General features: G+C 69.5%; 49 protein-coding genes and 2 tRNA genes (1 of these 51 cut by a window edge). 26 read left to right on the forward strand and 25 right to left on the reverse strand.

The window, feature by feature from the left end; all coding sequences use genetic code 11:
• Positions 1–472: 472 nt before the first annotated feature.
• From ACZ6ZQ_RS31345 to ACZ6ZQ_RS31380, 8 genes are all read right to left on the reverse strand, one after another.
• Positions 473–1,102 (reverse strand): GTP-binding protein, encoded by a 630-nt coding sequence (locus tag ACZ6ZQ_RS31345; protein WP_469771897.1) that lies wholly within the window; start codon positions 1,100–1,102, stop codon positions 473–475.
• Positions 1,083–1,445 carry a DUF742 domain-containing protein gene (locus ACZ6ZQ_RS31350; RefSeq protein ID WP_469771898.1) on the reverse strand — a complete coding sequence of 121 codons (363 nt, stop codon included), beginning with the start codon at positions 1,443–1,445 and terminating at the stop codon, positions 1,083–1,085. Before ACZ6ZQ_RS31350 ends, ACZ6ZQ_RS31345 begins: the two co-directional genes overlap by 20 nt.
• Positions 1,442–1,849, reverse strand: coding sequence for a roadblock/LC7 domain-containing protein (locus ACZ6ZQ_RS31355; protein WP_469771899.1), 408 nt, complete (start codon positions 1,847–1,849; stop codon positions 1,442–1,444). Before ACZ6ZQ_RS31355 ends, ACZ6ZQ_RS31350 begins: the two co-directional genes overlap by 4 nt.
• A complete protein-coding gene (locus ACZ6ZQ_RS31360; RefSeq protein ID WP_469771950.1) occupies positions 1,846–3,381 on the reverse strand; it encodes an ATP-binding protein in 1,536 nt (511 codons plus the stop codon). Before ACZ6ZQ_RS31360 ends, ACZ6ZQ_RS31355 begins: the two co-directional genes overlap by 4 nt.
• Before the next feature lie 204 nt (positions 3,382–3,585).
• A complete protein-coding gene (gene pepN / locus ACZ6ZQ_RS31365) occupies positions 3,586–6,156 on the reverse strand; it encodes an aminopeptidase N (RefSeq protein WP_469771900.1) in 2,571 nt (856 codons plus the stop codon).
• 187 nt (positions 6,157–6,343) lie between these two features.
• On the reverse strand, positions 6,344–7,387 hold the full coding sequence (locus ACZ6ZQ_RS31370) for an aspartate-semialdehyde dehydrogenase (protein WP_469771901.1): 1,044 nt from the start codon (positions 7,385–7,387) through the stop codon (positions 6,344–6,346).
• 186 nt (positions 7,388–7,573) lie between these two features.
• Complete coding sequence (locus ACZ6ZQ_RS31375) at positions 7,574–10,909, reverse strand: S8 family serine peptidase (protein WP_469771902.1); 3,336 nt, start codon at positions 10,907–10,909, stop codon at positions 7,574–7,576.
• A 222-nt stretch (positions 10,910–11,131) separates the two neighbouring features.
• Complete coding sequence (locus ACZ6ZQ_RS31380; RefSeq protein WP_469771903.1) at positions 11,132–11,686, reverse strand: CGNR zinc finger domain-containing protein; 555 nt, start codon at positions 11,684–11,686, stop codon at positions 11,132–11,134.
• Positions 11,687–11,778: 92 nt separating this feature from the next.
• On the opposite strand from ACZ6ZQ_RS31380, the gene ACZ6ZQ_RS31385 reads away from it, so the two are divergent.
• Genes ACZ6ZQ_RS31385 through ACZ6ZQ_RS31395 form a run of 3 tightly spaced genes read left to right on the forward strand, consistent with a single transcriptional unit; the run spans position 11,779 to position 13,642 of the window.
• Complete coding sequence (locus tag ACZ6ZQ_RS31385) at positions 11,779–12,231, forward strand: VOC family protein (RefSeq protein WP_469771904.1); 453 nt, start codon at positions 11,779–11,781, stop codon at positions 12,229–12,231.
• A 13-nt stretch (positions 12,232–12,244) separates the two neighbouring features.
• A complete protein-coding gene (locus ACZ6ZQ_RS31390; RefSeq protein ID WP_469771905.1) occupies positions 12,245–13,165 on the forward strand; it encodes a pyridoxamine 5'-phosphate oxidase family protein in 921 nt (306 codons plus the stop codon).
• 9 nt (positions 13,166–13,174) lie between these two features.
• Positions 13,175–13,642 carry an NUDIX hydrolase gene (locus ACZ6ZQ_RS31395; protein ID WP_469771906.1) on the forward strand — a complete coding sequence of 156 codons (468 nt, stop codon included), beginning with the start codon at positions 13,175–13,177 and terminating at the stop codon, positions 13,640–13,642.
• A gap of 163 nt (positions 13,643–13,805) precedes the next feature.
• On the opposite strand, the gene ACZ6ZQ_RS31400 is transcribed toward ACZ6ZQ_RS31395, so the two are convergent.
• Both ACZ6ZQ_RS31400 and pepN (ACZ6ZQ_RS31405) read right to left on the reverse strand, forming a co-directional pair.
• Entirely contained in the window at positions 13,806–14,816 is a 1,011-nt protein-coding gene (locus ACZ6ZQ_RS31400; RefSeq protein WP_469771907.1) for a hypothetical protein, read from the reverse strand.
• Positions 14,817–14,947: 131 nt separating this feature from the next.
• Entirely contained in the window at positions 14,948–17,518 is a 2,571-nt protein-coding gene (gene pepN / locus ACZ6ZQ_RS31405; RefSeq protein ID WP_469771908.1) for an aminopeptidase N, read from the reverse strand.
• Positions 17,519–17,661: 143 nt separating this feature from the next.
• On the opposite strand from pepN (ACZ6ZQ_RS31405), the gene ACZ6ZQ_RS31410 reads away from it, so the two are divergent.
• On the forward strand, positions 17,662–18,294 hold the full coding sequence (locus tag ACZ6ZQ_RS31410; RefSeq protein ID WP_469771909.1) for a mycothiol-dependent nitroreductase Rv2466c family protein: 633 nt from the start codon (positions 17,662–17,664) through the stop codon (positions 18,292–18,294).
• A 189-nt stretch (positions 18,295–18,483) separates the two neighbouring features.
• On the opposite strand, the gene ACZ6ZQ_RS31415 is transcribed toward ACZ6ZQ_RS31410, so the two are convergent.
• From ACZ6ZQ_RS31415 to ACZ6ZQ_RS31430, 4 genes are all read right to left on the reverse strand, one after another.
• Positions 18,484–19,125 (reverse strand): superoxide dismutase, encoded by a 642-nt coding sequence (locus tag ACZ6ZQ_RS31415; RefSeq protein ID WP_469771910.1) that lies wholly within the window; start codon positions 19,123–19,125, stop codon positions 18,484–18,486.
• A gap of 82 nt (positions 19,126–19,207) precedes the next feature.
• Positions 19,208–20,296: a glycerophosphodiester phosphodiesterase family protein gene (locus ACZ6ZQ_RS31420; RefSeq protein WP_469771911.1), complete on the reverse strand. Its 1,089-nt coding sequence runs from the start codon at positions 20,294–20,296 to the stop codon at positions 19,208–19,210.
• Between the two features lie 269 nt (positions 20,297–20,565).
• Positions 20,566–22,005: an amino acid permease gene (locus ACZ6ZQ_RS31425; protein WP_469771951.1), complete on the reverse strand. Its 1,440-nt coding sequence runs from the start codon at positions 22,003–22,005 to the stop codon at positions 20,566–20,568.
• Positions 22,006–22,171: 166 nt separating this feature from the next.
• Positions 22,172–23,584, reverse strand: a complete 1,413-nt coding sequence (locus tag ACZ6ZQ_RS31430) for an amino acid permease (protein WP_469771912.1) — start codon at positions 23,582–23,584, stop codon at positions 22,172–22,174.
• A 257-nt stretch (positions 23,585–23,841) separates the two neighbouring features.
• On the opposite strand from ACZ6ZQ_RS31430, the gene ACZ6ZQ_RS31435 reads away from it, so the two are divergent.
• Positions 23,842–24,435, forward strand: coding sequence for a biotin transporter BioY (locus ACZ6ZQ_RS31435; protein WP_469771913.1), 594 nt, complete (start codon positions 23,842–23,844; stop codon positions 24,433–24,435).
• Here the strand turns inward: ACZ6ZQ_RS31435 and ACZ6ZQ_RS31440 are convergent.
• The 3 genes from ACZ6ZQ_RS31440 to ACZ6ZQ_RS31450 form a co-directional block, all read right to left on the reverse strand.
• Positions 24,416–24,610 (reverse strand): BBE domain-containing protein, encoded by a 195-nt coding sequence (locus ACZ6ZQ_RS31440; protein ID WP_469771914.1) that lies wholly within the window; start codon positions 24,608–24,610, stop codon positions 24,416–24,418. The two genes, ACZ6ZQ_RS31435 and ACZ6ZQ_RS31440, sit on opposite strands and share 20 nt — an antisense overlap.
• The gene (locus tag ACZ6ZQ_RS31445) at positions 24,574–25,026 is read right to left on the reverse strand and encodes an FAD-binding oxidoreductase (RefSeq protein WP_469771915.1); all 453 of its coding nucleotides are present in this window, start codon (positions 25,024–25,026) and stop codon (positions 24,574–24,576) included. The genes ACZ6ZQ_RS31440 and ACZ6ZQ_RS31445 overlap by 37 nt, the downstream gene beginning before the upstream one ends.
• A gap of 94 nt (positions 25,027–25,120) precedes the next feature.
• Positions 25,121–26,599, reverse strand: coding sequence for an amino acid permease (locus ACZ6ZQ_RS31450; protein ID WP_469771916.1), 1,479 nt, complete (start codon positions 26,597–26,599; stop codon positions 25,121–25,123).
• Positions 26,600–26,818: 219 nt separating this feature from the next.
• Here ACZ6ZQ_RS31450 and ACZ6ZQ_RS31455 point away from each other — a divergent pair, with 219 nt between their 5' ends.
• Both ACZ6ZQ_RS31455 and ACZ6ZQ_RS31460 read left to right on the forward strand, forming a co-directional pair.
• Positions 26,819–27,313: a ribose-5-phosphate isomerase gene (locus tag ACZ6ZQ_RS31455; protein ID WP_469771917.1), complete on the forward strand. Its 495-nt coding sequence runs from the start codon at positions 26,819–26,821 to the stop codon at positions 27,311–27,313.
• Positions 27,313–28,164 carry an Fpg/Nei family DNA glycosylase gene (locus ACZ6ZQ_RS31460; RefSeq protein ID WP_469771918.1) on the forward strand — a complete coding sequence of 284 codons (852 nt, stop codon included), beginning with the start codon at positions 27,313–27,315 and terminating at the stop codon, positions 28,162–28,164. The genes ACZ6ZQ_RS31455 and ACZ6ZQ_RS31460 overlap by 1 nt, the downstream gene beginning before the upstream one ends.
• A gap of 132 nt (positions 28,165–28,296) precedes the next feature.
• Here the strand turns inward: ACZ6ZQ_RS31460 and ACZ6ZQ_RS31465 are convergent, their stop codons facing one another.
• Positions 28,297–29,526 (reverse strand): GNAT family N-acetyltransferase, encoded by a 1,230-nt coding sequence (locus ACZ6ZQ_RS31465; RefSeq protein ID WP_469771919.1) that lies wholly within the window; start codon positions 29,524–29,526, stop codon positions 28,297–28,299.
• Positions 29,527–29,632: 106 nt separating this feature from the next.
• Between ACZ6ZQ_RS31465 and ACZ6ZQ_RS31470 the strand changes: the two genes are divergently transcribed.
• Positions 29,633–30,775 (forward strand): SpoIIE family protein phosphatase, encoded by a 1,143-nt coding sequence (locus tag ACZ6ZQ_RS31470; protein WP_469771920.1) that lies wholly within the window; start codon positions 29,633–29,635, stop codon positions 30,773–30,775.
• Positions 30,776–30,888: 113 nt separating this feature from the next.
• On the forward strand, positions 30,889–31,338 hold the full coding sequence (locus ACZ6ZQ_RS31475; RefSeq protein WP_469771921.1) for an HD domain-containing protein: 450 nt from the start codon (positions 30,889–30,891) through the stop codon (positions 31,336–31,338).
• Here ACZ6ZQ_RS31475 and ACZ6ZQ_RS31480 read toward each other — a convergent pair.
• Entirely contained in the window at positions 31,286–32,497 is a 1,212-nt protein-coding gene (locus ACZ6ZQ_RS31480) for an acyltransferase family protein (RefSeq protein WP_469771922.1), read from the reverse strand. The two genes, ACZ6ZQ_RS31475 and ACZ6ZQ_RS31480, sit on opposite strands and share 53 nt — an antisense overlap.
• A gap of 444 nt (positions 32,498–32,941) precedes the next feature.
• Between ACZ6ZQ_RS31480 and ACZ6ZQ_RS31485 the strand changes: the two genes are divergently transcribed.
• Positions 32,942–33,136 (forward strand): hypothetical protein, encoded by a 195-nt coding sequence (locus tag ACZ6ZQ_RS31485; protein WP_453666516.1) that lies wholly within the window; start codon positions 32,942–32,944, stop codon positions 33,134–33,136.
• 38 nt (positions 33,137–33,174) lie between these two features.
• Here the strand turns inward: ACZ6ZQ_RS31485 and ACZ6ZQ_RS31490 are convergent, their stop codons facing one another.
• On the reverse strand, positions 33,175–34,791 hold the full coding sequence (locus tag ACZ6ZQ_RS31490) for an MFS transporter (RefSeq protein WP_469771923.1): 1,617 nt from the start codon (positions 34,789–34,791) through the stop codon (positions 33,175–33,177).
• Between the two features lie 194 nt (positions 34,792–34,985).
• Positions 34,986–35,056, reverse strand: a tRNA-Gly gene (locus tag ACZ6ZQ_RS31495).
• A 156-nt stretch (positions 35,057–35,212) separates the two neighbouring features.
• Between ACZ6ZQ_RS31495 and ACZ6ZQ_RS31500 the strand changes: the two genes are divergently transcribed.
• The 6 genes from ACZ6ZQ_RS31500 to ACZ6ZQ_RS31525 all read left to right on the forward strand — a co-directional run bounded on the left by ACZ6ZQ_RS31500 (position 35,213) and on the right by ACZ6ZQ_RS31525 (position 40,491).
• A tRNA-Pro gene (locus ACZ6ZQ_RS31500) sits at positions 35,213–35,289 on the forward strand.
• A gap of 205 nt (positions 35,290–35,494) precedes the next feature.
• The gene (gene tig, locus ACZ6ZQ_RS31505) at positions 35,495–36,880 is read left to right on the forward strand and encodes a trigger factor (protein WP_469771924.1); all 1,386 of its coding nucleotides are present in this window, start codon (positions 35,495–35,497) and stop codon (positions 36,878–36,880) included.
• Positions 36,881–37,244: 364 nt separating this feature from the next.
• Complete coding sequence (locus ACZ6ZQ_RS31510) at positions 37,245–37,850, forward strand: ATP-dependent Clp protease proteolytic subunit (protein WP_469771952.1); 606 nt, start codon at positions 37,245–37,247, stop codon at positions 37,848–37,850.
• An 87-nt stretch (positions 37,851–37,937) separates the two neighbouring features.
• Positions 37,938–38,621 (forward strand): ATP-dependent Clp protease proteolytic subunit, encoded by a 684-nt coding sequence (locus ACZ6ZQ_RS31515; RefSeq protein ID WP_469771925.1) that lies wholly within the window; start codon positions 37,938–37,940, stop codon positions 38,619–38,621.
• A 143-nt stretch (positions 38,622–38,764) separates the two neighbouring features.
• Positions 38,765–40,042, forward strand: a complete 1,278-nt coding sequence (gene clpX / locus ACZ6ZQ_RS31520) for an ATP-dependent Clp protease ATP-binding subunit ClpX (RefSeq protein WP_017944896.1) — start codon at positions 38,765–38,767, stop codon at positions 40,040–40,042.
• A 149-nt stretch (positions 40,043–40,191) separates the two neighbouring features.
• The gene (locus tag ACZ6ZQ_RS31525) at positions 40,192–40,491 is read left to right on the forward strand and encodes a hypothetical protein (RefSeq protein WP_469771926.1); all 300 of its coding nucleotides are present in this window, start codon (positions 40,192–40,194) and stop codon (positions 40,489–40,491) included.
• Between the two features lie 83 nt (positions 40,492–40,574).
• Here ACZ6ZQ_RS31525 and ACZ6ZQ_RS31530 read toward each other — a convergent pair whose 3' ends face one another.
• The 4 genes from ACZ6ZQ_RS31530 to ACZ6ZQ_RS31545 all read right to left on the reverse strand — a co-directional run bounded on the left by ACZ6ZQ_RS31530 (position 40,575) and on the right by ACZ6ZQ_RS31545 (position 44,283).
• Positions 40,575–41,537, reverse strand: a complete 963-nt coding sequence (locus tag ACZ6ZQ_RS31530; protein WP_469771927.1) for a hypothetical protein — start codon at positions 41,535–41,537, stop codon at positions 40,575–40,577.
• Positions 41,538–41,608: 71 nt separating this feature from the next.
• Positions 41,609–42,331: a hypothetical protein gene (locus tag ACZ6ZQ_RS31535; protein ID WP_469771928.1), complete on the reverse strand. Its 723-nt coding sequence runs from the start codon at positions 42,329–42,331 to the stop codon at positions 41,609–41,611.
• A gap of 217 nt (positions 42,332–42,548) precedes the next feature.
• Positions 42,549–42,953 (reverse strand): ATP-binding protein, encoded by a 405-nt coding sequence (locus ACZ6ZQ_RS31540; RefSeq protein WP_469771929.1) that lies wholly within the window; start codon positions 42,951–42,953, stop codon positions 42,549–42,551.
• Positions 42,954–43,077: 124 nt separating this feature from the next.
• Positions 43,078–44,283: a helix-turn-helix domain-containing protein gene (locus ACZ6ZQ_RS31545; protein ID WP_469771930.1), complete on the reverse strand. Its 1,206-nt coding sequence runs from the start codon at positions 44,281–44,283 to the stop codon at positions 43,078–43,080.
• Positions 44,284–44,405: 122 nt separating this feature from the next.
• Here ACZ6ZQ_RS31545 and ACZ6ZQ_RS31550 point away from each other — a divergent pair, with 122 nt between their 5' ends.
• From ACZ6ZQ_RS31550 to ACZ6ZQ_RS31595, 10 genes are all read left to right on the forward strand, one after another.
• The gene (locus ACZ6ZQ_RS31550) at positions 44,406–47,027 is read left to right on the forward strand and encodes a valine--tRNA ligase (RefSeq protein WP_469771931.1); all 2,622 of its coding nucleotides are present in this window, start codon (positions 44,406–44,408) and stop codon (positions 47,025–47,027) included.
• Between the two features lie 468 nt (positions 47,028–47,495).
• Positions 47,496–49,025, forward strand: coding sequence for a bifunctional tetrahydrofolate synthase/dihydrofolate synthase (folC, locus tag ACZ6ZQ_RS31555; RefSeq protein WP_469771932.1), 1,530 nt, complete (start codon positions 47,496–47,498; stop codon positions 49,023–49,025).
• A 5-nt stretch (positions 49,026–49,030) separates the two neighbouring features.
• A complete protein-coding gene (locus ACZ6ZQ_RS31560) occupies positions 49,031–49,375 on the forward strand; it encodes a DUF4233 domain-containing protein (protein ID WP_453661671.1) in 345 nt (114 codons plus the stop codon).
• Positions 49,376–49,494: 119 nt separating this feature from the next.
• Positions 49,495–49,905, forward strand: coding sequence for a nucleoside-diphosphate kinase (ndk, locus tag ACZ6ZQ_RS31565; RefSeq protein WP_469771933.1), 411 nt, complete (start codon positions 49,495–49,497; stop codon positions 49,903–49,905).
• 300 nt (positions 49,906–50,205) lie between these two features.
• Positions 50,206–51,225 carry a rod shape-determining protein gene (locus tag ACZ6ZQ_RS31570; protein WP_469771934.1) on the forward strand — a complete coding sequence of 340 codons (1,020 nt, stop codon included), beginning with the start codon at positions 50,206–50,208 and terminating at the stop codon, positions 51,223–51,225.
• Between the two features lie 139 nt (positions 51,226–51,364).
• Complete coding sequence (gene mreC / locus ACZ6ZQ_RS31575) at positions 51,365–52,396, forward strand: rod shape-determining protein MreC (RefSeq protein WP_469771935.1); 1,032 nt, start codon at positions 51,365–51,367, stop codon at positions 52,394–52,396.
• Positions 52,397–52,414: 18 nt separating this feature from the next.
• On the forward strand, positions 52,415–53,080 hold the full coding sequence (gene mreD / locus ACZ6ZQ_RS31580; RefSeq protein WP_469771936.1) for a rod shape-determining protein MreD: 666 nt from the start codon (positions 52,415–52,417) through the stop codon (positions 53,078–53,080).
• 19 nt (positions 53,081–53,099) lie between these two features.
• Positions 53,100–55,274 carry a penicillin-binding protein 2 gene (gene mrdA / locus ACZ6ZQ_RS31585; RefSeq protein ID WP_469771937.1) on the forward strand — a complete coding sequence of 725 codons (2,175 nt, stop codon included), beginning with the start codon at positions 53,100–53,102 and terminating at the stop codon, positions 55,272–55,274.
• 3 nt (positions 55,275–55,277) lie between these two features.
• Positions 55,278–56,477 (forward strand): rod shape-determining protein RodA, encoded by a 1,200-nt coding sequence (gene rodA, locus ACZ6ZQ_RS31590; protein WP_469771938.1) that lies wholly within the window; start codon positions 55,278–55,280, stop codon positions 56,475–56,477.
• Positions 56,478–56,589: 112 nt separating this feature from the next.
• A protein-coding gene (locus ACZ6ZQ_RS31595) for a CYTH and CHAD domain-containing protein (RefSeq protein WP_469771939.1) crosses the window boundary here: on the forward strand, positions 56,590–56,980 show its start. 1,241 nt of this gene lie beyond the right edge of the window; the window shows 391 of its 1,632 coding nt (coding positions 1–391); the start codon lies at positions 56,590–56,592; its stop codon lies beyond the right edge, outside the window.

Here is a 56,980-nt window from a genome sequence, read left to right on the forward strand (position 1 = left end):
TCATCCTCGTACTGGACGTACTTGGATGACTCCGACAACGCAGCGTGGGGGCACCTCCCGTGCCCGAAGGGCTACGGGGGAGTGCGTGCCAGGCGGGAGTTCTAAAACACGGCCTAACGGGACGGTCGCTGAAACCGTGTCCGGCGGCGGGCCTGGCATCGTCGACGCGAAGTTCAGCGGCACCTTCACGCCACTCCCGTCTGTCGGCAGGGGTGGCGTGAACTGGACGGGCAGCGCCTGCTGAAGGCGAGAAGGGCGCGGTTGCCCTGCAGCGGCTCGGTGAGGTCGGGCCGGATCTCCGGGTTCGGGCGCCACGGCGCCGTGCTCCCCGCGGAGCGCCTCGTGCAGCGCCCGCGGATCGGCCTCGGCGACCGGGCCCTACAGACTGTGCGGTTGATCCGGGCTCATGCCATGGGCCGGGCAGCCCGGAGGCGGAGTGAGCCCGTGCCGGTCTCGGGAGTCGGCGCAGTGGTCATGAGGCCTCCTGCGTCGTGGCGAGGGTCTGCAGATACCGCATCAGCGCCATCAGGACGTCCCGGCTGGACGCCCGTTGCCGCGCGTCGCACAGCACGATCGGCACCGAATCCGGCAGATCGAGCGCGCCGCGCAGCTCCTCGACGGGGTAACCGGGCGCGCCCGGGAAGGAGTTGACCGCCACGACGAAAGGCACGCCCCGCTCCTCCAGGCGTCCGATGACGTCGAAGCTGACCTCGAGGCGGCGGGTGTCGACCAGCACCACCGCACCCAGCGCGCCCTCGAACAGGCCGCGCCACAGGAACCAGAAGCGCTCCTGTCCGGGCGTGCCGAACAGATAGAGCACCAGCTCCTCGTTGATGCTGATGCGGCCGAAGTCCATCGCGACGGTCGTCGACGTCTTGCCGCCGATGCCGGCCGTGTCGTCGATGCCGACGCCGGCCTGGGTCATCGTCTCCTCGGTGGTCAGCGGCCGGATCTCGCTGACCGAGCCGACCAGGGTCGTCTTGCCGACTCCGAAACCGCCCACGATCACCACCTTGACGGCGGCGGCGGCGGTCGCCGGCAGCACATCCTCGCTCCGCGGCCCAGTGGTCCGCGCGGGCTGCTCAGAGCCTCTGAAGTCCATCGATCACTGCCTCAATCAAAGCGCGGTCGGGGAGTTGGGCGGGTGGGACGGGCGCGCGGGCGATCACCCGGTTGTCGGCGAGCAGATCGCCGAGCAGGACGGTGACGACGCTGACCGGGAGCCCCGTGTACGCGGAGATCTCGGCGACGGACAGCGGCGCCTGGCACAGCTGGGTGATCGCCGCGTGCTCCGGCTGCATACCGGGCTTCGGCCGGGACCTGGCCACGATCAGAGTGACCAGGTCGAGCTCGACGGGAGCCGACGACGTGCTGCGACCGCCGGTGATCACATAGAGCCGCTCGGGACTGGCCTCTTCCCAGTCCCCGCCGCCCGGGTGGCTCACCTGGCCGGCCCGTCCTGGCGGGGCGGGCTGCTCAAGTGCTCGCCGATCCGCAGGACGAGGTCCCGCATCCGCTGGCCCATCAGCCCGGCGTCGACCCCCTCGCCGGCGAGTACGGCGAGAAAGGCTCCCGCTCCGGCCGCCATCAGATAGAAGAATCCGCCGTCCATCTCGATGACCACGAGCCGCATCCGGCCGTCGCTGTACGGGAGTTCGGAGGCGACGGCGCCCGCCAGGGACTGCAGTCCGGCGCAGGCGGCGGCCAGCCGGTCGGCGGTGTCGGTGTCCGTGCCGTACTGGGCCATGCGCAGACCGTCGGCGGAGAGCACGACCACATGTCTGGTCTGCGGCACTCCTTCCGCGAGGTCCTTGAGCATCCAGTCCATGTTGGCCTGCTGCTGAATCATGGCTGCGTGTTCCCCTTGCTAGCGTCGGTGGCATCCCCGGAGAGGCCGCTCTGGAAGGCGGCCAGCCACATTCCGGGCTGCACCTGTGGTGTGGGCTCCTGGTCGGGAGCCGGGGTGGGCGTGGACGACGCCGGCGTGACGGAGGCGGCGGGCGCAGCGGTGGCGGGCGGGGTGGCGGGCGTCTTGCGGCGCCGCTGCGGGAGGCCGTTCGGGGTCCGCTCGACCACGACCGGTGCGGGGTCGTCGGCCATCGGACCGGTGACCGCGCGCTGCACCGGGGCGGCAGGCGCAGCCGCAGCCAGGGCCTGGGCCGCTGCCGGAGCGGGTGCCGTCGCCATCGTCGGGACGGCCGCGGTGGCCGGGAGCGTCGTCAGGGGCACGGACGATGCCCCGATGCCGTGGGCGAGACCGGTCGCGGACGCGGACGTGGTGATCATCTCCTGCGGGACGATCAGGACCGCGCGGACACCGCCGTACGCGGAGGAGCGCAGCGAGACCTGGAAGTCGTACGCCTGTGCCAGGCGGCCGACCACGGCGAGGCCGAGCCGCGGGGTCTCACCGAGGTCGTTGAGGTCGATGCCCTGCTGGGCCTGGCGGAGCATGCGCTCGGCCCGCTTGCGGGCCTCCTCGCTCATGCTGACGCCGCCGTCCTCGATCTCTATGGCGATGCCCGACTGGACGTCGACGGCGGTCAGATGGACCTTGGTCTGCGGCGGTGAGTAGCGGGTGGCGTTGTCGAGCAGCTCGGCAAGGGCGTGGATCAGCGGCTCGACGGCGGGGCCGACGACGGCGACCTCGGTGACGGAGTGCAGCTCGACGCGCTGGTAGTCGATGATCCGCGACATGGCGCCGCGCATGACGCTGTACAGCGGCACGGCCCGGCTCCACTGACGGCCGGGCCGCGCACCGCCGAGTACGGCGATGGAGTCGGCGAGCCGGCCGATCAGCGCGGTGCCGTGGTCGAGGCGGAGCAGATCGCCGAAGACGTCCGGCGCCTTGCCGTGCCGGTCCTCCATCTCGCGGAGTTCCTGGGCCTGTTGGTGGACGATGGCCTGGACACGGCGGGCGATGTTCACGAAGGCGCGCTGCGCGGACTCGCGCAGGTCCTCCTCGGCGACGACAGCGCCGACGACCGTGCGGACGACGTCCCGGTGGGCCTCGGGAGCGGCGAGCGAGGCCAGTACGTCCTCGGGGAACTCTCCCTTGCGCAGCCGGTCCACGACCTCGGGCAGCAGCGTCCCGGCGAGGTGCGCGGTCTCGGCCGCCTGGCGGGACAGCACGGCGTCGCGGTCGGCGACGGCCCGTCGCAGGGCCTCGATCGACCGGCCGCGGCGGGCGGCCTCGGCGCCAATGGCCGCGACCGCGACGGCGGCGACGGCACCGATGACCGCGACGGGGACACGAGCCGGAGCGGAGACGAGTGCCACCGCGACCGCGGTGGCGACAACTGTCAGAGCGGCGGGCAGCAGCCACCCGAAAGAGGCCGCGGATCGCGGGCTTCCACTTCCGGGCGACGATTCCTCACGGACCATCAGCACCCTCAAACCATCTGAACGGAAACGATCATATGACGACGGGCAGGGAGCATAGTCGTTCAGAAGCAAGGGTGTTGACGCCGGGTCACTGTTTGGACACACCTTCCTGACGCGCCCTGCCGCACATGCGGAAGGGCGCCCCGGACCACATGGTTCCGGAGCGCCCTCCGCACGCTGTCAGGGGTCGTGGACCCCAGCAGGTCAGGCCGCTGCCGTGTCCGCCGCCTGAGCCCTCAGGGCTCGCTCGATGCCCGCGCGGGACTCCGAGACCAGCCGGCGCAGGGCCGCGTTCGGCTCGGCTGAATCCAGCCATTCTTCCGTCGCGTCGAGCGTCGCCTGCGACACCTGGAGCGAGGGGTAGAGACCGATCGCGATCTGCTGGGCGATCTCGTGCGAGCGGGACTCCCACACGCCCTTGACCGCCGCGAAGTACTTCTCCGCGTACGGGGCGATCAGCTCACGCTGGTCGGTCTGGACGAAGCCGCCGATCACGGCCTCCTGCACCGCGTTCGGCAGCTTGTCGGACTCGACCACCGAAGCCCACGCCTCGGCCTTGGCCTCCGGCGTCGGACGCGCGGCCCGAGCGGTCGCCGCGTGCCGCTCACCGGCGGCCGTCCTGTCGCGCTCCAGCTCGCCCGCGATCTCGTCCTCGTCGAAGACGCCGGTCGCCGCCAGCCGCTCCACGAACGCCCAGCGCAGCTCGGTGTCCACGGCCAGGCCCTCGATCGTCTCCCGGCCCGCCAGCAGCGCCTCCAGCAGGTCCAGCTGCTGCGGGGTGCGCGCGGTCGCCGCGAACGCCCGCGCCCACGCCAGCTGGTGGTCGCTCGCCGGCTCCGCCGCACGCAGATGCGCCAGCGTCGCGTCCGTCCACTGCGTCAGACCCACCTCGCGCCACTCCGGCGCCGCGTACAGGTCGATCGCCAGCTTCACCTGGCGCTGCAGCGACTGGACGACGCCGATGTCCGACTCCTTCGCGATGCCCGACAGCACCAGCGAAAGGTAGTCGCGCGTCGCCAGCTCACCGTCGCGCGTCATGTCCCAGGCCGAGGCCCAGCACAGCGCCCGCGGCAGCGACTCGGTGAAGTCGCCCAGATGCTCCGTGACCGCCTTCAGCGACTCCTCGTCCAGGCGGACCTTCGCGTACGACAGGTCGTCGTCGTTGAGCAGGACGACCGCCGGCCGCCGCTTGCCCACCAGCTCCGGTACGCCGGTCAGCTCACCGTCGACGTCCAGCTCGATCCGTTCGCTGCGCACCAGCTTCCCGGCCTCGTCGAGGTCGTAGAAACCGATCGCGATCCGGTGCGGCCGCAGCACCGGATCGCCCTTCGCGCCGGCCGGAAGCGCGGGGGCCTCCTGCTTGACCGCGAAGGAGGTGATCGCGCCGGACGCGTCGGTGTCGATCACCGGGCGCAGGATGTTGATACCGGCGGTTTCCAGCCAAGCCTTCGACCATGTCGTCAGATCGCGGCCGCTGGTCTCCTCCAGCGCGCCCAGCAGATCCGTCAGCCGGGTGTTCCCGAACGCGTGCTGCTTGAAGTACGCCTGCACGCCCCGGAAGAACTCGTCCATGCCGACATAGGCCACGAGCTGCTTCAGCACCGACGCGCCCTTGGCGTACGTGATGCCGTCGAAGTTCACGAGAACGTCATCGAGATCGCGGATCTCGGCCATGATCGGGTGCGTGGACGGCAGCTGGTCCTGCCGGTACGCCCAGGTCTTCATCGAGTTCGCGAACGTGGTCCACGAGTGCGGCCACTTCGACTCGGGGTGGTACGCCTGACAGGCGATCGACGTGTACGTGGCGAACGACTCGTTCAGCCACAGGTCGTTCCACCACTCCATGGTGACCAGGTCGCCGAACCACATGTGGGCCAGCTCGTGCAGGATCGTCTCCGCCCGCACCTCGTACGACGCGTCCGTCACCTTCGACCGGAAGACGTACTGGTCGCGGATGGTCACCGCGCCCGCGTTCTCCATCGCGCCCGCGTTGAACTCCGGCACGAAGAGCTGGTCGTACTTGGCGAACGGGTAGGCGTAGTCGAACTTCTCCTGGAACCAGTCGAAGCCCTGCCGGGTGACCGCGAAGATCGCGTCCGAGTCCAGGAACTCGGCGAGCGACGGACGGCAGTAGATGCCCAGCGGGACGCTCTGCCCGTCCTTCTCGTACGAGCTGTGCACGCTGTGGTACGGGCCGACGATCAGCGCGGTGATGTACGTGGAGATCCGCGGCGTCGGCTCGAAGGCCCAGACGTTGTCCTTCGGCTCCGGCGTCGGCGAATTGGAGATCACGGTCCAGCCCTCGGGCGCCTTCACCGTGAACTGGAACGTCGCCTTCAGATCCGGCTGCTCGAAGCTCGCGAACACCCGGCGGGCGTCCGGCACCTCGAACTGGGTGTAGAGATAGGCCTGTTGGTCGACCGGGTCGACGAACCGGTGCAGACCCTCACCGGTGTTGGTGTAGGAGCAGTCCGCGACGACCTTCAGCTCGTTCGGGCCCGCGTGCAGATGCGCCAGCGCGATCCGGGAGTCCCGGAAGACCGCGGCCACGTCCAGCGACCTGCCGTTCAGTACGACCTCGTGCACGGCGGGCGCGACCAGGTCGATGAAGGTCTCCGCGCCGTCCTCGGCGGAGTCGAAGCGCACAGTGGTCACGGACCGGTAGGTGCCGCCCTCCTGTGCCCCGGTGAGATCGAGGTCGATCTCGTACGAGCCTACGGTGAGCAGGCGCGCCCGCGCTTGCGCCTCTTCACGGGTCAGGTTTGTGCCAGGCACCCGGTCATCCCCTCGGTTCTGTCATCGGTATGTGACGTTTCGGCCATCCTTCCACGAGGGGCAGCTCAGCCGCCCGCCGTGAACGCGATGACCGCCTCAGGGAGATCCCGGAGGCGGTCAACGAGGGTTTCGACGTGGCTTTCGACGCGGCCTCAGAGGTGGCTTTCGAGGGCCGGCCGCCCGGGACTCAGCCCTTCAGCTCCTCCGCGACCAGCTCCGCGATCTGCACCGCGTTCAGCGCGGCGCCCTTGCGGAGGTTGTCGTTGGAGAGGAAGAGGGCGAGGCCGTTGTCGACCGTCTCGTCCACGCGGATGCGGCCCACGTACGAGGCGTCCTTGCCGGCGGCCTGCAGCGGGGTCGGGATCTCGGAGAGCTCGACGCCTTCCGCGTCCTTCAGCAGCTCGTACGCGCGCTCCACGCTTATCGGACGCTCGAAGCGCAGGTTCACCTGGAGCGAGTGGCCGGAGAAGACCGGGACGCGCACGCAGGTGCCGGAGACCTTGAGCCCGGGGATCTCCAGGATCTTGCGGGACTCGTTGCGGAGCTTCTGCTCCTCGTCGGTCTCGTGGGAGCCGTCGTCGACGATCGAGCCGGCGAGCGGGAGCACATTGAAGGCGATGGGGCGCTTGTAGACGCCGGGCTCCGGGTAGACGACGGCATCGCCGTCGTGGGTGAGCGCCGAGGCACGGTCGGCGACGGCCTTCACCTGGCCGTCGAGCTCGGCGACGCCCGCCAGGCCCGAGCCGGACACGGCCTGGTAGGTGGTGGCGACGAGCGCGGTGAGGCCGGCCTCCTGGTGGAGCGGCTTGAGGACGGGCATCGCGGCCATCGTCGTGCAGTTCGGGTTGGCGATGATGCCCTTGGGGCGGTCCTTGACCGCGTGCGCGTTGACCTCGGAGACGACCAGCGGCACGTCGGGGTCGCGGCGCCAGGCGGAGGAGTTGTCGATCACGACGGCACCCTGGGAGGCGACCTTCTCGGCGAGGGCCTTGGAGGTCGCACCGCCGGCCGAGAAGAGCACGATGTCCAGGCCCGAGTAGTCGGCGGTGGCCGCGTCCTCGATCGTGATCTCCTGGCCCTGCCACTCGATCGTGGAGCCCGCCGACCGGGCCGAGGCGAACAGCCGCAGCTCGACGACCGGGCCGAGAGAATTAAACGCAGCCCGCTCGGCGAGGATCTTGCGCATGACCGTGCCGACCTGCCCGGTGGCTCCGACGATTCCGACCTTCACGGGACTCCTCCGTACGTTTGTGCAGCCTGCGTGGCCTGGGGTGCTCTCCATGATGCGTATGTCCCTGCCCGCCTTGTCCAATCCATTGTCCGAGGGGCGGGACGGATGCTCCTCCTCACACCCGAAGGGCGGGCGTCCTACGGACGCCCGCCCTCTTGGTGCGATCGGTCACACCGCTTCACATCGTTACGGAGTGACCTTCTCGATCACGACGCTGCCGGTGCCCGCGGCCGTGCCGCGCGCGTTCAGCAGCTGCACCTCGCCGAAGAACCGGCGTCCCTCCGGCGCCGCGCCGCTCACCAGCACATCGGCGGTGACCTGCGCGCTCGCGCCGTTGGCCAGCGAGAAGGTCTTCGACTCGTCGACCTTGACCGTGCCGAGCGCCGAGGAGAAGTACACGTCCTTGTAGTCGTACGTGGTGCCGCCCGGCGACACCGCGTAGCCGTCGACGAGGATCGTGTACGTACCGGCGGCCGGGTTGGCCACGGAGACGGACTCCTCGGAGTCACCGTCCGCGGACTGGCCGACGAGCTTGCCGTCCTTGACGACCGTCAGGTCCAGGTCGGCGGACTTGTCCGAGGTGTTCCCGATGACGACGTCGAGCCGCTCGACACCCGCGCCGATGGTGACCGTGGACACCTGGCGCTGGTCCTGCGCGATGGTCGGCGTCGCGGTCTTCGCGGAGCCGAGCGAGCCGCCCTTCAGCTTGCCCTCCAGCGCGGCCGCGTCATTGGTGACCTTCCAGTCGACCGTCGACGGGGTACCGATCTTCGCCTCGGGCAGGGTCTTCACGGCCGGGTCGAAGGACGCCCCGAGCAGCGTGACGTCCAGCTGGAACGGGTTGTCCAGCAGCGGGGACGTACGACGCGACTCGACCTCGATCTCCCAGACGCCCGGCTGCGGGTTCGCGTACGAGCGCACATCGGGGCGGCAGGTGTTGGCCGGGTTGTTGTAGTTCGCGTAGCAGACCGTGGACGCGGTGTCCTCGAACGCCACGCCGTACGGGTGGACCGAGATGAACCGGGTCTGGCTGCCCGTGCCGAGACCGCTGAGCGCGACCTCCAGGGTCTTGGCACCCTGCGGGACCGTCACGAAGTAGGACCGGTTGCTGTTGCGCTGCACCGAGCCCTTGGCGGTGAAGGTGTAGGCCGGCTTGACCAGCTCGTTCGACGCGACCACGGTGGCGAGGATCTGCTTGTCGACGCCCTCGGTGCGCTCGTCGTCCGCCTCCAGGATGGCGCTGTGGACGCCCGCGGAGGAGGCCTTGGCCTGCACCTTGACGGTGACCGGCTTGTTCAGCGGCAGGTAGACGGCGCCGGAGCCCGGCAGGTCGAAGGTGCCGTCGTTGTACTTCCAGTCCAACTCGTGCCGGACGGGACGGTTCGGACCGCTCGTGCGCGTGATGGTGACGTCGTACGTCTTCTTCTGGCCGGTCTTCAGGCCGCCCTCGCGGTCGTAGATACCGGCGCCGAAGCCCGCCTCCGGCTTCAGCAGGTGGTCGAGCGCGGTGTCGACCGGCGCCTTCACCGTGTACGAGTGGGCCGTGGCGCCGTCCTCGATCGACTCCCACGCCTCGTTGATGTCGATCAGACCCGCGCCCTGCTCATGCGCCTTCACTCCGGGGATGCGCTTGGCGGTGCTGGTCAGCGCGGTGCGGAGGGTGAGCGGGGAGAGCTCGACGTGGCGCTGCTTGGCGGCCGAGATGAGCAGCGCGCTCGCGCCCGCGGCCTGCGGCGAGGACATCGACGTGCCGTTCAGCATGCCGTAGCCGGCGGGCAGCTTGTAGCCGGCCTCGGCCACCGGGGCGCCCGCCTGCCAGGTCGGGATCGTGTTGATCGCCGAGCCGGGGGCGGAGATGGTCGGAGTGAAGTTGCCGTTCTCCGTCGGACCGCGGGAGGAGAAGTTGAACATGTTGTACGGCTTCTCGACCTGCGAGCCGTAGTTGGCGGCCCAGGTGGCCTTGGAGATCGCGGCGCCGACCGAGAGGACCTTGTTGGCCAGGCCCGGGTCACCGATCGTGTTCACGCCCGGGCCCTCGTTGCCGGCCGAGATGACCAGCTGGACGCCGTAGGTGTCGATCAGCCGGTTGTAGAGCAGGGCGCGCGCGTTGTCGGCGCCCTCGCCGCGGTCGCTGTCGTCGTAGTTCAGCGCGGGCAGGCCGCCGATGGACATGTTGACGATGTCGACGCCGCGGTTGACGACGAGGTCCTGCATGCCTTCGAGCAGGGCGATGTTGGTGCAGCCGCCGCTCCAGGTGCAGGCGCGTGAGGAGACCAGCTTGGCGCCGGGCGCCGCGCCGTTCATCCGGCCGCCGAAGAGGCCGTTGGCGGCGGTGATGCCGGCCACGTGGGTGCCGTGCGAGCCCTCGATGACGCCGATGTTGACGTAGTCGGAGAACTTCCCGGCCTCGAACTCGACGTTCTTGCGGATCTCCACCACGAACGGGATGCGCTCGGCGATCTCGGTGGCCGGGTCGTCCGTACCGAACCAGCCGACCTGGTAGCCGTCGTTGTACGGCTTCATCGCGGTGTCGTTGGTGAAGTCCGCGTCGTCGTTCAGGTCGACGCGCACGGTGCCGGCGGCCGGGTCGTAGAGGACACCCCACTTGTCGGTGGTGTCGCCGTCCCGGTTGAGGTCACCGGCCATGTCGCCGCCGAGGGTCGCACGCTCCTCGAAGACACTGAGCCTGTACTCGCCCGCGGGCGCGTTCCAGGTGCGGCCGCCCGCGGTGAACACGGGGCCGGTCACGGCGGCGTCCATCCTGCGCCAGGTGCCGTCGCCGTCCTTGACGGGGTCGGTCGCGGTCACCCAGTCGACGATCTTGCGCTCGCCGGTGGAGGTCTTCTGCAGGGCCGGGTGGCCCAGGTCGACGCCGGAGTCGAGGATGCCGATGGTCACTCCGCGGCCGTCGGCCTTGGGGTGGTCCTGGACGAACTCCACGGCGCCCGTCTCGTGGGACGGGTTGTACGGGTTCTTCGCCGGGGTCTTCTTGCCCGGCGCCGGGTACGAACCTGCCGTCGGGCCTTCGGAGGCGGCACCCCTGGCGCCCGCGTCCGGCCTCGGGTCGTCCAGCTTGATCTCGCGCTGGAGGTCCATGCCCTGGACGGTGGAGAGCTCGCCGGCCCGGTCGAGGGCGCTCTTCGCCTTGCCCGTCGGGAGCGTGGCCCTGACGTAGCCGAGCTTGTCGTTCTTCTGGCCGACGACGGCGCCGGCGACGGCGTCGAGCTGGCCGGCGACCTGCTCGGTCTGGCCGGGAGCGGTGGCGACCATGACCGTGACGGTCTTCTGGCCCTTCGCCTCCGCCTCGGCGAGGAGTTCGGCGTCGGCCTGGCCGAGCTTTTCTGCGGGCGTCTCGGAGGTCTTGACCGGGCCGGTCGCACCGGCCGGATCATCGGCGGCGGTCGCGGCGGAAACGGGGGCGGCGCCGGAGGCCACAAGCGCGGCGACAAGGCCTGCGGCAGCGGCGACCCGGGCCACGCGTCTGTGCCCGGATATGGAGCCCTGGGACTCGAGGGTGGTCATCAGCATCCCTGTTTTGTGAAAGAAGGGTCCGGAATTCGGTACCGGATGACCGCTCAGCCTTTCGCAAGTGACAGGGGTTTGTGGAGAGTTGCCGGAGGCGGGATGTGGCCATGGCGTACATCCGCCACTGGCGGGACATGAGCCATGGGGGACAAACGGCTGAATAACCGACGAGTTGGCCCCGCTCGGCCGTTCAACGGTGGACGGTTCGGCGTTGAACGATCAGCTTTCGCGGACCTTCGCGTAGTGCCGGGAGGCCTTTGCCCGGTTGCCGCACAGTGCCATGGAGCACCAGCGCCGCGTGCCGTTCCGTGAGGTGTCGAAGAAATGCAGGACGCACGCGTCATGGGCGCAGGCGCGGACGCGGTCGGGCGCGGTGTGCAGCAGATCCAGGTAGTCGCGGACGGCCGTCCAGCCCGGACCCCACGCGGGGTCGGCGAACTCTGCACGCTCGCCCGGTCCTTCGGCGGTGAGCGTCGCGCGGATGCGCCCGTGGTCCAGGACCGCGTCGGCCCGTGCGGCCGCGGCGGCGTCCCCGCGGTGGTCCACGGCGGCAGCCAGTGCGTCACGCGCGACGAGCGTCTTCTCCAGGGTGGGGCCGTCGGCGGCGAAGCGGTCACCGAGACCGGTGCTCGCCAGCCAGATCCGCAGGCCGTCGACGGAGGTGAGCAGGTCCTGCTGCTCGCCCTCCTGGATCCAGCGGGTGTTGAGCAGGTCCAGGGAGACCGGTTCACTGACGAGCGGACGGGGATCGGGCGCGGCGGCGGACGCGGTCATGGCGGGCTCCCTCTGCTGGCTAACCCCTCAAGGGTACGTGACCGGTTGACGAGGCTCGATCTAACCTATAAGTTTGGATTAGGAGGTTAGACATGACAGTGATCAGCGCGCTGCGCACCGGCCACATCGGCCTGAACGTGACGGACATCGAGCGCTCGCTCGCCTTCTACAGGGGCGTCCTGGGCTTCGAGGTGATCGGCGAGGGCAAGGAGGAGGGGCAGCGCTACGCGTTCCTCGGCCGCGACGGCCGGCTCACGCTCACCCTCTGGCAGCAGGCCGGCGGAGCGTACGACCCGGGCCGCGCCGGACTGCACCACCTGGCCTTCGAGGTCGACACCCTCGACGAGGTGCGCACCGCCGAGGTCGGGCTGACATCCCACGGAGTGGACTTCGCGTACGACGGCGTGGTCGCCCACGGCCCGGCCGGCGGCTCCGGCGGGATCTTCTTCCACGACCCGGACGGCACCCGCCTGGAGATCTTCGCCGCCACCGGGGCGGAAGCCGGCACCGCCCCCTCCGCCGCACCGACCTGCGGTTTCTTCTAGAGGATCAGCTCTCATGGACCCGTACGGAACCTCGCAGCCCTACCACCGCGGATCGATCGCCGTTCAGCGCCGCGTCGGTGTACGCGACCAGGCCGAGCACGTCGGCCGCTCCATCGGGCCGGGCATCCGGCCGGTGGCCGCCGCGTTCCTGGAGCTCCAGCCCATGCTGGTGCTCGGCGCGGCGGACCCGGCGGGCCGGCTGTGGAGCAGTCTGCTGACCGGGCCGCCCGGTTTCGTACGGGCCACAGGGCCGCACTCCGTCTCGATAGCAGGCGGCATCCCGGACGGTGACCCGCTCGCGTGCGCCTTCACCGCCGACGCGCCCGTGGCCGGCGGCGTACCCGTCGGCACCATCGCCCTCGATCCGCGCACCCGCCGTCGCATGCGACTGGGCGGCATCGCCCGGCCCGGCCCGCGCGGGCTGGCCATCGAGGCGGAGCGGGTCTTCTCCAACTGCCCGAAGTACCTGCAGAAGCGCGAGCTGTACGAGCCGGCCGACGACGCCCCGCACACCGGCGCCGCGCGACGGGGCCGCCGGCTCACCCCCGCCCAGGAGGACTTCGTCCGCGCCGCCGACACCTTCTTCATCGCCACCCGCTCCGACGGCGGCGCCGACGCCAGCCACCGCGGCGGCAACCCCGGCTTCGTCCGCGTCGAGTCGGCGGACACGCTCAGCTGGCAGGACTATCCGGGCAACTCCATGTTCCTGACCCTGGGCAACCTGGAGACCGACCCGCGGGCCGGACTGCTCTTCCTGGAATGGGCCACCGGCACGACGCTCCAGCTCACGGGCACGGCCCGGACCGCATTCGGCGCGGACGGCGGCCGCTCGGTCCGCTTCCGCGTCGAGCAAGCCGTCGAAACCCCGGCGGCAAGCCCGCTGCGCTGGGGCGCCCCCGAGTACTCACCGGCCAATCCACCGGACATGCCCTAACCTCGCCGGATGAACCAGCAGTTGAGGGTGGCGGCATACGCCGTGTGCGTACGGGACGGGCAGATCCTGCTCGCCCGCTGGGTGGCGCGTGACGGCGCGAAGCGATGGACCCTGCCCGGCGGCGGGATGGACCACGGGGAGCACCCCGTCGACACGGTCGTCCGCGAGGTCGGGGAGGAGACCGGGTACACGGCCGAGGCGACCGTGCTGCTCGGTGTCGACTCGATGCGGGTCCGCAGACCCCGCAAGCTCGGCGCCGACAGGGACTTCCAGAGCTTGCGCATCCTCTACGAAGGACGGATAACGGGCGGCGAGCTGCGCCCGGAGACCGACGGTTCCACCGACCTGGCCGCCTGGCACCCGCTGGACGCCGTCCCCGGCCTCGACCGGGTCGCCCTGGTCGACATAGGCCTGGAGCTGTGGCGTGAGCGGCCGGCGCTGGGGCGGGTGGACGGCCACGATCCGGTGAACGGCTGAAATCCGCTCGACCCCGCACCCTCCGGGCAACGCGCCGTGCCCTGCCGGAGTCCTGTCCGCCGAGCCGACTGGCAGATGCTCGTATGCGCTCGCAGACAGGACTGGGCGGGGGACAGCGCGGCCGTCATCGAGGCGGAGTGCTGCCCGGACGGCGGGACAGGCTCTAACGGGGGAGAACCACGACATACGCCGCGGGCTCCCGGTCCGGTGAGGCCATCAGCGCCGTACGGATCACCGTCGCCTGCTGCACGGGAGCGTCCCGCAGCTTCTTCGGCGTGATGCGGACGACGGTGATCCCGAGCCGCTCCAGATGCTCGCGCTTGTGGCTGCACTCGGTCCACTCCGGGTCCCGACCCGGACCCTGCTCCTGGGCCCTGGCCGGGCGCGGGGCGCGGGTGTCGAGCTCCACGGCGACGGCCTGCTCGGGCCAGTAGGCGTCGACGCCGCCGAAGTGGGGGCCGCCGGGGAGGCGCAGATCCACGTTCCACACCGGCTCGGGGAGTCCGTACATACGGATGAGTTCGTACAGGCGGTCCTCGGCGATGGCCCGGCCCTCGGCGAGGAGGGATTCGACGGCGTCCACGACGTGGGGGCGGGACAGGAGTCGTGCGCGGTTCAACTCGCCCACGACCACGCCGGGTTCGCAGTGGCCGCCGCGCACGGCCTCGGTGAGCAGCCTGCGCACCGCGGCCGGTTCGGAGAGCCGGGCGACGGCGTCCGCGAGCGCACGGGCCACCGGGGCGACGGGCAGCCCCGTCACCTCTTCCGGACCCGGCAGCGTGTGCGTACGGATGAGCCGCGCGCATCCGGCCGAGCGCAGCCGCCGGGTGCGCGGTACGAGTACGTCGATCCGGTCGAGCGAGGGCAGCGGCGGAGCGGACGCGAACCGGTGCAGAGCGAGGGCGGCGAGACCGGTGACCATCGCCTCGTCGCCACCGGGGCGCCCCGCGTACAGCAGCGCGGCATGCAGCCGCTCCTCACTGGTCGGCGGCCCCGGGTGCAGCAGATACACACCGGGCAGCAGTTGCTGCCACGGCCCTCCGGGCCGGCACTGCTCGGCGGTCCGGGCGGCGGGTACGCCGTGCTCCCGCAGCTGTGCGGTGGACAGCACGCGTTGCCGCACATCGGAGAGGTGGCTCAAAGGGCGGGGGGAGAGCGGGGTGTTGTGGTTCATGCCCCGCACATTCCCGCCCTCCGGCCGCCCGCTAACCGCTGTTACACAGCCGTCGACAATTCCGGACAACACCGCGCTAAAGTACGCGCGTTCGACTGCCGATCAGGCCTGCCGCGGAGGGGCTCCCTCCGTCAGCCGGCGGACGCGTTCGCGTCGCACTCCTGTGCGCGCAGCGAGCGGGCCAGGTCGTCGCGGGACTCCAGGACCAGACGGCGCAGCGCCGGGGCGGCCGAGGTGTGGGACTCCAGCCAGGCGTCCGTCGCCGTGAGGGTGTGGGTGTCGTCCTGGAGGGCGGGGAAGAGGCCCTTCACCACGTCCATGCCGATCTGGATCGAACGGTCCGCCCAGACACGCTCGATCGCCTCGAAGTACTTCGCGGCGTACGGCGCGATGAGCTCTCGCTGCGACTCCTGCGCGAAGCCCGAGATCGTCGCCTCCACCAGAGCGTTGGACAGGGCGTCCGATTCCACGACCTGCGCCCACGCCTGGTCCTTGACCGCCGCGGACGGCCGCGCCGCCAGGCAGCGCACCTGGTGGCGCTTGCCGGACGCGGTGTCGTCCCTGGCCAGCTCCGCGGCGATCACGGTCTCGTCCGCCGTCCCGTGCGAGGCCAGCGGCTCCAGGAACGCCCAGCGCAGCTCCTGGTCCACATCCAGCCCGTCGATCTTCGCGGTGCCCTCCAGCAGTCCCTGCAGCAGCTGCAGATCGGCGTTCGTCGTGGCGGTCATCGCGAAGAACCGCGCCCACGCCAGCTGGTGCTGGCTGTCCGGCTCGGCCAGCCGCAGTTCCCGCAGCGCGCCCTCCGACAGCCGCCGCCCGCCCTCCTCGCGCCACTCGGGCACGGCGTAATGGGCCAGCGCCATCCGTGCCCACATGTGCAGCATCTGCAGCACGCCGATGTCCGACTCGCGCCCCGCGAAGTCCAGGACAAGGCTCACGAAGTCCCGCGCCGGCATCAGCGCGTCGCGCGTCAGGTTCCACAGCGCCGACCAGCACAGCGCCCGCGCCAGCGGGTCCTTGATGTCGCCGAGGTGCCCGCGCAGCGTCTCCAGCGAGCCCTCGTCGAAGCGGATCTTGCAGTACGTCAGGTCGTCGTCGTTGACGAGGACCAGTGCCGGCTTCTCCGCGCCCGCCAGCTCCGTCACGACCGTCCGCGCCCCGGTGACGTCCACCTCGGCGCGCGCGTACCGCACCAGGTCGGCGCCCTCGAACCGGTACAGGCCCACCGCCGCCCGGTGCGGCCGCAGCAGCTCCCCGTCCTGGACGACCGCCAGTTCGGTGATCCGGTCACCCGCATCGTACGTGACCTGGGGGGTCAGCGAGTTGACCCCGGACGTCTCCAGCCACGACCGCGACCAGGCCTTCATGTCGCGCCCGGACGTCTCCTCCAGCACCGACAGCAGATCGCCGAGGCGGGTGTTCCCGTACGCGTGCCGCTTGAAGTAGCGCCGGGCACCTTCCAGGAACGCGTCCCGTCCCGCGTACGCGACGAGCTGCTTCAGCACCGCGGCGCCCTTGGCGTAGGTGATCCCGTCGAAGTTGAGTTTGGCGTCCTCGAGGTCACGGATGTCCGCCGTGATCGGGTGGGTGGACGGCAGCTGGTCCGCCCGGTACGCCCACGCCTTGCGGCTGTTGGCGAAGGTCACCCACCCGTTGCCGAAGCGGGTCGCCTCGACCAGCGAGAACGTGCCCATGAAGTCCGCGAAGGACTCCTTCAGCCACAGATCGTCCCACCACTGCATGGTGACCAGGTCGCCGAACCACATGTGCGCCATCTCGTGCAGGACGACGTTGGCCCGCCGCTCGTACGACGCCTGGGTCACCTTGCCCCGGAAGACGAGCTCCTCCCGGAAGGTCACGCACCCCGGGTTCTCCATCGCGCCGATGTTGTACTCGGGCACGAAGGCCTGGTCGTACTTCCCGAACGGGTACGGGTAGTCGAAGTGGTCGTGGAAGAAGTCCAGGCCCTGCTTGGTGACGAGGAAGATGTCGTCCGCGTCGAAGTGCTTGGCCAGCCCCTTGCGGCACATCGCCCCGAGCGGGATCTCCAGGGTCGTGCCGTCCTCGAAGGTGCGCGTGTAGTGGTCGGTCTCGTAGTGGTACGGACCGGCCACGACCGCCGTGATGTACGTCGAGATCGGCCTGGTCTCCGCGAAGCGCCACGTCTCTCCGTCGCGGGACTCCTCCGCTCCGTTGCTCCAGACCCGCCACCCTTCCGGCGCGGCGACTTCGAAGCGGAAGGGAGCCTTGAGATCGGGCTGCTCGAAGTTGGTGAAGACACGGCGCGCGTCGGCCGGCTCGTACTGGGTGTACAGATAGACCTCGCCGTCCTCCGGGTCGACGAAGCGGTGCATGCCCTCGCCGGTCCGGCTGTAGGCGCACTGAGCGTCCACCACCAGCACGTTCTCCGCGCGCAGGCCGGCCAGGGCGATCCGGGAGCCGTCGAAGACGGCGGCCGGGTCGAGCTGCTCGCCGTTCAGCGTCACGGAGGTGACCGCGGGGGCCACCAGATCGGCGAAGGTGGCCGTGCCCGGCTCCGTGGCCCGGAAACGGATCGTCGTCACCGAGCGGAACGTCCGCGGCTCCGCCCCGTCGCTCTCCGCGGTCGCGGACCGCAGGTCGAGGAAGACCTCGTACTCGTCGACGGACAGCAGGGCGGCCCGCTCGCGGGCCTCCTCGCGGGACAGATTCTCTCCGGGCACGGCCACTCCTTCGTGTCTCGTTCGAACAGGACCGATCCTCGCATGTGCTCGTGACCGCAGATATCCCGGGAATGCGCGCGGCGGCCGGTGGTGTTTGCGCCTCAGGCGCACCCCCGTACGACATACGAGGCACGAGGAGACACATGTCCGAGAGCAGGACCCCCGCCGACTTCTGGTTCGACCCGCTGTGCCCCTGGGCCTGGATGACCTCCCGCTGGATGCTGGAGGTGGAGAAGGTCCGCCCGGTCGACGTGCGCTGGCATGTGATGAGCCTGGCCGTGCTCAACGAGGACAAGCTGGACGAGCTGCCCGAGGAGTACCGCGAGGCGCTCAAGAACGCCTGGGGCCCGGTCCGGGTCGTCACCGCGGCCCAGCAGAAGCACGGCGACGAGGTGGTCGGCCCGCTGTACACAGCGCTCGGCACGCGCATCCACAACGAGGGCCGCGGCGTCACCCCCGAGGTGATCCTGGAAGCCCTGGACGCGGTGGGCCTGCCGGCGGAGCTCGCGGAGTACGCCGAGTCGGACGCGTACGACATCGAGCTCCGCGCCTCCCACAAGGAGGGCATCTCCAAGGTCGGCCAGGACGTCGGCACGCCGGTCATCGCGGTGCCCGGCGCGGACGGCGAGCAGATCGCCTTCTTCGGCCCGGTCGTCACCCCCGCGCCCAAGGGCGAGGAGGCGGCGAAGCTGTGGGACGGCACGCTGTTGGTGGCGTCGATCCCGGGCTTCTACGAGATCAAGCGCACGCGGACGAAGGAGCCCGACTTCTCCTGAGGCCGCACCGTGCACGGAAGGACCCCCGCGAGTCATGTCCTCGCGGGGGTCCTTCTTTTCTCCGCCTGCAAGTGAAGGTTGAGAAGACGATCACGAGCAGGACGACTCTATGGCCTGGTCAGGCTCGCGTCACGGGGCGGTTCACAGGCCGGTTCACAGGCCGGTTCGCGCCACGGTTCACGGGGCGGTTCACGGGGCGATGAGCGGAGTGCGCTCCTTGGCCTCGGCGTAACGCTTCGCCACGTCCTGCCAGTTGACGACCTCCCACATGGCGTCGATGAAGTCCACCTTCTGGTTCTTGTACTGCAGATAGAAGGCGTGCTCCCAGGCGTCGAAGACCAGAATCGGCACCGAGCCCTGGCCGACGTTGCCCTGGTGGTCGTAGACCTGCTCGACGATCAGCCGGCCGCTGACCGGCTCGTACGCGAGGACGCCCCAGCCCGAGCCCTGCGTGGTGGCGGCGGCCTTGGAGAGCTGTGTCCTGAACTTGGCGAAGGAGCCGAAGGATTCGGCGATCGCGTCCGCCAGCTCGCCGACACCGTCCGCGGCCAGCGGCTCGCCGCCGCCGTGCTTCGGACCGGTCATGTTGTGCCAGTAGATGCTGTGCAGGATGTGCCCGGAGAGGTGGAACGCGAGGTTCTTCTCCAGGCCGTTGATCGATCCCCAGGCTTCCTTGTCGCGCGCCTCGGCGAGCTGCTCAAGGGTGTCGTTGGCGCCCTTCACGTACGCGGCGTGGTGCTTGTCGTGGTGCAGCTCGATGATCTCCGGGGTGATCACAGGGTCGAGCGCCGCGTAGTCGTACGGAAGTTCAGGAAGCGTGTAAATGGCCATGTCCGAGCCCTCCGACTGCTTATTGCAAATCTTTCGCAACTGCAGACTAACAGCAGGAACAGCAGGAGGGCCCGGAAGTTGATCAGCCCTTCGTCCCAGGACGGGCGTCGCGCGCGATGGCGGCGAGGTCGGGGAAGTCCGTCACGACGGCGTCGACACCGAGGGCGTAGTGCCGGGCGTACTCGGCGAAGGCGTCGCCGAACGCGACCGGGTCGGCGCCGCGGCGCAGCTCCGCCGGCAGGTACTGGTTCTCGGCACGGAAGGTGTAGGCGCCGACCTTCAGCCCGGCCGCGTGAGCGTCGTCGAGCAGCGGCGACGGCGGTACGAGGGAGGACTTGTCGGGGCCGATCCACTGCGCGTACGACGCGATCTCGCGCAGCCCGGCGGGCGTCATCATGTCCTTGTACGTGACCGGGTGCCCGTACGGGCCGCCGGTCGTGCCGAGGGCCTGCCACAGCGGTACGCCCAGTCGCTCGGCGGCGATCCGGCGCAGGCTGTCGGGCTCGAAGGACTGCACGACGCACTCGTGGGCGCGCAGGTGTGCGCGGCGGACCGCGCGGGCGAGCGCCGGCTCCAGGGGGAGGCCGATCGAGCGGAAGTAGGAAGGGTGCTTGGTCTCCGGGAAGACGGCGACGGTGCGCCCGTACCGCCGCGACAGGCTCTTCGTCAGCCGCACCACCTCGTCGAACGTCATGATCTGCTCGCGCCCGTCGAACACGGTGTTGCGATTGCGGACGGCCGGGAGCCGTTCGACGGCCCGCAGGGTCCTCAGCTCCGCGAGCGTGAAGTCCTCGGTGAACCAGCCGGTGACGGCCCGGCCGTCCACGGTCTTCGTGGTCCTGCGGTCCGCGAACTCCGGGTGCGACGCGACATCCGTCGTCCCCGATATCTCGTTCTCGTGCCGCACCACCAGGTGGTGGTCCCCGGTCGCCACGAGATCCGGCTCGATCCAGTCGGCGCCGGCCTGTACCGCGTACGTGTGCGACGCGGCGGTGTGCTCCGGCCGCCACCCGGCGGCCCCGCGGTGCCCGATGACGACGGGCCCGTGCGGCGGCCGGTGCGGCGTGCTCGCGACGGCGGGACCCACCGCCCCGGCGGCGGCAGCGGTCGCGGTCGCGGCTGTGGCGCCCGCCGCGAGAAGTATCGAACGACGTCCGGGCAGTGCGGACATACGGCTCTCCCTCGGTGTGCGTGACAGGTCCTCGCGCCCGCACGCTAGAACCGCCCGCCCCACCCAGTCCGGCGGTTCACCGCCTGTACCTCTGCCGTGCACCACCCGGGACCCATCGACGAGGCGACCCACCGACGGGGGGACAGGTCCGACGAGGGGACAGGTCCGCGCGCTCATCCGTTCCCGGACGCGGAGGACCCCCGGGCCGCGGTGGCCCGGGGGTCCTGTGTGCCTGGACGGCGACGGTCAGCGGGAGTCGCTGCCCTCACTCAACGTGCCGTGTTGTCCGTGACCGGCTCCGGCGTCTCCTGCTTCTCGGGCTCACGGCTCTTCTGCAGGACGAAGCCGGCGACCGCCAGCACCAGGGTCATCACGCCGGTCGCGAGCAGCTGATCGCGAGTGTCGGGCTGGCGGAGCATGAGGACGAAGATTCCGAGCATGCCCGCGATCGCGACCCAGGTCAGCACCGGGAACAGCCACATTCGCACCACGAGCTTCTCCGGGGCCTCGCGCTCGATGCGGCGTCGCAGCACCAGCTGGGAGACGGCGATGAACAGCCAGACGACGAGGATCACCGCGCCGATCATGTTCAGCAGCCAGGGGAAGACGTCGTCGGGGCGCCAGTAGCTGAGCAGCACGCACAGGAAGCCGAAGACGGAGGAGACGAGCACGGCGATCCGCGGCACACCGCCGGAGATCCGCCCGATCGCCTTCGGGCCCTGGCCACGCGCGACCAGCGAGTACGCCATGCGGGAGGAGCCGTAGATGTTGGCGTTCATCGCGGAGAGCAGCGCGACGAGCACCACGACCTGCATCACGGTGCCGGCGCCCGGGATGTCGAGGTGGTTCAGGGCGGTGACGTACGGGCCCTTGTCGGGGTTGGCGACGTCCGGGTCGTCCCACGGCACCAGCGTGACGATGACCGCCATGGAGCCGATGTAGAAGAGCGCGATGCGCCACATCGCGGTGCGCACGGCCTTGGTGACGCCCCGGACGGGGTGCTCGGACTCGGCGGCCGCGATGGTGACCGTCTCCAGGCCGCCGTACGCGAACACGGAGGCGAGCAGACCGATGACCAGGCCCTCCGAGCCGTTCGGCAGGAAGCCGCCGTCGCCGGTGAGGTTGGCGGTGCCGGGAGCCTCCGTGCCGGGCAGGATGCCGAGGATCGCGAGACCACCGAGGATCAGGAAGAGCGTGATCGCGCCGACCTTGAGGGCCGCGAACCAGAACTCGAACTCGCCGAAGTTCTTCACCGCCGCCAGGTTGGTGCCGCAGAACACCAGCATGAACAGCGCGACCCAGGCCCACTCGGGGGTGCCGGGCAGCCAGCCGCTGACGATCTTCGCCGCGCCGATGCCCTCCAGGCCCACGGCGACGGACAGCAGCACCCAGAACGACCAGCCGGCGGCGAAGCCCGCCCACGGCCCGATGGCCCGCTCGGCATGCACGGAGAACGAGCCGGACGCCGGGTTCGCGGCCGACATCTCGCCGAGCATGCGCATCACGAGCATGACGAGCAGGCCGGATACCGCATACGCGATGACGATCGACGGTCCGGCGGCGGCGATGCCGGCGCCGGAGCCGACGAAGAGTCCGGCGCCGATCACACCACCGAGGGCGATCATCGACAGATGGCGCTGCTTGAGGCCGTGCGCGAGCGCGGAGTCGACTTTGTTGTCGACGGGCGCGGGCGCCGAGGTCCGAGACATGGGCATGCCCTGTTCGTGGGGGACAAGGGGAGTGGCCCACAGTCTGCGGTCAGCACCGCTCACGGAGCACGACAGACCGCTATACGGACAAGATGCTCACACAATGTGAAGGTTCAGGCACGCCTTGCCCGCACGTCACGCAACTTCCTTGCGGCTGTCACGCCGTTCAGGCCGCTCGTGCAGCTCGCGCGGTTCGCAGTTCCCGGATACCTGCCACCATCAGCACCACGGCCGTCGCCGCACCCGACCACAGCACCTGCGGGCGGGCGTCGCCGTCGCCGAGCATCAGCACCAGCACGGCGCCGATCCCGGCCAGCGCCACCCACGTCAGCCAGGGGAAGCCCCACATCTTCAGGGTCAGCTTCTCCGGCGTCTCGCGCTCGATACGGCGGCGCAGCCGCAGCTGCGAGACCGCGATCAGGGCCCAGACGAACAGCAGCACCGCGCCGACCGCGTTGAGCATGTAGAGGAAGACGGAGTCCGGCCACTCCAGATTGAGCAGTACGGACACGAAGCCGAAGGCGACCGAGGCGAACACGGCCCGGCGCGGTACACCGCCGCGCGACACGGCGAGCAGACCCGCAGGCGCCTCGCCGCGCTCGGCGAGCGAGAAGACCATCCGCGACGAGCCGTAGAGGTTGGCGTTGAGGGCGGACAGCAGCGCCACGAACACCACGATGTTCATGATCTGCCCGGCGCCCGGCACACCGATCGCGTCGAGGACGGCGACGTACGGGCTCTGCCCCGGCTTCATCGCGGTCCACGGCAGCACGGTCACGATGACCAGCATCGAGCCGACGTAGAAGAAGAGGATGCGCCACACCGCACTGCGCACGGCCCGCCCGACCGCGCGGGCCGGGTCCTTGGACTCGGCGGCCGCGATGGTGACGACTTCCAGGCCGCCGAAGGCGAAGACGACGGCGAGGACACCGGAGACGACGCCCTCCCAGCCGTTCGGCAGAAAGCCGCCCTGCCCGGTCAGATTGCCGAGACCCACCGGGTCCCCGGAAGCATGGGACCCAGCCGGCAGCACGCCGAAGATCGCCAGGGTGCCCAGCAGCAGGAAGAGGACGATCGCGCCGACCTTCAGCGCGGCGAACCAGAACTCGAACTCGCCGAAGTTCTTGACCGCTGCGAGATTGGCGGCGGTGAAGACCACCATGAAGATCAGCACCCAGGTCCACTGCGGCACGCCCGGCACCCAGCCGTTCGCGATCGTCGCCGCGCCCGTCGCCTCCACGGCGAGCACGACCACCAGCAGGAACCAGTACAGCCAGCCGACGCTGAACCCGGCCCAGCGGCCGAGCGCCCGCTCCGCGTGCACCGAGAAGGCACCGGACGCGGGCATCGCCGCCGACATCTCGCCGAGCATCCGCATCACGAGCATCGCCAGCGCGCCCGCGAGCAGGTACGACACGACGATGCCGGGTCCTGCGACCGCGATACCGGCGCCCGAGCCGACGAAGAGCCCGGCGCCGATCACCCCGCCGAGGCCGAGCATCGTCAGATGACGCTGCTTCAGTCCGTGGGAGAGAGGCTCGGCCTCGGTGGCCAACGGGCTGGGCGGTGCGTCGTGCATGGTGCTGGGAACTCTCGACTGACTTCTCGGGGATTTGGCAAGAACCTACAGTCTCCCCGAGTGCGGCTCCGATCGCCAAAACGGACTCCTCCGCCCGTCACCTCAGTGACGAGCATCACGTACGAGGGACGGTTGTTGAGACTGCTTTGTCTGAACTCCACCAAGGCGCCAACCGGCTCTTTGTCATCGGCTGATGGTGATCGGTCGTTCACTCCTGGTCTAACGTCGCCATGTCCACACCGACTTCAGGAGATTCGATGAGCACTGCCGCCGCCCCCGTCCGATCCGGAGTGGTCCTCGCGGACCTGCTGCCCGCCAGCCGCGCCAGGTCCGCGGTGGACGCAGCGCTGGTGATCGGCGGCGCCGTGCTCACCGGAATCGCGGCGCAGATCTCCGTCCCGGTCCCCGGCTCCCCGGTCCCCGTCACCGGCCAGACCTTCGCCGCGCTGCTCGTCGGCACCGCGCTCGGCGCCCGCCGCGGCTTCCTCGCCCTCGCGCTGTACGCGCTCGCCGGTATGGCGGGCATGCCGTGGTTCGCCGAGGCGTCCTCCGGCTATGCCATGCCGTCCTTCGGCTACATCCTCGGCATGCTGCTCGCCGCCACCGTGGTCGGCGCCCTCGCCCGCCGCGGCGCCGACCGCTCCGTCCTGCGCACCGCCGGCACGATGGTCCTCGGCTCCGCGGTCATCTACGCCGTCGGCGTGCCGTATCTGTCCCTCGCCACCGGTATGACGCTCACTCAGGCCATCGCCGCGGGCCTCACCCCGTTCCTGATCGGCGACGCGCTCAAGGCCGCGCTGGCGATGGGGGCGCTGCCCGCCGCCTGGAAGCTCATCGGCCGCCGCGGCTGACCCCGTAATTCCTGCTGAAGAGGTTCGCCGGGTCGTACTGCTCCTTGACCGCGGCGAGCCTCTTCCGCGTTTCCGCGTCGTGCAACCCCTCCGTCCGGTCGCCGGCGGCGAAGACGAAGTTGAGCGAACGGCCCACCGTCAGCGGCGTCGGCGACGCGAAGACGTCGTCGTACATCGCCCGGACCGAGGCGACGTCCGTGCCGTCCAGCCCCGACAGCAGCCGTACGAGGAACCGCGCGTCGCGATGCGGTACGGAGTTGGGGTGCACGGGCTCCTTCGCCAGTGCCCCGCCCAGGACCCCGCCTCGATCCGGGCGGTCCGCGCCGCCGGGGCGATCCGTACGCCGTCCATCCGCCGGGTGGTGATCAGTACACCGCCGTCGACGGCCCCGGGAAGGCCGTGACCGGTGGCCTGCACGCCGATCGCCAGCCCGCGCCCGGTGGCGTACGCGACGGCCGCGCGCACCTCCTGCGCGTCGGCCGCCCCGACGACCAGGTCGGGGCGGACCGGGAAGCCGGTCTGGAAGCCGGCCAGTTCCTCGTCGTGGCCGCTGTCGCCGGGGCGGAAGACGTTCTTGCCGATGTCGTGCACGGGAAAGGCTCTCCGTTCACTCGGTGTACGGAGAGCCTTTCGCGATTACCTGACATCCGCCGTCAGGTATTCAGCAGAGGGTGTACGGCAGGGATCAGACCCTGGCGTCCTCGATCTGCTCGGTCCGGGCGGCGTCCACGGCCGCCGTGCCCTTGCCCTTGTTGGTGACCTGCAGGACGACACCGATGACCACCACGACGGCCGCGACCGCAACCGACCACAGCACGACCTCGCGGTTCGCGTCGTCGAACAGCATGTAGCCCAGCACGAAGGTGATCATCGCGGCAGTCGCCCAGGTCAGGTACGGGAAGAGCCACATCTTCACGGTCACCTTCTCCGGCGCCTCGCGCATCAGGATCCCGCGCATCCGCAGCTGGGTGAAGCAGATCACCAGCCAGACGAACAGCGCGACCGCGCCCGAGGAGTTCAGCAGGAAGAGGAAGACCGAGTCCTTGTACGCGTAGTTGGCGTAGACGGCGCCGAAGCCGAAGACGACCGAGGCCAGGATGGCGGCGGTCGGCACGCCCTTGGCGTTGACCTTGGCGAACGCCTTCGGCGCGTCGCCGCGCTCGCCCAGCGAGAACGCCATGCGGGAGGCGGTGTAGAGACCCGAGTTCAGGCAGGACAGCACGGCCGTCAGGACGATCACGTTCATGATCTGGCCGGCGTGCGGAATGCCGATGGAGTCCAGGGCCGCGACGTACGAACCCTTCTCGACGATCGACTTGTCGTTCCACGGCAGCAGCGTCAGGACGATGAAGATCGAGCCCAGGTAGAAGACACCGATTCGCCAGATCACGCTGTTGGTGGCCTTGGTGACCGCGCGGCGCGGGTCCTCGGACTCACCGGCGGCCAGCGTGACGATCTCGCTGCCCATGAAGGAGAAGACGACCATCAGCACACCGGTGAGGATGGCGCCCGCGCCGTTGGGCAGGAAGCCGCCGGCGTCGGTCAGGTGCGCGAAGCCCGCGCCCGGGTTGTCGGAGCCCGGCAGCACGCCGAACACGGCCAGCAGACCGATGATCACGAAGCCGCCGATGGCGACGACCTTGATCCCGGCGAACCAGAACTCGAACTCGCCGTACGACGACACCGACGCCAGGTTGGTCGCGGTCAGCACGACCATCACGATCAGCGCCCACGCCCACTGCGGCACGGCCGGGACCCAGCCCTCGAGGATCACCGCACCCGCGGTCGCCTCGACCGCCAGCACGACGACCCAGAAGAACCAGTAGAGCCATCCGATCGAGAAGCCCGCCCAGCGGCCGAGCGCGCGGTCGGCGTACGCGGAGAAGGATCCCGAGTTCGGGCTCGCGGCGGCCATCTCACCGAGCATCCGCATCACGAAGACGACCAGCGCGCCGACGAGGAGGTAGGACACGAGGATGGCGGGGCCGGCTGCCGCGATGCCGCCGGAGGACCCGACGAAGAGGCCCGCGCCGATCACGCCACCGATGGCGATCATGGACAGGTGGCGGTTCTTGAGTCCGGCCTTGAGACCGTCGGAAGGCTGGGGATTACCGGTGTTTCCGGTATTTCCGCCTGCCTTCGTAAGGGTCGGCTGGGGGTTCATGGACGATTCCTTACGTGTGCGGGTCGCTCGGGTTACGAGCCCCCGCATTCAAACCGGTGACCCGTCGGTACGGAAGACCTGACTCCGATTAGTGATGATGGGCACTTTCTCCCGATCGCGCCCGGGGCCTCGTCACAGCCCCTCGTCCGGTCCTCCGACAGGGCCCGCCGCCGGACCCCGCTGACGCCTGCCCGGCTCCCCGCGTGCCACACTCGGATCATGCGCGTGTACCTCGGTTCCGACCATGCCGGCTACGAACTCAAGAACCACCTCGTCGAGTGGCTCACGGCCCACGGCCACGAGCCTGTCGACTGCGGCCCCCACATCTACGACGCCCAGGACGACTACCCGCCGTTCTGCCTGCGTGCTGCCGAGCGGACGGCCGCGGACCCGGACAGCCTCGGCGTCGTGATCGGCGGCTCCGGCAACGGTGAGCAGATCGCCGCGAACAAGGTCAAGGGCGTCCGCGCCGCGCTGGCCTGGAGCGTGCAGACGGCCGCCCTCGGCCGCGAGCACAACAACGCCAACGTCGTCGCGGTCGGCGCCCGGATGCACACGGCCGACGAGGCGACGACCTTCGTCGAGGTCTTCCTCAAGACGCCGTACTCGGGTGAGGAGCGTCACACCCGCCGTATCGAGATGCTCTCGGCGTACGAGACCTCCGGCGAGCTGCCCCCGATCCCGGCCCACCACCCGCAGGAGCCGACCGCCTGATGCCCGAAGGGCACACGATCCACCGACTGGCCGCCGACTACCGGGAACGGTTCGGCGGCCGGTCCGTGCGGGTTGCCAGCCCGCAGGGCAAATTCGCCGACTCCGCGGCGCTGCTCGACGGCACGGTGCTGGAGCGCACCGAGGCCCACGGCAAGCACCTCTTCCTCGGCTTCGGCGGCTCCGACGGCGGCGAATGGGTCCACATCCACCTCGGTCTGTTCGGCAAGGTGAACTTCGGCGACGCGCCCGTACCGCCGCCGACCGAGACGGTGCGGCTGCGGCTCGCGAACCCCGAGGCGTACGTCGACCTGCGCGGCCCCACCACCTGTGCCCTGATCACGGACGGCGAGAAGCGGGCGATACACGACCGGCTCGGCCCCGACCCGCTGCGCCCGGACGACGGCCCGGACCGGGCCTGGGCCCGGATCTCCCGGTCCCGTACGACCATCGCCGCGCTGCTGATGGACCAGAAGGTCGTCGCGGGCGTCGGCAACGTCTACCGGGCGGAAGTTCTGTTCCGGCACGGCATCGATCCGTACCGCGCGGGCAGGGATCTCACCGAGCGGGAGTGGCACGCCCTCTGGGCGGACCTGGTCGCCCTCATGCGCGAAGGCGTACGGAACAACCGCATCGACACCGTCCGCCCCGAACACACCCCCGAGGCGATGGCCCGTCCCCCGCGCGTCGACGACCACGGAGGCGAGGTCTACGTCTACCGCCGGGCCCAGCAGCCCTGCCACATCTGTGGCGGCGAGATCCGCACCGCCGATCTCGCCGCCCGCAACCTCTTCTGGTGCCCGGCCTGCCAGGAATCCGGCGCTGCTGGGGGTCCCCCACGCCGCAGGGCGTAGGGGGAGCTTGAGGCGCGGGGGCCGCGGGCGGAGCCCCTGTCCCGGGTGTACTGATCACGAGCGTTGCCGACCCTCGTGATCAGTACCCAAGGCCTGTTCCACCGGACAGGCGCCTGTCGTGTGGATCCGGCCCTAGAACCCGTGCGGCAACCACGGCGCGAGGTCGGACCCGAACGCGAGCGACGCCTCCGCCAGCGCGCCCCCGCGCAGCTCACGCACCTGCCCCGCCCCGGCCAGCGTGGACAGCGTCACCCCGCCCAGGTACGCCGCGCCCAGCTCCCGTACCGAAAGCCCCAGGTCCGCCGCGTCCCCGGTCCGCTCGCACGACGCCCCCTTCGCGTCACCCGTGAGCCGCCAGCGCCCCTCGTTCCAGGGACAGAACGCGTCCTCGACCTCGAACACGACATCCACCGGCGTCCGGTACGTCCGCGCCGCCAGCGCCGCGCCCACGTCCACCAGACGTACATGCAGCGAATCGCGCACCCGGACACCGCAGCGCCGGATGTCCGTGACGAACTGCAGCAGCGGGTCGTCCACCGGCCGGTTGCGGGCCCGGACCGTCGAGGTCAGGTCGATGCCGAAGAGGAAGCGCCACAGCGCCGCGTACGCCGCCGGATCCAGCGCGCCGATGTCACGAAGCATGATCGAGCCGCCCGGCCCGAACGCGTCCCACTCCGGCTTGTTGTGGAAGCGCACATAGCCCACGACCTCGCCGTCCCGCTCGGCGAGCACGCACTGCAGCGGCGACGAGCCCTCCCGCTCGGACGGCGGATCGAGCAGCGGCAACCGCTCCCAGCCGGGCGTCCGGGCGAGCATCCCGGGCCGTGAACCGATCGTGCGCAGGTGCACCGCCTCACACGCCTCGGCCGCCTCCGCGACCGGCACGAACCGCAGCCGTACGTCGTCCGTCCCCGGCGGCGCCACGATCCCCACCCGGGACGTGTCGATCTCCAGATTCAGCTGATGGGTCCCGATGCCGTACCCGAACCGGCCGTAGATCGCCGGCTCGGACGCCGTCAGTACGGCAAGCGGCTCGCCCCACTTCCGTACGTCGTCCAGCTGACGCCGCATCATCGAGGAGAGCACCCCGCGCCGCCGGTGCGTGGCCGCCACGCTCACCATCGTCACCCCGGCCGCGGGCACGAGCGCGCCGCCCGGCACCGACACCCGGAAACTGAACGCCCCGGCCGTACCGACGCACTCGTCGCCGTCCCACGCGCCGATCGAACGATCCGTCTCGGTCAGCGCGTTCCACAGCTCGCGCTCCTCCGGGGCCTCCGCGACACCACCGAAGGCGAGCTCCAGCTTGGTGTACCACTGGTCCCAGTCGTCGCGCTGGAGCACCCGCAGTTCAGTCGTCATGGCCCATGACTACCAGGGGTGTGCGGCCCGTCGCGACCCGATTTCGAACGCAATGTCACGGGGTCCCCCTGCACGCCGGGCAAGCGGGTGGATAGGGTCCACGACGATGGCTCGTCGCGCGGCAGACTCGTACGCGGCCCGGTTGCGGAAGACCCTGCACCGGGCCAGGACGGCGCTGCGCAAATCCGGCGTCGACTATTTCCGCGGTGACGGCTCCGACTGGATCGCCCTGGCCGGACTGCTGCTGACCGTCCCGGCGATCGCCTGCGGCACGGTCCTCATGCCCGTCTGGTGTGCGCCCGCGGCCCTCGTCCTGCCCATCGTCGCGGGCGGACTGCTGCTGCGGCCCGCGAGCCTGCTCGGGCTGTACGCGGCGGCGGCCGGCGCCCTCATCGTCGAATCGCTCATGCTCGGCCCGTACATGGAGGGCCCGGCCCGGGTCACCCCCGGAACCGTCCTCGTGGTGGCCGCCTGCGGGTTCTTCGGACTGCTCATCGCCCAGTTCCGGGCCCGGGTCGGCGTGCCCTGGCGCCGCGGCGGCACCATGCTCTTCGACCTGCGCGAACGCATCCGCGTGCAGAGCGCGCTGCCCCGGCTGCCCAGGGGCTGGCACCGCGAGATGGCGCTGCGCCCGGCCGGCGGACAGTCCTTCTCCGGCGACTTCGTCGTCGCCGCCTGCACCAACGGCGGCCGCACCCTCGAAGTCGTCCTCACCGACGTCTCCGGCAAGGGCATGGACGCCGGCTCCCGCGCCCTGCTGCTGTCCGGCGCCTTCGGCGGCCTCCTCGGCTCCCTCCCGCCGCACGGCTTCCTGCCCGCGGCCAACGGCTATCTCCTGCGCCAGGACTGGGACGAGGGCTTCGCCACGTCCGTCCATCTCGTCCTCGACCTGGACTCCGGCGACTACGAACTCCTCTCCGCGGGCCATCTCCCCGCCCTCCAGCTCCACGCCGGGACCGGCCGCTGGGAGGAGAAGTCCGCGGAGGGCCCGCTGCTCGGCGTCTACGACGGCGCCCAGTTCGACCCGGTCAAGGGCACCCTGCGCCCCGGCGATGTGCTGATGCTCTTCACCGACGGCCTCGTCGAGGCGTCCGACCGCGAGATCGCCGAAGGCATGGACCGGCTGACCGGCGAGGCGGACCGCTATGTGGCGACGGGTTTCGAGGGCGCCGCCTGGCATCTCATAGAGGCCGTGGCCAAGGACGTCAACGACGACCGGGCCCTGCTTCTCCTGCGCCGCGAGCCCTGACAGTGGTGCAGGGCACACCCCGGCCCGGGCGCAAGCCCTGACCCCTGCCCAAGCCCTGACCCGGACTACCCGAGCGCCGAACGACCGCACGCGTACGGCCGTACAGTCGAGCCATGCCCCATCTCACCCTGGCCGAGGTCGAGGCCATCGCCCGCGAGGCCCACGCGACGCAGCAGGACAAGGCGGGACGCCCGTACGCCGAGCACCTCCAGGCCGTCGCCGAAGGCGTACGGGCCAGGGGCGGGAGCGACGAACAGATCGCCGCGGCCTGGCTGCACGACTCGGTGGAGGACGACGCGCTCTCCCGGGAGTGGCTGGACGCCGCCGAACTGCCGCAGTCCGTCAAGGACATGGTCCTCGCGGTGACCAAGCGGAAGGGCGAGGAGCTGCCGGACTACACCCGGCGCATCCTCGACACCCCCGGCGCCCTGCTCGTCAAGGAGGCCGACCTCGCCCACAACGCGGACCCGGCCCGGCTCGCCGTCCTGGACGAGCCGACCCGGATCCGGCTCACCGAGAAGTACGCGACGGTGCGCCGGCTGCTGGGCCTGTCAGCCCGGTGACGTCCCGCCGGAACGCCCACGACAGCTCCGGCTCCGTCGCGAACCGCAGTGCCCGCCGCACGGGAGGCGTACAGAACAGCGTCACCGCCGCGGCCGCCGCCAGCGTCACCACGATCTCTCCGGCGGGCTCGGCCAGCCACGGGTGCCGCGCCACCAGGCCCAGATACTCCAGGGACTTCACCAGGAATCCGTGCAGCAGATAGCCGCAGATGGTGCCCGCGCCCAGCACCGTGAACCACGTCCTGCGGCGCGGCACCCAGGCGAGGAAGGCCGCCGTGAGCAGCAGCGCACAGCCGAACAGCCCGACGGTCATGACCGGCCCCGCCCACCAGGGCGCGTCCAGCTCCTCGGCACTGGCCGAGTGGTAGAACCAGCCCATCCGCAGATCCGGCGTGATCCAGTACGTGAACGCCGCCGCGCCCGCGAACACGGGCAGGGCCAGCAGCCGTACCTCGCGCCGCCGCAGCATCTGGAAGTGCTCGGGCCGCATCGAGAGCCCCAGCACGAAGAACGGCAGGAACTGCAGGATGCGCTGGAGATCGAGGGTCTGCCCCATGCCCGGAGTGAGCGAGCCGAGCGCCGCGATGACCAGCGCGACCGGCAGCGGGTGCCGGATCGAGCGCCACAGCGGAGTGGACAGCCGCCAGACGAAGAGCGCGATCAGGAACCAGGTGAGATACAGCGGATCGGTCATGCTGAACGGGTAGCCGGGATCGTCGTCGGCCCACCGTTTGAAGAGCGTGTACGCCACCTCGAAGACCACATACGGCACCACCACCCCGCTCACCAGCCGTTTCAGCTGGTCGGGCCGCGCGGCGAAGCTCCGCGAGAAGTAGCCGGAGATGATGATGAACGCCGGCATGTGGAAGGTGTAGACGAACATGTACAGCGCCCTCGTGGCACGGCTGCCGTCCATCACCGGCTCCCACGCGTGCGCCACCGCCACCAGCACGATCGCGAGGTATTTGGCGTTGTCGAAGTAGGGGTCGCGTCTCTTGTGGCCGGGCGCGTGCTGGGCCTTGTGCACGTTCTGGGCTGTCTGAGCTGCCTGGGTTGTCGGCGCTGCCTGTGTTGTCTGCGCTGTCGTAGGGATGGACTCCGGCTCCCGGGCAGCCTCGGGGAACTGGGCCCTCTGCAATCCATGCGGAGCGTGGAACATTCGAGGCACCCTAGCCCGCGCATCAGCCCACGTAAAACTCCGATCGCGGTCCGTCCATTCGCCACTGAAACTACCGCCAAACGCCCCACATGCCCCAATTAATCCTGCTTAAACAGTGCAAAACGACACGCCGGAATCGGGGTGAATTTCCTCACCGATACGCCCTGAATTTCGTGTGGCCGAGCTGTGCGCATTTCGCGACGGCAAGGGAAACGATCACGCCGAATTCCATCCCCGGACACCTGTCCGCGCTACCGTGCCGCTCGGCCCCGCGGCTGCTCGCCGGCCCGCCGGAACGGTGCGTGATTGGCGTGATCGTTTCGCCGACGATTCGTCACCCGGCAACCGTCCCAAGGAGGTTGGTGGCACGATGGAGGGGACGGGGGTGTGCGGGGCTGCACGCTCCCAGGCGGGCAAGGCGGACCGACCGAGGGTGTGATCAGTGTGGCCATTTCGCTGTCTGTGGTGCTGCTGTTGGCGATCATCCTCGTGGTGATGATCCGCGGCGGTTCCATCAAGGCCGGACCCGCGATCGTCGCGGCGCTCTTCGGCTTCTTCGTCGCCTCGACGGGCATGGCGCCGTCGATCAACAGATTCCTCAACTCGATAGCAGAGACGATCAATTCGATCAGCTTCTGACGGCCCGGGTTGCAGGCCGGCGACGAGGCCGTCCGCGGCTATGACTCCGTCGAGCGGGGCTGGGTCGTCGGGATCCGCGTGGTGAAGAACAACGCGAGGAGCGCGGCGAGGGCGAGGACGGCGAGTGCGGCGCGCAGGCCGTCGAGCCTGGCGTCGGCGTTCGCGTCCAGCGCGGTCTGAGCCACCTCCGGGCTCGTGCCCGCCTTGTCGAGGGCGGTCTTGAGCTGGGCGTCCGACAGGAAGGGTACGCCGCTTTGGAGTTCGACGGCGGCCTGGCTCTTGACTTCGGCCGGGACCGCCGGATTCTGCTCGACGCTGGTCAGGAACGAAGACGTGAGCGCCGCGATCATGATGGACCCGGCGAGCGCCGTTCCGATCGAGGCACCCAGGTTGGTCACGGCGTTCTGGATGCCGCCGACTTCTGCGCTCTGCTTGTCCGGTACCGCGGACACGGTGACCGAACCGAGCTGGGAAGCCAGCGCGCCCATGCCGAGCCCGATCAGCAGGAGGGGGATGGTGACGATTTCCGCCCCGGCGTCCGCGTCGAGCGCGGCCATCAGGACGACCGCGCCCGCCAGCAACGCGAGGATCCCGAGCCGCACCACCCGCCGCGGCGAGACGTTCGGGAAGAAGCGTGGGATCAGGAGCGCGGCCGCCAGCAGGGTCAGTGAGAGCGGCAGGAGGTGCGCGCCGGTCACCAGCGCGGACAGGCCCAGGGCGACCGACAGATAGAGCGGTACGACGAAGAACACGCCCATCTGCACGAGGTACTGGAAGAAGAACATCGTCAGACCGCCGGTGAGCTGCTTGTTCTGCAGCATCGCCGGGTGGATCAGTGGCTCCCTGCGCCGCGCCACGAGCCGGGCCTCCCAGCGGAGGAAGAGCCAGATCAGAAGCAGACCCGCCAGCATCAGCCACACGACCAGCGAAACCCCGAGCCACGAAGGCGCGTCGGGCTTCGGCCTGAACCAGCCCCATTCGTCCGAGCGGAGCACGCCGTAGACGAAGACCCCGAAACCGAGGGCGGACAGTACGACGCCGATGAGATCGATGCGCGGGCGTTCGTCGCTCACGGCGTCGGCGATGGGGCGGGCGAGCAGCAGGATGCCGAGCACCACCACGACCTCGCCGGCGAAAACCCAGCGCCAGGAGAAGTACGTCGTCGCGACACCCCCGATGAGCGGCCCGAGCGCGATCGCCACGGCTCCTGCGGCCGCGACGAGCCCGTAGGCGGCGGGACGGCGTTCAGCGGCGAAGTTGCCGGCCACCAGTGCCACGATCGCGGGCAGGATGAGCGCCGCTCCGACCCCCTCGAGGAACGACCAGCCGAGCAGCAGCACGGGCAGGCTGGGTGCGAGCGCTGTGGTGAGCGAGCCGCAGCCGTAGATGCCACAGCCGATCATGAATGCGCGCTTGCGGCCGATCAGCGCCCCGACCTTGCCGCCGGGGATCATGAACATGGCCATGACGAGGGTGTAGGCCGTGATCGCGCCCTGGATCCCCGTCACCGTCGTGCCCACGTCCTCGGCCACCGTCGCGATTGAGACGTTCATGACAGAGCTGTCGAGCGCCATCAGGAACTGACCGGCCGCGAGCGTCAGCAGGACGAGCCGTGCCCTTGCCGATCTCTCGGCCCTGCCTGCCCTGGGTGCCATTGGCGAATCGTCCCAGTTGCCCGGGAGGCGGCTTTGCGACCCGCCACGGAGATCAACCACTTGGCGGGCGTGAGACCGCGCCCCTGACCCGACACGAACGGGCACGCCACGGTCGGTCAAGCCCGGGCCAGGACCGGAAACGCATCGGGGCCAGGCAGAGGAATCGACCTCTGACCTGGCCCTGAGCCATCAAGAGCGGGCGACGGGAATCGAACCCGCGTAGCTAGTTTGGAAGACTAGGGCTCTACCATTGAGCTACGCCCGCGAGGACCGCGCCGCAGGTCGTGAAGGCCGCGGCACGAAGAGCATCGTAGCGGGTCCCCGCCGGTCGCCGCACACCCCATTCCGTACGCGGCGCGTACGCAGGAAACAAAGGGGCTGGAGCACCGCCCGCGGGCATGTACCCTACGTGTCGCACCGACGGGGTGTGGCGCAGCTTGGTAGCGCGTCCGCTTTGGGAGCGGAAGGCCGTGGGTTCAAATCCCGCCACCCCGACCACCAGTCACGATCACATGCACGGCAAGATCGCATTGTGGGGCTCATCCTGCTTGCGGTTACTATGCAATCTGTGTGCCCGTGTGTCTGACGAGTGTCTTCCGACGAGTGTCTGAAGAGCCGGGCCCGAGCCGCTGAGCCGCCGCCGGACATCGCACCGGGGCGACCCGGCAGAACCCCAGAATTCAGCCACCAAGGAGACCGAACCGTGAAGAGCGCCGTGGAGACCCTGAACCCGACCCGGGTTCGGCTCACTGTCGAGGTGCCCTTCGAGGAGCTCAAGGACAGCCTCGACGCGGCGTACAAGAAGATCAACCAGCAGGTCACGGTCAAGGGCTTCCGCAAGGGCAAGATCCCGGCCCGGGTCATCGACCAGCGGTTCGGCCGCGGTGCGGTGCTGGAGGAGGCCGTCAACGACGCGCTCCCGAAGTTCTACACCGAGGCGGTCAACGAGGCGGAGATCAACCCGCTCGGCCAGCCCGAGGTCGACATCACCGAGCTGAAGGACGGCGAGACGCTGAACTTCACCGCTGAGGTCGACGTCCGCCCGACCATCGAGATCCCGGACTACTCCGGCATCGAGGTCGAGGTCGACGCGGTCGAGGTCAGCGACGAGGACGTCGAGAAGTCCGTGGAGCAGCTCCGCACCCGCTTCGCCTCCACCTCCCAGGTCGAGCGCGCCGCCGCCGAGGGCGACGTCGTGACGGTCGACCTGGAGGCCAAGGTCGACGGCGAGGTCCTCGCGGACGGCGTCGCCAGTGGCGTGCAGTACACGATCGGCTCCGGCGAGCTCCTGGAGGGCATCGACGAGGCTGTCACCGGCCTGGAGGCCGGCGGCGAGGCCACCTTCACCTCCGAGCTGAAGGGCGGCTCCGCCGAGGGCAAGGAGGCCGAGGTCACCGTCAAGGTCACCCAGGTCGCCGCCCGTGAGCTTCCCGAGCTGGACGACGAGTTCGCCCAGATGGCGAGCGAGTTCGACACCCTCGACGAGCTGAAGGCCGACAGCCGCAAGCGCCTCGAGAACATGAAGCAGTACGACCAGGCCACCCAGGCCCAGGAGCGCGTCCTGGAGAAGCTCCTGGAGCTGGTCGAGGTCCCGATCCCCGAGAAGCTGCTCGAGGACGAGATCAACACCCGCAAGCACAACCTTGAGCACCACCAGCTCGGCCAGATGGGCCTCGACCTCGCGAAGTACCTGGAGATCCAGGGCAAGACCGAGGAAGAGTTCGACGCCGAGACCAAGGAGCAGGCGGTCAAGGGCATCAAGACCCAGTTCGTCCTCGACGAGCTGGTCAACAAGGAGAAGCTGAACGTCAGCCAGGAGGAGCTCACCGAGCACCTCATGCGCCGCGCCGCCTCCTCCGGCATGTCCCCCGACCAGTTCGCCCAGGCCGTCGTCGAGGGCGGCCAGGTGCCGATGCTCGTCGGCGAGGTCGCCCGCGGCAAGGCGCTCGCCGTCGTCGTCGAGGCCTCCACGGTCAAGGACACCAACGGTGAGGTCGTCGACCTGAGCGACGACGAGGACGAGGTCGAGGAGGCCACCGAGGTCGCCGCCGAGGCCACCGGTGCGGCCGAGGAGAAGACCGAGGCCTGAGCCTCGCTCCCGACCGAGGCCGAGCCTCGCGCCCGACCCGGGCCGGAGTCTCGCGCTGACCCCGTACGACGGGCCCGGCCGCGCCACGCGCGGCCGGGCCCGTCGTCGTTCCGCGCCCGGCCGCAGCGCCGGGACGGGCGGCGTGTTCATACCGCCGCGCGCCCCCATACCTTGCGCTCCGAGCGAACAGTTCGGGAACCGGGATGGCGCCCGCCCACCAGCGCGTTAGGGTCCATGAATACGAGGGCAGGGGACTACTCGCCCACGGGCCCAACCGTGGGTAGTGGGGCCCGCCCCCAGGTACCAAGACGCTGAGACGGCCACAGCCGTCAGAGACGAGCAGGTGGATTACGTGACGATTCTGATGCCTAACGCCGCCGGTGAGCCGTCCATCGGTGGAGGCCTCGGCGACCAGGTCTACAGCCGGCTGCTCGGCGAGCGCATCATCTTCCTGGGCCAGCAGGTCGACGACGACATCGCCAACAAGATCACGGCGCAGCTCCTTCTCCTGGCCGCGGAGCCGGAGAAGGACATCTACCTCTACATCAACAGCCCCGGTGGCTCGGTGACGGCCGGCATGGCGATCTACGACACCATGCAGTACATCCCGAACGACGTCGTCACCATCGGCATGGGCATGGCCGCCTCCATGGGCCAGTTCCTGCTCACCGGCGGCAGCGTCGGCAAGCGCTTCGCCCTGCCGCACACCGACATCCTGATGCACCAGGGCTCGGCCGGTATCGGCGGCACGGCCTCGGACATCAAGATCCAGGCCGAGTACCTCCTGCGCACCAAGCAGCGCATGGCCGAGATCACCGCCCGCCACTCCGGCCAGACCGTCGAGACGATCATCCGCGACGGCGACCGCGACCGTTGGTTCACGGCCGAGGAGGCCAAGGACTACGGGCTCATCGACGAGATCATCTCCGCCGCTTCGGGCGTTCCGGGCGGCGGCGGCACCGGCGCCTGAGCCCGGCCACCGGGGGCCCCTGGCCCCCCGGCGCCGGGCCTGCGCCCCGCCCGCCCCCTTCCGCCCCAGCCACCGAACGCCACCAGGATGGTGAACACGACCATGAACCAGTTCCCCGCAGCCTCCGCGAGCGGCCTCTACACGGGCCCGCAGGTGGACAACCGCTACGTCGTCCCCCGCTTCGTCGAGCGCACCTCCCAGGGCGTGCGCGAGTACGACCCGTACGCGAAGCTCTTCGAGGAGCGCGTGATCTTCCTCGGCGTGCAGATCGACGACGCCTCCGCCAACGACGTCATGGCGCAGCTGCTGTGCCTGGAGTCGATGGACCCGGACCGCGACATCTCGATCTACATCAACAGCCCCGGTGGCTCCTTCACCGCGCTGACCGCCATCTACGACACGATGCAGTTCGTGAAGCCGGACATCCAGACGGTCTGCATGGGGCAGGCTGCCTCCGCCGCGGCCGTGCTGCTGGCCGCCGGCACCCCCGGCAAGCGGATGGCGCTGCCGCACGCACGGGTGCTGATCCACCAGCCGTCCACGCAGACCGGCCGGGAGCAGCTCTCCGACCTGGAGATCGCGGCCAACGAGATCCTGCGCATGCGCGAGCAGCTCGAGGAGATGCTGGCCAAGCACTCCACCACGCCGATCGAGAAGGTCCGCGAGGACATCGAGCGCGACAAGATCCTCACTGCCGAGGAAGCCCTCTCGTACGGACTGGTCGACCAGATCGTCTCCACCCGCAAGAGCACGGCCGGACTGGCCGGCTGACGTTCCACCTTCCCTTGGCGCGGTACACGTCAATGTGAACCGCGCCAAGGGGGGCCCGAACGAGGGGCCCGGCAAGGTACCGTCGGATATGAGGCACCAGGAGCCGCTGAACCAAGCGCTCCCAGGCGAAGGGGAAGCACCTCGTGGCACGCATCGGTGATGGCGGCGACCTGCTCAAGTGCTCGTTCTGTGGAAAGAGCCAGAAGCAGGTGAAGAAGCTCATCGCAGGCCCCGGGGTGTACATCTGCGACGAGTGCATCGACCTCTGCAACGAGATCATCGAGGAGGAGCTCGCCGAGACCTCCGAGGTGCGGTGGGAGGAACTCCCCAAGCCGCGCGAGATCTACGAGTTCCTCGAGGGGTACGTCGTCGGGCAGGAGCCCGCGAAGAAGGCCCTTTCGGTCGCGGTGTACAACCACTACAAGCGTGTCCAGGCCGGCGAGAACGGCCAGGGAAGGGACGACGCGATCGAGCTCGCGAAGTCCAACATCCTGCTGCTGGGCCCCACCGGCTCCGGCAAGACCCTGCTCGCCCAGACCCTGGCCCGGATGCTCAACGTTCCGTTCGCCATCGCCGACGCCACGGCGCTGACGGAGGCCGGGTACGTCGGCGAGGACGTCGAGAACATTCTGCTGAAGCTGATCCAGGCGGCCGACTACGACGTCAAAAAGGCCGAGACCGGGATCATCTACATCGACGAGATCGACAAGGTCGCCCGTAAGAGCGAAAACCCGTCGATCACACGGGACGTGTCGGGCGAGGGCGTCCAGCAGGCCCTCCTGAAGATCCTGGAAGGGACGACAGCCTCGGTCCCCCCGCAGGGCGGCCGCAAGCACCCCCACCAGGAATTCATCCAGATCGACACGACCAACGTCCTCTTCATCGTCGGCGGCGCCTTCGCCGGCCTGGAGAAGATCATCGAGTCGCGCGCCGGCGCCAAGGGCATCGGCTTCGGCGCCACGATCCGCTCCAAGCGCGAGATCGACGCCAGCGACCAGTTCCAGGAGGTCATGCCGGAGGACCTGGTGAAGTTCGGGATGATCCCGGAGTTCATCGGCCGTCTCCCCGTCATCACCTCGGTCCACAACCTGGACCGCGAGGCGCTGTTGAAGATCCTGGTCGAACCGCGCAACGCCCTGGTCAAGCAGTACCAGCGCCTCTTCGAACTCGACGGCGTCGAGCTGGACTTCGACCGCCCGGCCCTGGAGGCCATCGCCGACCAGGCGATCCTGCGCGGAACGGGCGCGCGAGGACTGCGCGCCATCATGGAAGAAGTCCTGATGTCGGTGATGTACGAGGTCCCGTCCCGCAAGGACGTGGCCCGCGTCGTCATCACCGCGGACGTCGTCCACAACAACGTGAACCCGACGCTGGTGCCGCGGATCGTGAAGAACGACGGACGGCACGAGAAGTCCGCGTAAGCGGCACGCACACAGATGGGGCGCCCGGCCCGGTTCCTTCGAACCGGCCGGGCGTCCCTGCCTTTCAGCCAGGCGTGGCTCTGTCGTCAGCCGTTTGTACAGCCTTCTCTTGATCTGCCCATGCAGAAATGATCTTCTTGCATTGCGGCATGACCGACCGCATTGAAGAAACAGGAAACGGGAGGACGAGCATGAAGGTGAAGCGGGTCCTGGCGGCAGCGTGTGTGACCGTGGCAGCGGGCTTCATTCCTCTGGTGACAGCCGCGCCGGCGCAGGCCACCCCCTCAGGATGTGTGGACTACTTGAAGAACAACACGTCTTATGCGATTGGTCCGAAGGTCAACAGCGCGTGCGGCTATGCCGAGGCCATCACCCGGGGCATGTGCAAGGCCGGGCTCCTCTCGATAGGGGTGAGGGAAGTGCATGCCTTGCGGGCATGCAACAGCTGAGAGGGTGATTGAGCGCTCGTAAAGGGCGCCCCGGCCGGTTCGGTGAACTGGCCGGGCGTCCCTGCGTATTGACCGGTGTGCGATCAGACCTTGGTGCGCGAGGTGTTGTAGAGCTTGGCCGCGAGCTCGGCGACCTCGTTCTGCGGCACGGCCTTGCCGCCGGTGCCCATCATCTGAGCCACATCGATGACGTTCACCCCGGCGATCGTGCTGTAGTCGGCCCACGCGCACATGGGCAACTCGAAGGCCTTCGGCCCGATGCCCGACGAAGCGTCGCCGGTGGGCGTGAACTTCGCGTTCTGGCACTTCATGATGGCGCCTTCGAAACCGGCCGGCTCGACGGTGGAGGGCTCGCCGACGAGTTCGATCTTGATGTCTTCCGACTCCTCCTCCTTGTCACCCTCCTCCAGCTTCTTGAACCAGCCGTCGAGCGCCTTCTCCGGGTCGGAGATCTCGCCCCACAGACCGCTGAGGCTCAGTGCCTTGCCCTTCATCGGGTCGGTGGAGTCGCCGGCCTTGTACTGGGCGCCTGCCTGCTGCGGGTTCTTGATACCGAGAAGGGTCTCGGCTTCCTTCTTGTCCTTGTCGGTGAGCTTGTCGTCGCTGTCCTTGTTCTTCTTGTACTCACCGACCGACGCCGCCGGAGTCAGCTTGTACCCCTTCGTGGAGTCGGCGACATCGCCGCCGCCGCCACCGCCCGCGGTGAACCACCAGACGCCACCCGCGACCACGGCGAGCGCGACGACCGCGGCGCCGATGATCAGACCCGTCTTCTTCGGCGCCCCGCCCGGCGGGGGCGGCGGGTAGGCGCCCGGGGTGCCACCGCCGTACGGGGGCTGCTGCGGTGGCTGGCCGTACGGGCCGGGCTGCTGGGGCTGGCCCCAGCCCTGCTGCTGGGGCTGCTGCGGGACACCCTGCGGAGCCTGCTGCGGGTAGCCGTAGCCGGGCTGGGGTGCCTGCGGCTGCTGGCCGTAAGGACCCGGCTGGCCGTACGGGCCGGGCTGCTGGGGCTGACCGCCGTACGGGCCCGGCTGGTTGTAACTCATTCAAGATCTCCTTGCGTGGATAACCCGGCCTTCGGGTCGGGTAGGAAACTCGTCGGTGCGGCGTATATGTCCTAAGCGGGGCATGGCTCCGGTCCCTCGGTACGCGTCGCGTAGGCGTACCCGTCCGCTCTTTGGAGAAGGCGGATGTGCCGGTGGTGGACCCCCTGGATGAGACCGTGCGGGGTGCGGATGTTGAAGCTACCGGTGGACCGGACGGCGAGTCTCCCGGTGTGCGTACCTGCGCGCTTCCCGGTGGGGACCGTGGCTCGCGCGTAGTCGCCGGTGGCGAACCCGAAGACGTGCTTCCGCCGTGGAAGGCGCAAGCGAGGGAACCCGTGTCTGTCGGCACGCGTACGGGCGTAGCTCCCGCGTCCGGTCGCCGCTACGGCCAGGACGGCGCGGGGGTACTGCTGGACCGCGTCGACCACACCCACGCACAGGGCGTCGAGGGTGTGGGACTTGGGCAGGCCGATACGCGTGCGGTTCCACTTGGTGCGTCCGCCGGACGCTCTGCGCACGACAGGGAAGAGGACGTCCAAGGCGCCGGCCAGCGCCGAGCGGGTGGCGTTGACAGCAGCGGCGGGTGAGAGGGGGGTCTTCGCCTGAGCGGTGATCTTCGCAAGCACGTTGGCGCGGCCGGAGAGGAAGTCGTCGATCGCGCGGTTTCCCTTGGCCTCGTTGCAGGGGACGCAGGCGAGGGTGAGGTTCGCGGTGTCTCCTGACGCGGATTCGAGAGCGAGCTGCTGAGGAAGCACAGCTCGGTCGGTCTGCTGTCCTGCAGCGAACGTAGCCATCAAGGTCACCTCCCCCGTGCGGTGATGGCTTGGTCTGGTCACACATGGCTGGTGAGCCCAGCCCGAGGCTGGGGAGTGTGTGACTCCTGGGTTCCCCTCCGGGCACTTATATGTTCCGAACATCTTGGCGGAAACCGGTGGGCCGCGAGGCGGCGGGGTTCACACCGTTACCAAACGTCCAGGTAATTCGTACGGAACTGTGGCGCGGCCAGTGGGCTCAGCGCGGGAGTCTGATGGCAGCCCACACCACTTTGCCTGGTCCGTCCCGTTTGCTCACGGCCCACTCGTCGGCCAACGCATCGACCAGCGTCAGCCCCCGACCGCGCCCCGAATCGATGGTCGGTGAGCACAGAGTGGGCTGCTCGTCCGACGCATCGTGTACCTCGATCCGAACGCCCTTGGGTTCGCGCTCGTAGCGCGTCTCGATCTGCCTCCCTCTGGGTACGCGGGCGTGGACCACGGCGTTGGTGACCAGTTCCGAGAGAACAAGCAGAGCCGAGTCCTCGATCACCGCCAGGCCCCATGCGAGTAGGGCCTGTTGCAGCTCCGCGCGTGCCAGGCCAACACTCCTCGGGTGCCTGGTCCAGCGCCGCACGATGAGCTGCTGTGAAACGTCTTCCATGGTGGTGCCACCGTCCGAAGGTCGTCGGTCCGTTCGTGCAAACGGTGTGACAGGACGGGGAATCAGCCCAGGGACAGGACGTGCGACTCCTGGAATCCGGTAGGACAGTGCGTCCTACGTCCTCTCAGTCTTCGAGTTCGAGACGGATGGCCAGTTCCCTGATGGAGGAGGACCGACGCCGCTCTCGCTCCCGCAGCTCGGCAACCAAGTGCCGGGACAAGGAGTGATATCTCATCCATTCAGGGGCGATCCGCTCGGCGACCAGCAGCGCGCGCGTGGCCTGGGCGTCGTGGCGCAGTTCGGCGTGCGCCACGGCGCGGTCCACGTGGTGCCGGGCAAGCCATGTGGGAGGCAGCGTCGACAGGCTGGGGATGCGCCTCGCGTGGCTGAGTGCCCTGTCGGGCTTGCCCATGTCGACGAAGGCGTTCACGGTGGCGACTCCCGCATTCGTCGGCCCGAAGGGCGTGGCGTAGTCGAGGCGGTCGCTCCCGATTCTCGCCGCGGCCGCAGCGGCGAGAGACAGCAGTTCCTCGGCGCTGTCGTTGCGTTCGGCGCGTACAGCGGCTGAAGCACCGCGCAGAAGCAGAATTCCCCACAGCGAGAGGTCGATCGGGGCCGAACGAAAGCCGGGCTCGATGCGTTCCGCCATCCGTACGGCCACTTGCTCGGCATCGGAGATACGACCCTGCTTGGAGAAGATCCAGGACAGCGATGACACTCCCATGATCTCCAACCGGGGGTCATCGGACTGGCGAGCCGCCGCCATCGAACGCTCGATGGCCGTGTATGCGGCGTCTTCCTTGCCAAAGGCCGTCAGCGTGGTGGCTGCTACCTGATACGCCTCGGCGAGGACGGCGTACGCGGCCGCACGGTCGTCATCCGTGTACTCACGCACCGCGGCACGGGCGTCCGTGAGGAGGACAGGTAGTAACGCTGTGATCTTCGTCAGCTCCCCGCGACGACGAATCTGTTCAGTGCTGCGCATGCCGGCCCGGAGCTGAGCCACGCTAGGGGGCGGTGTGTCCTCCTCGTTCCCGAGGCCGGCGAATTCCGACAACGGCGTCACCGCTTGCCGGAGCGTGAGGAGGCTCGGTGGCTCGTTCCCGTTGGATGAAGCGAGTACTGCTGGGGCCCCGAGCAGTACTGACGTCTCGACGTCCAACGCGCGGGCGAGGCTGTTCAGAGTGCCCATCCGGGCTGTCAGCCGCTGGTTCTGCTCCAGTTTGCGAACGGTGTCGATGCTGAGCTGGGCCTTCTCGGCCAGACCTTCCTGGGTCAGACCGCGGCGCAGCCGCAGTTCGCCCAGCCGGTCTCCGATTGTCGCCGCCATCGCCCTGCCCATCGGGAGAGGGAGTGTGCCGTCAATCACGCTACGCCGCGTGGTCGCCGGGGTGAGGCGGGTTGCGGTATCGGGTTCGAAATGGGGGCGGCCGCCCCCGTAAACTGTGCGCCGTGACCGAGAACACTCAGCATCAGCCAGCCAGCACCCCCGAACTGCCGACCCAGTACGCGCCGGCCGAGGTAGAGGGGAAGCTGTACGAGCGCTGGGTAGAACGCGGTTACTTCACGGCCGACGCGAAGAGCGACAAGCCCGCCTACACCATCGTCATCCCGCCGCCGAACGTCACCGGCAGCCTGCACCTCGGGCATGCCTTCCAGCACACGCTCATGGACGCCCTCACCCGCCGCAAGCGGATGCAGGGCTACGAGTCGCTGTGGCTGCCGGGCATGGACCACGCCGGAATCGCCACGCAGAACGTCGTCGAGCGCGAGCTCGGCAAGGAAGGCGTCTCCCGCCACGACCTGGGACGCGAGCAGTTCGTCGAGCGCGTCTGGCAGTGGAAGGAGGAGTACGGCGGCAAGATCCTCGGCCAGATGCGCCGTCTCGGCGACGGCGTCGACTGGTCGCGTGAGCGCTTCACCATGGACGAGGGCCTCTCGCACGCCGTCCAGACGATCTTCAAGAAGCTGTACGACGACGGTCTGATCTACCGCGCCGAGCGCATCATCAACTGGTGCCCGCGCTGTCTGACGGCCATCTCCGACATCGAGGTGGAGTACCAGGAGGACGACGGCGAGCTCGTCTCCATCCGGTACGGCGAGGGCGACGACAGCGTCGTCGTCGCGACGACCCGTGCCGAGACGATGCTCGGTGACACGGCGGTCGCCGTCCACCCGGACGACGAGCGCTACAAGCACCTGGTCGGCCGGGAGATCAGGCTGCCGCTGACGGACCGTTCGATCCCGGTCGTCGCGGACACGCACGTCGACCCGGAGTTCGGCACGGGTGCCGTCAAGGTCACCCCGGCGCACGATCCGAACGACTTCGAGATCGGCCAGCGCCACGGGCTGACGTCCCTGACGGTCATGGACGAGCGCGGTGTGATCACCGTCCACGGCCCGTTCCTCGGCCTGGACCGCTTCGAGGCCCGGTCCGCGATCGTCGGCGCGCTGCGCGCCGAAGGCCGGATCGTCGCCGAGAAGCGCCCGTACACCCACTCCGTCGGCCACTGCTCGCGCTGCAAGACGACGCTGGAGCCGCGTCTGTCGATGCAGTGGTGGGTCAAGGTCGAGCCGCTGGCCACGGCCGCCGGTGACGCGGTCCGTGACGGCCGCGTCAGCATCCACCCGCAGGACATGTCGAAGCGCTACTTCGACTGGGTCGACAACATGCACGACTGGTGCATCTCGCGCCAGCTGTGGTGGGGGCACCGCATCCCGGTCTGGTACGGCCCGGACGGCGAAGTCGTCTGCGTCGGTCCCGACGAGGAGCCGCCCACCGGCGAGGGCTGGACCCAGGACCCGGACGTCCTGGACACCTGGTTCTCCTCCGGCCTCTGGCCGTTCTCCACGCTCGGCTGGCCGGAGCGGACGCCGGACCTGGAGAAGTTCTACTCGACCGATGTCCTGCTCACCGGCCACGACATCATCTTCTTCTGGGTCGCCCGGATGATGATGTTCGGTCTGTACGCGATGGACGGCGAGGTCCCCTTCCGCACCATCACCCTGACCGGCCTGGTCCGCGACCAGTTCGGCAAGAAGATGTCGAAGTCGTCCGGCACCGCCGTGGACCCGCTGGACTGGATGAACGAGTACGGCTCGGACGCCGTCCGCTTCACCCTGGCCAAGGGCGCCAACCCCGGCACCGACGTGCCGATCGGCGAGGACTGGGTCCAGGCGTCGCGGAACTTCGCGAACAAGATCTGGAACGCCACCCGGTTCGCGCTGATGAACGGCGCCACCGTCGAGGGCCCGCTCCCCGAGCCCGAGAAGCTCTCCGCGACCGACCGGTGGATCCTCTCCCGGCTGAACGCCACGGTCGCCGAGGCCGACGCCTACTACGACGACTACCAGTTCGCGAAGCTCAGCGAGTCGCTGTACCACTTCGCCTGGGACGAGGTCTTCGACTGGTACGTCGAGCTGTCCAAGACGACCTTCTTCGCGGGCGGCGAGCAGGCCGAGGTCTCCCGCCGCGTCCTCGGTGAGGTCCTGGACGTCATGCTGCGCCTGCTGCACCCGGTCGTGCCGTTCGTCACCGAGACGCTGTGGACCACGCTCACCGGCGGTGAGTCCGTCGTCATCGCCGACTGGCCGAAGGACTCGGGCTTCCGTGACGCCGCCGCCGAGCGGGAGATCGAGCTGGTCCAGCGCGTCGTCACCGAGGTCCGCCGGTTCCGTTCCGACCAGGGTCTGCAGCCCGGCCAGAAGGTCCCGGCCAGGCTGACGCTGGACGGCACCGCGCTGGCGCCGCACGAGGCCGCGATCCGGCAGCTGCTGCGGCTGCAGCCGGAGGGCGAGTCGTTCCATGCGACGGCGACCCTGCCGGTCGCGGGCGCGGAGGTCGCGCTGGACCTGTCCGGTGTGATCGACGTGGCCGCGGAGCGCAAGCGGCTCGCGAAGGACCTGGCGGCGGCCGAGAAGGAGAAGGCGCAGGCCACGGCGAAGCTCGGCAACGAGGCGTTCCTGGCGAAGGCTCCGGACAACGTGGTCGACAAGATCCGCGGCAGGCTCGCCAAGGCCGAGGAGGACATCGAGCGCATCGGTGCCCAGCTGGCGAACCTGCCGCAGGGCTGACCCGGTTCGTACGAGGCCCCCGGAGCCACCCGGCTCCGGGGGCCTCGTCATACGCGTGCGTGGCTCCGCAGACCGTGGATGACGGAGGAGGCGCCGTACACGCCCGCCACCCTCGTGCTGCGCCGAGCCGTCGCGCCGCGTCGCCGCGGCGGGCCGGCGGTATGCGGGCCGCTGGGCGGCGTCGCCGCGTGCCGTCGACGCCGTGACCGCGCTCAGCGCCGGGCCCGGGAGCCGGTGTCCAGCGGTACGGGCACGTTCTCGATGCGGGAGTGGGTGGAGAGCATGGGCGGCACGCTGACGGCGGGCCCGAAGGAGGGCTCGTGCCGCGTACGCGCGCTGCTCCCGGCAGGGCTCCAGCGGCCTGTCTTTCCGGGTCCTGCGGGGCTCCAGCGGTTCCGGCAGACGGGCCCCGGTGTGCATGGGCCGGGCCTCGGCGGTTGTGTCGGTGGGCCTCCGTAGACTGGCAGCGTGAGTGAGCAGCAGCCCGATCCTTTTGACGATGCCGACGAGCGTGACGAGGCGGACGAGTTCGACGCGATCGTCGACGCCGAGACCGACCGCGACCCCGACCTGGCGGTGATCGAGGCCGGGAGCCGCACGCTGCGCACGCAGGCCGGATCGCGCCGGGGTGAGCAGGTGCCCTCGCGGCCCGCCGACCCGGAGGTGGACAAGGCGCTGCGCGAGGTGGAGCAGGAGCTCGCCGGCCGCTGGGGCGAGACGAAGCTGGAGCCGTCGGTCAGCCGGATCTCCGCGCTGATGGACGTCCTGGGCGAGCCGCAGCGCGCGTATCCCTCGATCCACATCACCGGTACCAACGGCAAGACGTCCACGGCCCGCATGATCGAGGCGCTGCTCGGCGGCTTCGAGCTGCGCACCGGGCGGTACACATCGCCGCACGTGCAGTCGATCACCGAGCGGATCAGCCTGGACGGTGCCCCCATCGAGGCCGAGCGTTTCATCGCGACCTACCACGACATCAAGCCGTACGTGGAGATGGTGGACTCGGCACAGGAGTTCCGGCTCTCCTTCTTCGAGGTGCTCACGGGCATGGCGTATGCCGCGTTCGCCGACGCTCCCGTGGATGTGGCCGTCGTCGAGGTCGGCATGGGCGGCAGCTGGGACGCGACGAATGTCATCGACGGGTCGGTCGCCGTGGTCACCCCGATCGATCTGGACCACACCGACCGGCTCGGCTCCACCACGGCCGAGATCGCCGGTGAGAAGGCCGGCGTCATCAAGCAGGGCACGACGGTGATCCTGGCGCAGCAGCCGGTGGACGCCGCGCAGGTGATGCTGAAGAAGGCCGTCGAGGTCGATGCGACGGTGGCCCGTGAGGGCATGGAGTTCGGTGTCGTCTCCCGTGAGGTCGCGGTCGGCGGGCAGCTGCTGACCCTGCGCGGGCTCGGCGGGGAGTACGAGGAGATCTTCCTCCCGCTGTACGGCGCCCACCAGGCGCACAACGCGGCGGTGGCGCTGGCCGCGGTCGAGGCGTTCTTCGGTATCGGCGCGCAGCATGCGCGCACGCTCGACGTGGAGACGGTGCGTTCCGCGTTCGCGTCCGTCGTCTCGCCGGGCCGGCTGGAGGTCGTGCGGCGCAGTCCGACGGTCGTCCTGGACGCCGCGCACAATCCGGCGGGGGCGCGGGCGGCCGCCGAGGGCATCACGGAGGCCTTCGGGTTCTCCCGGCTCATCGGTGTGGTCGGTACGAGCGGCGACAAGGACGTGAAGGCGCTCCTGGAGGCGTTCGAGCCCATCTTCACGGAGATCGTCGTCACGCAGAACTCCAGCCATCGGGCGATGGACGCCGATGAGCTGGCCGCGCTCGCCGTGGAGGTCTTCGGCGACGAGCGGGTGGTCGTCGAGCCGCGGCTCGACGACGCGTTGGAGGCGGCCGTCACGCTCGCCGAGGAGGAGGCGGAGTACGCGGGCGCCGGCGTCCTGGTGACCGGCTCCGTGATCACGGTCGGCGAGGCCCGGCTGCTGCTGGGGAGGGGCTGAATCCCATGCGTACGCTCTGTGCGTCCACTCTGATCGGCGAGTTCTTCGTGATCGGCTTCGCCGGTCTGGTGGCCATGAAGGACCCGGATCTGTCCGTTGCCACGGTCTGGGCGGTCAGCGGTGTCGCGATGGTGCTGTCACTGCTGCTGTGCGGGATGATCACCCGCCCCGGCGGGGTGCAGCTCGGCTGGGCCCTGCAGATCGGCCTGATCGCGAGCGGTTTCGTGGTCCCCACGATGTTCTTCCTCGGTGCGGTCTTCGCGGGCCTGTGGTGGGCCTCGGTCCACTACGGCCGCAAGGCCGACGAGGCGAAGGCGAGATGGGCGGCGCAGCAGGCGCAGCCCCAGTAGCCGGGCCTGTCCGACGCCGTGGGGCGGCATCCGGCCGGCCCCGGTCCGGGTGCCGCCGTTCGGTCGCACCCCTGTAGCCTCACCTCACCGCACACGTTGCCTGCAAGGAGCCGTACATCATGACCCAGCGCACCCTCGTCCTCCTCAAGCCGGACACGATCAGGCGTGGTCTGGTCGGCGAGATCATCGGCCGTATCGAGGCGAAGGCCGGCTGGCAGATCACCGCGCTGGAGCTGCGCCGGCTCGACCGCGAGACTCTGGAGCAGCACTACGCCGAGCATGTCGGCCGGCCGTTCTACGAGCCGCTCGTCGAGTTCATGCTGTCGGGCCCCGTCGTCGCGCTCGTCGTCGAGGGTGAGCGCGTCATCGAGGGCGTGCGCCAGCTCGCCGGCCCGACCGACCCGATCGCCGCCGCCCCCGGTTCCATCCGTGGCGACTACGGCACGATCGTCCGGGAGAACCTCATTCACGCGTCGGACTCCGAGGAGTCCGCCGAGCGCGAGCTCAAGCTGTTCTTCCCGGCAGTCTGAGGACTTCCCTTCGCGGATTCTTCCTGATTGCCTGTCAGCCATACAGCGCCCACAGCCTGGGGCGACCGAAGGAAATTCGGTCGCCCTTCGGCATACGAACCGCGATAGCGGGAACGCATCGCTCCGACTGGTCGTCACCCTTATTGAGGCGGGCCAGCGCGCGGTGTCCGGGCAGGCGGCACTACGATGGAAGCTCCACGCCACAGCACCCGTACATCACCCTCCTCGCCGACCTGAAAAGCCATCACAGCTCGATTTGGGAAGGCCCGACGCATCCTCATGGGACACAAGGGGAACTCAATGTCGTTCATCGGCCGTGACATGGCTGTCGACCTCGGGACCGCCAACACGCTGGTGTACGTCAGGGGTCGTGGGATCGTCCTCAACGAGCCGTCGGTCGTCGCCATCAACACCAACACCGGCGGCATCCTCGCGGTGGGCTCCGAAGCCAAGAAGATGATCGGCCGCACGCCCGGCAACATCGTGGCGGTCCGTCCGCTGAAGGACGGTGTGATCGCCGACTTCGAGATCACCGAGCGGATGCTCCGCTACTTCATCCTCAAGATCCACAAGCGCCGCTGGGCGGCCCGTCCGCGCATCGTCGTCTGTGTGCCGTCGGGTATCACCGGTGTTGAGCGGCGTGCGGTCATCGAGGCCTCGACCCAGGCCGGTGCCCGCCAGGTGCACATCATCGAGGAGCCCATGGCGGCGGCCATCGGGGCCGGTCTGCCGGTCCACGAGGCCACCGGCAACATGGTGGTGGACATCGGCGGCGGTACCACCGAGGTCGCCGTCATCTCCCTCGGCGGAATCGTCACAGCACAGTCCATCCGGGTCGCCGGCGACGAGCTGGACAACGCGATCATCCAGCACATCAAGAAGGAGTACAGCCTCCTCCTCGGTGAGCGGACCGCCGAGAGCATCAAGATCACCATCGGCTCGGCGTACGACCTCGACAAGGACGAGCACACCGAGATCCGCGGCCGTGACCTGGTCTCCGGCCTCCCGAAGACCGTGGTCATCTCCGCCGCCGAGGTCCGCAAGGCCATCGAGGAGCCGGTCAACGCGATCGTCGACGCCGTGAAGACCACGCTCGACAAGTGCCCGCCGGAGCTCTCCGGCGACGTCATGGACCGCGGCATCGTCCTCACCGGCGGCGGCGCGCTGCTGCGCGGCCTCGACGAGCGACTGCGCCACGAGACCGGCATGCCCATCCACATCGCCGAGGACCCGCTGGACTCGGTTGCGCTCGGCTCGGGCAAGTGCGTCGAGGAGTTCGAGGCGCTCCAGCAGGTGCTGGACGCCCAGCCGCGCCGCTAGCGGAGGCCGCTCTCCGCCGTACGGGCGTCTACCGACCCGTACGGCGGATCGTTGATACAACGGCATAAAGCACCACACGAGCAACACCGCAGAGCACAACGGCATACACATTCCGACGAGGAAGGCACGGCCGCCGCACGTGAGGGACACGAAAGAGAGCCGGTTGCTCCTGGTCCTGCTGATCGCCATCGCGTTCGCACTGATCACGGTGGACATCCGCGGCGGCGAGGAGTCACCGGTCGACGGCGCCCGGCAGGCCGCCGCCGCTGTTTTCGGACCGGTGGAGAACGGCGTGGCGGCCGCCGTCGATCCGATCGGCAACGCCATAGGAGCGGTCCGGGACTCGGGGGAGCGTCACGACCGGATCGCCGTGCTGGAGCGGGAGAACGCGGCCCTCAAGGCGCGGCTCGGCAGCGACGACCGCAACCGCAGCCGGGTCCGTCAGCTCGACAGCATGCTGAAGAAGGCGGCCAACGGGCAGTACGGCATCAAGGCCGCCGAGGTCATCGCGATAGGAGCCGCCCAGGGCTTCTCCTGGACGGTGACGATCGACGCCGGTTCCCGGGACGGCATCCTCCGCGACATGACCGTGCTCAACGGTGACGGGCTGGTCGGCCGGGTCACCACCGTCGGCCCGGACACCGCGACCGTTCTCCTCGCCAACGACCCGGACTTCACGGTCGGTACGCGCATGGAGCGCACCGACGAGCTGGGCTTCGCCACCGGACAGGGCGACCGGCCGCTGTCGGTACAGCTCCTCAACGGCAAGGCCAAGGTCAGGAAGGGCGACCGGCTGGTCACCTTCGGCTCGCAGGCCGACAAGCCGTTCGTGCCCGGTGTCCCGGTCGGCGAGGTCGTCCGCGTCGACCCCTCCGGCGGTGACCTCACGCGGACCATCTACGTCCGCCCGTACGTCGGATTCACCAAGCTGGACATCGTCGGAGTCGTCGTGCAGGCGCCCCGTACGGACCCGCGTGACGCGGTCCTGCCCGCGAAGCCGAAGCCGACCCCCACGCCCACCGTGACCGTGACCGTCACCCCGTCGCCGAACGGCGAGGACCAGGCGCTGGGCGGGGACCAGGCGCTGGACCGGGGACAGGAACAGGACCAGGGCCGGAGCGACCCCCTGGTCGACAGCACAGACGCCGTCACCGGCCGCGACGACGAGTAGCAGGAGGAGCTGAACACCATGCGCTTCAACCGGATGCTGCTCTCCACCACGCTCGTCGTGGTCGCACTCGTCGTCCAGGTGACCGTCCTCTCCCGCCTCCAGCTGCCCGGGGCCGTCCCCGATCTGCTGCTGCTCGTCGTCCTCGCTCTCGCCCTCGTGTACGGGCACACCAGCGGTGCCCTCATCGGCTTCGGCGCGGGGCTGCTCGCCGACCTCGCCCCGCCCGCCGACCACGCCGCGGGCCGCTATGCCCTGGTGCTGTGCCTCATCGGCTACCTCGCCGGACTCGCCCGGCCCGAGAACGGCCGGCTCACCTCGGCCACCGGTCCGATGGTCGTCGTCGTCGCCGCCGCGATCGGCTCGACGCTGCTGTACGCGGGCGTCGGCGCGCTGGTCGGTGACACCGCCGCCCGCCATGTCGGCCTGGGCTCGCTGCTGTTCACCGCCGCCGTGTACGACCTGCTGCTCGCGCCGTTCACCGTGCCGCTGATCATGGCGTTGGCGAGACGCGCCGAGAACGATCCGCTCGCCGACAACCAGGCCGGCGGCGGCGATGTCTCCAGCGGCTGGGCCTCGTCCGGCACCGGCCTGCGCATCGGCCGCCAGCGCAGCGGACTGCGGATCAAGGCGGCCAGGACCCGGGCGACCCGCGCCGGCCGCATCAGGGGAGTCAAGCGACTGTGACCGAGGGGGTATCGGCAGCGTGAGCAACATTCCCGAGACCGGGCGGACCCCCCGCGTCCAGATCCGGCTCATCGTCATCCAGGTCCTGGTCTTCTCCCTCCTGGCGACGCTCGGCGGGCGCCTCTGGTACCTGCAGATCCGCAACGGCGACGAGTACACGAACGAGGCGAAGAGCAACCACGTCCAGCAGGTCGTCCAGCCCGCCGTCCGCGGCGCCATCCTGGACGCCCGGGGCGTCCCGCTCGCCGACAACGAGACCCGCCTCGTCGTCTCCGCGTCCCGTACCGAGCTGATGAAGATGAAGGACGACGGCGAAGGCGTCCTGACCCGGCTCGCGGCCGTCCTCGGCATGAAGCCGAAGGAGGTCATGGACAAGGTCCGGCTCTGCGACTCCAAAACCCCGCAGCCCTGCTGGAACGGCTCCCCGTACCAGCCGATCCCGGTCACCGACGAGGCCACCACCCAGCAGGCCCTGCAGATCCGCGAGCGTGCCGAGGACTTCCCCGGCATCACCGCCGAGCCCACCGCCGTACGCCGATACCCGGCGCCCGGCAAGGCGAACACCGCGCAGGTCCTCGGCTACCTCTCGCCCGTCACCGACGAGGAGATCGAGAAGGCCAAGGACACCGACTCGCCGTACCTCCGGTCCGACCAGGTCGGCCGCTCGGGACTTGAGCGCACGTACGACAAGGAGCTGCGGGGCAAGGCCGGCGTCACCCGTTACGAGGTCGACAACCTCGGTCGCGTCATCGGGCAGGCCAAGCCGGACAAGGCGGAGCCCGGCGCGAACGTCGTCACCTCCATCGACGCCCGCGTCCAGGCGGTCGCCGAGTGGGAGCTCAACAACGCGATGAAGGAAGCCCGCAAGGTCTTCGACGACAACACCAACGAGAACTACAAGGCGGACTCGGGCGCCGTCGTCGTCATGGAGTCGAAGACCGGCCGCGTGGTGTCGATGGCATCGCTGCCCCACTACGACCCCAACGCCTGGGTCGGCGGCATCTCCGCCAAGGACTACGCAAGGCTCACCGGCAAGAAGTCCAACTTCCCCCTGCTGAACCGGGCCATTCAGGGGCAGGCCGCCCCCGGCTCGATCTTCAAGGTCGTCCCCACCACCGCCGCGGTCAACGCCGGATACGACTTCAAGGGCCGTTACCCGTGCCCCAGCTCGTACTCGATCGGCAACCAGGTCTTCAAGAACTTCGAGTCCCAGGGCCACGGCAGCATCACCCTCGGCCAGGCCCTCGAAGTCTCCTGCGACACCGTCTACTACGCCCTCTCCCACCAGCAGTGGTTGAAGGACGGCGGCATCAAGCCGAAGAAGAACCCGGCGGACTGGTTCTACAAGACCGCCCACCAGTTCGGCCTCGGCGCCGAGACCGGCATCGACCTGCCCAACGAGGTCACCGGCCGGATCCCGGACCGCCGCTGGAAGCAGAAGTTCTGGGAGGCGAACAAGGACTACTGGTGCAAGACCGGCAAGAAGGGCGGCAGCTACATCCAGCAGCTCTCCTACGAGAACTGCCTCGAAGGCAATCTCATGCGCGCCGGTGACTCGGTCAACTACTCGATCGGCCAGGGCGACACGCTCGTCACCCCGATCCAGATGGCCACCATCTACGCGGCGATCTCCAACGGCGGCACGCTCTACGACCCGACCGTCGGCAAGGCGGTCGTCAGCCCGGACGGCAAGAGCGTCCGCGAGATCAAGCCGAAGTCCCACGGCAAGCTGCCGATGACCCCCCAGACGCGCAAGTTGATGAACGAAGCCCTCGCGGGAGTCGCGACCCGCGGTACGGCCGCCTGGCGGTTCGGCGGCTGGCCGCAGGACAAGATCCCGATGCACGCCAAGACCGGAACGGCGGAGGTCCACGGCAAGCAGACGACCTCCTGGTTCGCCACGTACACCAAGGACTACTCGATCGTCATGACGATCTCCCAGGGTGGTACGGGCTCCGGCGCGTCCGGCCCCGCCGTGCGCAACATCTACAACGCGCTCTACGGCCTGGACATGGAAGGCAACCAGGACCTCAAGAAGGCCCTGCTGCCCGAGCCGCAGAAGACGCTGCCGAAGATCCAGCCCGACGGCTCGATCGACGCGCCGAAGATCACGCCGTACGTTCCGGTCAAGCCGGAGCCGGAGGGCGAGAAGGCGCTCGCGGGCCCGCCCGCGGCGACGGGACGGAGGGACTGAGACATGGCAGGAACCCATGGCTTCTCCGTCGCGCGGTACGCCCCCGAGCGCGGCGCGCTGTCGAAGCTCTTCGCCCGCGATTCGATGGTGCGCCGGCTGGACTGGCCGATGCTGGGCGCGGCGATCGCACTGTCGTTCATCGGCTCGCTCCTGGTGTGGTCCGCGACCCGCAACCGCACCGAGCTCAACCACGGCGATCCGTACTACTTCCTCTTCCGCCACGTCCTCAACACGGGCATCGGCTTGACTCTGATGGTCGGCACGATCTGGCTCGGGCACCGCACGCTGCGCGGCGCCGTACCGGTGCTGTACGGCATCTCCGTGGTGCTGGTGCTGCTGGTGCTCACACCACTCGGCGCGACCATCAACGGCGCGCACGCGTGGATCGTGGTCGGCGGCGGATTCTCGCTGCAGCCCTCGGAGTTCGTGAAGATCACGATCATTCTGGGCATGGCGATGATGCTGGCCGACCAGGTCGACGCGGGTGATCAGGTCCACCCCGACCATCGCACCGTCGCCAAGTCCCTCGGTCTGGCGGCCGTCCCCATGGCGATCGTCATGCTGATGCCGGACCTCGGCTCGGTCATGGTGATGGTGGTGATCGTGCTGGGTGTGCTGCTCGCCTCCGGTGCCTCCAACCGCTGGGTCCTCGGCCTGATCGGGGCGGGTGTCGGTGGCGCGGTGCTGGTCACCACGCTCGGACTGCTCGACGAGTACCAGATCAACCGCTTCGCCGCGTTCGCCAACCCGGAGCTCGACCCGGCCGGCGTCGGCTACAACACCAACCAGGCGCGGATCGCGATCGGCTCCGGCGGCCTGCTCGGCACCGGCCTCTTCAAGGGATCCCAGACCACCGGCCAGTTCGTGCCGGAACAGCAGACCGACTTCGTCTTCACCGTCGCCGGTGAGGAGCTGGGCTTCGTCGGAGCGGGCCTGATCCTCTTCCTGCTCGGTGTGGTCCTGTGGCGGGCCTGCCGGATCGCCCGCGAGACGACCGAGCTGTACGGCACGATCGTCGCCGCCGGGATCATCGCCTGGTTCGCGTTCCAGTCCTTCGAGAACATCGGCATGACCCTCGGCATCATGCCGGTGGCCGGGCTTCCACTGCCGTTCGTGTCGTACGGCGGCTCGTCCATGTTCGCGGTGTGGGTGGCGGTCGGGCTGCTCCAATCGATCAAGGTGCAGCGGCCGATGTCGGCCTAGGGCCTGATCCACCGGACATGCCCTAGGTGTTCTGTCCGGTGCAACACGCCCCGGACCGACAACGTCTCGGTTCATGCTGACGCGGAGGCGCCATGGCGACTAGATTTTGTTCATGGCGGACACGAAGCGAGAAGTCGAGCGCAAGTACGAAGCCAGTGCCGGGACCGAGCTGCCGGACCTGACCGGTGTGGCCGGTGTGACGGCCGTCGTCGACCAGGGCGTCACGGAGCTCGACGCCGTCTACTACGACACCCCGGAGCTGCGCCTCGCCGCAGACGGGATCACGCTGCGACGGCGTACGGGCGGCGGTGACGAGGGCTGGCACCTGAAGTTCCCCGTCTCCGTCGGCATCCGCGACGAGATCCGCGAACCCCTCGCCGACACGCTGCCCGGCACGCTTGCGGGCCTGGTCCGCTCGCGCACGCGCGACTCCGAGCTCGCTCCCGTCGTCCGGCTGCGCTCCTCCAGGGACGTCCGCCACCTGCTCGACGACCAGGGCGAAC

Source organism: Streptomyces sp. NPDC053673 (assembly GCF_055585225.1).

Coding starts and splice junctions, on each gene's coding strand:
- ACZ6ZQ_RS31345 (WP_469771897.1), bottom strand. CDS start 1,102: ATGGACTTCAGAGGCTCTGAGCAGCCCGCGCGGACCACTGGGCCGCGG.
- ACZ6ZQ_RS31355 (WP_469771899.1), bottom strand. CDS start 1,849: ATGATTCAGCAGCAGGCCAACATGGACTGGATGCTCAAGGACCTCGCG.
- ACZ6ZQ_RS31360 (WP_469771950.1), bottom strand. CDS start 3,381: ATGGTCCGTGAGGAATCGTCGCCCGGAAGTGGAAGCCCGCGATCCGCG.
- ACZ6ZQ_RS31375 (WP_469771902.1), bottom strand. CDS start 10,909: ATGACCACCCTCGAGTCCCAGGGCTCCATATCCGGGCACAGACGCGTG.
- ACZ6ZQ_RS31380 (WP_469771903.1), bottom strand. CDS start 11,686: ATGACCGCGTCCGCCGCCGCGCCCGATCCCCGTCCGCTCGTCAGTGAA.
- ACZ6ZQ_RS31385 (WP_469771904.1), top strand. CDS start 11,779: ATGACAGTGATCAGCGCGCTGCGCACCGGCCACATCGGCCTGAACGTG.
- ACZ6ZQ_RS31390 (WP_469771905.1), top strand. CDS start 12,245: ATGGACCCGTACGGAACCTCGCAGCCCTACCACCGCGGATCGATCGCC.
- ACZ6ZQ_RS31395 (WP_469771906.1), top strand. CDS start 13,175: ATGAACCAGCAGTTGAGGGTGGCGGCATACGCCGTGTGCGTACGGGAC.
- ACZ6ZQ_RS31400 (WP_469771907.1), bottom strand. CDS start 14,816: ATGAACCACAACACCCCGCTCTCCCCCCGCCCTTTGAGCCACCTCTCC.
- ACZ6ZQ_RS31410 (WP_469771909.1), top strand. CDS start 17,662: ATGTCCGAGAGCAGGACCCCCGCCGACTTCTGGTTCGACCCGCTGTGC.
- ACZ6ZQ_RS31415 (WP_469771910.1), bottom strand. CDS start 19,125: ATGGCCATTTACACGCTTCCTGAACTTCCGTACGACTACGCGGCGCTC.
- ACZ6ZQ_RS31420 (WP_469771911.1), bottom strand. CDS start 20,296: ATGTCCGCACTGCCCGGACGTCGTTCGATACTTCTCGCGGCGGGCGCC.
- ACZ6ZQ_RS31425 (WP_469771951.1), bottom strand. CDS start 22,005: ATGTCTCGGACCTCGGCGCCCGCGCCCGTCGACAACAAAGTCGACTCC.
- ACZ6ZQ_RS31430 (WP_469771912.1), bottom strand. CDS start 23,584: ATGCACGACGCACCGCCCAGCCCGTTGGCCACCGAGGCCGAGCCTCTC.
- ACZ6ZQ_RS31435 (WP_469771913.1), top strand. CDS start 23,842: ATGAGCACTGCCGCCGCCCCCGTCCGATCCGGAGTGGTCCTCGCGGAC.
- ACZ6ZQ_RS31440 (WP_469771914.1), bottom strand. CDS start 24,610: ATGTACGACGACGTCTTCGCGTCGCCGACGCCGCTGACGGTGGGCCGT.
- ACZ6ZQ_RS31450 (WP_469771916.1), bottom strand. CDS start 26,599: ATGAACCCCCAGCCGACCCTTACGAAGGCAGGCGGAAATACCGGAAAC.
- ACZ6ZQ_RS31455 (WP_469771917.1), top strand. CDS start 26,819: ATGCGCGTGTACCTCGGTTCCGACCATGCCGGCTACGAACTCAAGAAC.
- ACZ6ZQ_RS31460 (WP_469771918.1), top strand. CDS start 27,313: ATGCCCGAAGGGCACACGATCCACCGACTGGCCGCCGACTACCGGGAA.
- ACZ6ZQ_RS31465 (WP_469771919.1), bottom strand. CDS start 29,526: ATGACGACTGAACTGCGGGTGCTCCAGCGCGACGACTGGGACCAGTGG.
- ACZ6ZQ_RS31470 (WP_469771920.1), top strand. CDS start 29,633: ATGGCTCGTCGCGCGGCAGACTCGTACGCGGCCCGGTTGCGGAAGACC.
- ACZ6ZQ_RS31475 (WP_469771921.1), top strand. CDS start 30,889: ATGCCCCATCTCACCCTGGCCGAGGTCGAGGCCATCGCCCGCGAGGCC.
- ACZ6ZQ_RS31480 (WP_469771922.1), bottom strand. CDS start 32,497: ATGTTCCACGCTCCGCATGGATTGCAGAGGGCCCAGTTCCCCGAGGCT.
- ACZ6ZQ_RS31490 (WP_469771923.1), bottom strand. CDS start 34,791: ATGGCACCCAGGGCAGGCAGGGCCGAGAGATCGGCAAGGGCACGGCTC.
- ACZ6ZQ_RS31510 (WP_469771952.1), top strand. CDS start 37,245: ATGCCTAACGCCGCCGGTGAGCCGTCCATCGGTGGAGGCCTCGGCGAC.
- ACZ6ZQ_RS31515 (WP_469771925.1), top strand. CDS start 37,938: ATGGTGAACACGACCATGAACCAGTTCCCCGCAGCCTCCGCGAGCGGC.
- ACZ6ZQ_RS31525 (WP_469771926.1), top strand. CDS start 40,192: ATGACCGACCGCATTGAAGAAACAGGAAACGGGAGGACGAGCATGAAG.
- ACZ6ZQ_RS31530 (WP_469771927.1), bottom strand. CDS start 41,537: ATGAGTTACAACCAGCCGGGCCCGTACGGCGGTCAGCCCCAGCAGCCC.
- ACZ6ZQ_RS31535 (WP_469771928.1), bottom strand. CDS start 42,331: ATGGCTACGTTCGCTGCAGGACAGCAGACCGACCGAGCTGTGCTTCCT.
- ACZ6ZQ_RS31540 (WP_469771929.1), bottom strand. CDS start 42,953: ATGGAAGACGTTTCACAGCAGCTCATCGTGCGGCGCTGGACCAGGCAC.
- ACZ6ZQ_RS31545 (WP_469771930.1), bottom strand. CDS start 44,283: ATGGCGGCGACAATCGGAGACCGGCTGGGCGAACTGCGGCTGCGCCGC.
- ACZ6ZQ_RS31560 (WP_453661671.1), top strand. CDS start 49,031: ATGCGTACGCTCTGTGCGTCCACTCTGATCGGCGAGTTCTTCGTGATC.
- ndk (WP_469771933.1), top strand. CDS start 49,495: ATGACCCAGCGCACCCTCGTCCTCCTCAAGCCGGACACGATCAGGCGT.
- ACZ6ZQ_RS31570 (WP_469771934.1), top strand. CDS start 50,206: ATGTCGTTCATCGGCCGTGACATGGCTGTCGACCTCGGGACCGCCAAC.
- mreD (WP_469771936.1), top strand. CDS start 52,415: ATGCGCTTCAACCGGATGCTGCTCTCCACCACGCTCGTCGTGGTCGCA.
- rodA (WP_469771938.1), top strand. CDS start 55,278: ATGGCAGGAACCCATGGCTTCTCCGTCGCGCGGTACGCCCCCGAGCGC.